This window comes from Pseudomonas sp. NBRC 111140 (assembly GCF_001320885.1).
Classification (GTDB): domain Bacteria; phylum Pseudomonadota; class Gammaproteobacteria; order Pseudomonadales; family Pseudomonadaceae; genus Aquipseudomonas; species Aquipseudomonas putida_P.
Map to the genome: position 1 here is coordinate 1 of NZ_BCBQ01000023.1, position 56,710 is coordinate 56,710.

Here is a 56,710-nt window from a genome sequence, read left to right on the forward strand (position 1 = left end):
AGGCATTTCACTCCCCTTCCTCCCAAAAACAGTCAATAATTCTCCCAGCCACGTGGGCAGGATCGCCCGTTTTCGTGTCCAAACGAATAACAACTGCATCCAAGGAACCGGACCTATGCTGCGCCGCCGCATGCTCATCATGTTGGCCGTGGTTCTGCTGATCGTGCTGGCCCTGGGGGGCTACAAAGCCTTTTCGATCTACCAGCAGATCCAGATGTTCACTGCCCCCAAGCCGCCCATCACCGTAGCGGCCGCTGTGGCCGAACAGCGCCAGTGGCAAGAGCGCCTGCCCGCCGTCGGCAGCCTCAAGGCCCTGCAAGGCGTTGACCTGAGCCTGGAGGTGGAAGGCATCGTCAAAGCCTTGCATTTCGACTCGGGCCAGCAGGTCAAGGCCGGGCAACTGTTGCTGCAACTCAATGACGACCAGGAAACCGCCCTGCTCGGCACCGCCCAGGCCGACCTGGGCCTGGCCAAGGTCGATTTCGGCCGTGGTAGCCAGCTGGTCGGCGACGCGGCCATCTCCCGTGGCGAGTTCGATCGCCTTACCTCCCAATACCGGCGTAACCAGGCGGTGGTCGAGCAGCTCAAGGCGCAGAAGATCAAGAAAAGCATCAACGCCCCGTTCAGCGGCACCATCGGCATCCGCCAGGTGGACATCGGCCAATACCTGGCCGCCGGCACAGTGATCGCCACCCTGCAGGACACCTCCAGCCTGTACGTCGACTTCAACGTGCCGGAACAGGCCCTGCCACGCCTGAGCCTGGGCCAGCAGGTGCTGGTGCAAGTGGCCGCTTACCCAGGCCAGACTTTCCCCGCCAGCCTGAGCGCCATCAACCCCAAGGTCGAGGAAGCCACGCGCAACCTGCTGGTACGCGCCACCATGGCCAACCCCGACGGCAAACTGCTGCCGGGCATGTTCGCCAGCCTGTTGATCCTGCTGCCCAACCCACAGCCGCAAGTGGTGGTGCCGGAAAGCGCCATTACCTACACCCTGTATGGCAACTCGGTGTATGTCGCCTCGCCGAAAAAAGACAAGGACGGCAAGCCGGAAAACGACGACAAAGGCCAACCCCAACGGGTGGCCGAACAGCGCACCGTTCAGACCGGCGAGCGCCGAGACGGCGTGGTGGTGGTAAGCAAAGGCCTGCAGGCAGGGGAGCAAGTGGTCACTGCCGGGCAGCTGAAACTCACCCCCGGTGCTGCGATACGCATCGGCCAGGATAACGCTCTAAAGCCCGCACCGGGCACAGCGGCCAAGGACTGACAGGAGGCTGGCATGGCGTTCACCGACCCGTTCATCCGCCGCCCGGTGCTGGCCAGTGTGGTCAGCCTGCTGATCCTGCTGCTGGGCTTCCAGGCCTGGAACAAGCTGCAGATCCGCCAGTACCCGCAGATGGAAAACGCCCTGATCACGGTAACTACCGCCTACCCTGGGGCCAACGCCGAAACCATCCAGGGCTACATCACCCAGCCGCTGCAACAAAGCCTGGCCAGCGCCGAAGGCATCGACTACATGACCTCGGTGAGCCGGCAGAACTTCTCGATCATTTCCATCTACGCGCGGATCGGCGCCGACAGCGACCGGCTGTTCACCGAGTTGCTGGCCAAGGCCAACGAAGTGCGCAACAAGCTGCCCCAGGACTCCGAAGACCCGGTACTGAGCAAGGAAGCCGCCGATGCCTCGGCGCTGATGTACGTCAGCTTCTACAGCAAGGAAATGAGCAACCCGCAGATCACCGACTACCTGTCGCGGGTGATCCAACCCAAGCTGGCCACTTTGCCGGGCATGGCCGAGGCGGAAATCCTCGGCAACCAGGTGTTCGCCATGCGGCTGTGGCTGGACCCGGTCAAACTGGCCGGTTTCGGCCTGTCGGCCACCGACGTGACCAACGCCGTACGCCGCTACAACTTCCTCTCCGCCGCCGGCGAGGTAAAGGGCGAATACGTGGTCACCAGTATCAACGCCAGTACCGAGTTGAAGTCGGCCGAGGCGTTCGCCGCCCTGCCGGTCAAGACCAGCGGTGACAGCCGCGTGCTGTTGGGCGATGTGGCGCGGGTCGAAATGGGCGCGGAAAACTACGACACGGTCAGCTCGTTCGATGGCACCCCGTCGGTGTACATCGGCATCAAGGCCACCCCCGCCGCCAACCCGCTGGAGGTGATCAAGGAAGTGCGGCGCATCATGCCCGAACTGCAAAGCCAGCTGCCCTCGGCCCTGAAAGTGTCGATCGCCTACGACGCCACACTGTTCATCCAGGCCTCCATCGACGAAGTGATCAAGACCCTCGGCGAAGCGGTGCTGATCGTCATCGTGGTGGTGTTCCTGTTCCTCGGTGCCCTGCGTTCGGTACTGATCCCGGTGGTGACCATACCGTTGTCGATGATCGGCGTGCTGTTCTTCATGCAGATGATGGGCTATTCGCTCAACCTGCTGACCCTGCTGGCGATGGTCCTGGCCATCGGTCTGGTGGTGGACGATGCCATTGTCGTGGTGGAAAACATCCACCGGCACATGGAGGAAGGGAAGTCACCGTTCGACGCAGCCCTGGAAGGTGCCCGCGAGATCGCCATGCCCGTGGTGTCGATGACCATCACCTTGGCCGCCGTATACGCACCGATCGGCTTCCTCACCGGGCTCACAGGGGCCCTGTTCAAGGAGTTCGCCCTGACCCTGGCTGGGGCGGTGATCATTTCCGGTATCGTTGCCCTCACCCTGTCACCGATGATGTGCGCCCTGCTGCTGCGCCAGGAGCAGAACCCCAGCGGCCTGGCCCACCGCCTCGACCAACTGTTCGAACGCCTGAAGGTGCGCTACCAGAAGCTGCTGCACGCCACCCTCGACAGCCGGCCGGTAGTGCTGGTGTTTGCCGTGATCATCCTGTGCCTGATCCCGGTGCTGCTCAAGTTCACCCAGAACGAACTGGCGCCCAACGAGGACCAGGGGGTGATCTTCATGATGAGCAGCTCGCCGCAACCGGCCAACCTCGATTACCTCAACGCCTACACCGACCAGTTCACGCCGCTGTTCAAGGCTTTCCCCGAATACTACTCATCGTTCCAGATCAACGGTTTCAACGGCGTGCAGACCGGCATTGGTGGCTTTTTGCTCAAGCCCTGGAACGAGCGCGAGCGCACGCAGATGGAGTTGCTGCCGCTGGTGCAGGCCAAACTCGAAGAAATCGGCGGCCTGCAGATCTTCGGCTTCAACCTGCCGTCGTTGCCGGGCACTGGCGAGGGCCTGCCGTTCCAGTTCGTGATCAATACCGCTGGCGACTACCCAGCACTGCTGGAAGTGGCCCAGCGCATCAAGGCGCGCGCGCAGGAATCGGGCAAGTTCGCCTTCCTCGACGTCGACCTAGCCTTCGACAAGCCCGAGGTGGTGGTGGATATCGACCGGGCCAAGGCAGCGCAGATGGGGGTGTCGATGGACACCCTCGGCGGCACCCTTGCGACCTTGCTGGGCGAAGCGGAAATCAACCGCTTCACGCTTGAGGGCCGCAGCTACAAGGTGATCGCCCAGGTAGAACGGCCGTACCGCGACAACCCGGGCTGGCTGAACAACTACTACGTGAAGAACGACCAGAACCAATTGCTGCCGCTGTCGACCCTGATCACCCTCACCGACCGCGCCCGCCCACGCCAGCTCAATCAGTTCCAGCAACTGAACTCGGCCATCATCCAGGGCGTGCCCATGGTCAGCCTGGGCGAAGCGCTGAAGACCGTGCAGGACATCGCCCGCGAAGAGGCACCGGAAGGCTTCGCCTTCGACTATGCCGGCGTGGCCCGCCAGTATGTTCAGGAAGGCAGCGCGCTGTGGGTTACCTTTGGCCTGGCACTGGCGATCATCTTCCTGGTGCTGGCGGCGCAGTTCGAAAGCTTCCGCGACCCGTTGGTGATTCTGGTAACCGTGCCCTTGTCGATCTGTGGCGCGCTGTTGCCGCTGTTCCTGGGCATATCGAGCATGAACATCTACACCCAGGTCGGCCTGGTGACCTTGATCGGCCTGATCAGCAAGCACGGCATTCTCATTGTCGAGTTCGCCAATCAGTTGCGTGAGGAGCGCGGTTTGAGCGTGCGCGAGGCCATCGAGGAAGCGGCGGCGATTCGCCTGCGGCCGGTGCTGATGACCACAGCGGCGATGGTGTTCGGCATGGTGCCGCTGATTCTCGCGACCGGGGCGGGGGCGGTCAGCCGTTTTGACATCGGGACGGTGATTGCCACCGGGATGTCGATTGGCACGCTGTTTACCCTGTTCGTGCTGCCTTGCATCTACACCCTGCTGGCGCACAAGACCAAAGCCCAGGAACCTGCCATCGCCTGATCCGGCCTCTTCGCGGGCTCGCTCGCGAGGAGGCCGAAAGGCCAGATACAAAATCCCCAATAGAAAAGCGTTGCTCCGCAACACAATCTCAAAATCACCGCTCCCAATCTCTCACATTATCCAGACTCGAGCCTGATGTTGTTGCTTGTCGGTGGAAAAGCAGAGCAATTTCTGCATCTAATTCGCATGGTAAAAGTCAGAGTAGAGATGCTATGGCACCCGCACTCTAGACGTCTTGCAGAGAAATAAAACCGCCCTTGAAAATGGCCCTGGTAAAAATTCCTACAACTTTATCAGAAATTTCACCACCCCCTTTGACTTGTACCTCTTGAACTTACCGCTACTATCAAGAACGTCGCAATGACGCGACACCAAAATGGAGAAAACAATATGAAAACCATTAAAATGGAATACACCAAACTGGCGAACATGGCGCACCTTGTCAAAAAAACCAAATAAACCTTAATCCATAAACACTGAAGAGCAGTGCCGGCCTGCCCTTCAGTTAAAGGAGTGACCATGATAAGTAAAAATTGCTTCTTTATCGTCATGAATAACTCCCTGATTTGTTGGGATTTCAAAAATCACAAACAGTACGAGTTATCAAGAGCCCATGCAGACCGGTTAATCCATCTCATTTACGAGAAAAACCACAAAGACTTAAATGATAACCTAACCGACGACCTGAAACGCTGCAGAGTTTTCATGGACGATGCTGACGACCATGCTGACTGGGGCTGGGATGTACTCTCAAGAATATTCCATTACGGCACTAAAGACATCCCTATAGAAAAACTTCCTTCAAGCGAGGAGGAGTGGGCACTGCAGTACCTTGAACACTGCAACTCCGTACGAAACAAGCCTATACACCCTAACAATAAACGCATCAGCGAAATCGGCATTTCACTGCCCACACCGAGAAGTACCTTTGCAGTTGACAAGACATTCAAAAACCGAGCAACCGTTAGAGATTTTCAGCGAATATCGATCTCCCTAGTTGATCTTGCCGAAATTTTGCACCATACCCTAGGCTTTATTGAAAACAGATCCGTTAATAACGTCGAAGGAGAAGAAGAAGGAAATGAATATTCAAGACGCCGGGCCACCCCCTCAGTAGGCGGGCTAAACGCTACAGAAGGCTATGTATATGTAAATAACGTAGATAGCCTAGAAGCGGGGATTTATTACTACGATCCACGGCGACATCAACTGCACTGGCGAAGCGCGCTGCCTTGTGCTCTAGGTGACTTATTATCAGGCCAGCACTTCGCCAATGACATACCCGCTGGATTATTCTTGAGTTCCAGATTCGACAAACTGTGGTGGAAATACGAGCACTCCCGCGCTTATAGAATGGCTTTGATAGAGGTTGGGCATGCTGCACAGACATTCCAACTTGCAGCAACCGATCGCGGAATGAGCACCTGGCTCACTGGCGCATTGAATGAAACGGACATCGAACCCCTACTCATGTTTGAAAACCCAAGTGAACAAGTCCTTTTTTTCGTTGCATGTGGCTATGGCAACGGGAATGCGACACCCAGTTGCTTAAGGGCTCTGATGTCGTAAGACGCTGGCGCGGGATACAGACATGAAAAAAACCACCAACCGTAGCTGTACAGTATTCAAAAGCTGGCACACCACGAGCGCTGTACGCTCGCGCCCTTATGCCTATCATTTTTCTGTAGAAGATTTTACGCAGTCCGAACCCGACCTTTGGTTTCCTAGCGCCCTGAGCCCAGCGCTGGCCCATGACTTGACAACGCTGCTTTCGAAAAAAGATAAACTAATACTACACGCTTACCACCTCGTCCATTTCATGGACTATACAACGCAGCTTGAGATGTGTCACATCAATAAGGCTGTTCAAAGCATAGTTACTGGTAAATTAAAAGAATATTTCGATGAAACAATTTATCTAAACGCTTTAAAACTTTATGCTGACGAGGCCTATCACGCGCTCTTCTCCAGAGAAATTGCAGATCAGGTGGCAAACCACTTTTGCCTAGAGCGAATAAATTCTGCGCGCCTCAAGCGACTTGATCAAGTATTAAAAAATAGCCCTCCAGCGCTCAGCAGCATTACCCGATTCTGCATCGCCTTCGTTTCTGAAACACTGATAACTTACGAACTATACAGCTTGACTCGTGCCTCTCTCGTCGCCCCTGTAGCGCATATGCTGATAGACCACCTTCATGATGAAGGGCGTCATGCCATTTTCTTCTCAGACTGTTTTGCACGACTCTGGCAGCAGTTATGTATCCCACAGAGGGATTACTTGGTAGCAACTCTACTGAAAACGCTCAAAGCTTTCTGCCAACCCGACGAGAATTTTTTAGGATCGATTTTCAAAAAGCATCCATCCTTCGGAAAAGTGATTATTGACAACATAAATGAAAACTGGACGATCCGGATGCCTATTACATCCAAAATGACGCTTCGAGCAATAATGCGTACCGACTTATTGAAGGAGGAACGCTATGCATTACAGTTCAGGTCCGCTGGACTGATAGCATGAGCCAGACCAAAACTTCAACACACACCATTCTTCGCCCAATTCTTTTGATTCTTTTATGCCTTCTAGGTGTTTTTCCTCTGGATGTCATCCTTCCTTCGTTCCCTGCACTTGCAGAAGCCTTTCGAGTAGAGGCTACGCAAATCGCCTACTCCGTTAGTTTCTTCGCGTTTGGCGTTGCAGTGGCGCAATTGGTGATTGGCCCCCTGTCAGATCGAGTCGGACGCAAACGGTTGTTGCTTGGTGGCTTAGGGGTTTCCATTGCCGGGGCTGTTGGCTGCCTACTTTCAAGTAACTATGAAATTTTTATGGCTTTTCGGTTGTTACAAGCCGTCGGCTGTGGAAGCTTGGTTCTGGGTCAAGCTCTCGTGCAAGACCTATATACTGGCAAGCAGCGTAACACCATGCGCATCTTGTTGACGAGTGCTAGTGGTTTGTTCATATCAATCTCACCCGTCGCGGGTGCGGCTCTTCAACAGCTACTCGGCTGGGCAGGTAGTTTTACGGTATTTATTGCAATAGCCAGCATTGTCATCTTACTTGCATGGAAACTACTTCAAGAAACACCTGGTTTACGCCAGAATAACTCAGGCATTCAAAGCTATGTCCCCATGTTGCGTGACACCTTATATGTTGCCTATTCCCTACAGGCGACTTTAGCGTTCGCCTGCCATTTTGCCTTCATCGTTGTTGCACCCTTGGTGCTCATGGAACAACTGGGCCTCACGCCGTATCAGTTCTCCGTTGTATTCATCGCCTACGGGCTGGCATATGTCGTCGGTGGTGCAGTCGCGACATTCTTGAACAATCGCATCACCGCGCAGGCTCAAATTCTCACGGGATTCCTGCTTATAGCTACCGCAGGGGCCACTCTGCTGATCTGGCAGTGGGCAGCAGGCCTAACGGTAATAGGCCTCATGTTACCGATGATCTTATGTACGGCAGGCACAACGATGGTACGACCCGTCACGACTACGCAGGCCTTGGCACGTTATCCGCAGCAGGCAGGGGCAGCAGCGTCGCTCAACACTACTTTGCTATTTGCTGGAGGTGGATTCGCTGGCACTTTAGTTGCTTCAGCCGAACATCTGCTTCCAATGAGCTTAGGCATTCTATTCTTGAGCAGTGCCATTAGCGGTTTCTTGCTGCTTGCTTGCCTCAGGGGCAACAGCTTTCAGCACTGCTGACACCTGCCGGAAAGGCACATACAAAAATGCCAGAGGCCCCGCAATCGCGGGGCCTCTGGCATTTCTAGCTAACGCAGGGTTCAACCAAATGGCCGCAACCCCTGACGCAGGCCGAACAGGAACAGCAACAGGTCCTGATCTGGCGCGACCTGTGCCTGTTGCTGCGGTTTCGCTTCCCGCGGCAATGCGCACTGGTCGGCCATCTCGGCCTTGCTGAACACGTTCGGCCTCGGCTCTTCCCAGGCTGCCACCGCCACGGTGGTCACCGCCAGGCCAGCTACCAGGAACAAAGCTCGAGCTATTTCTAGTTTCATTACTCTAACCCTTTGACAGCGCTGCCAAACGCCATCTTGTAAAAGTAGAGCAGCGTCTGCCATTCCGCGTCATTGATCGACGAATGGCGGCGCAGCTGGCGCAGGTCGTTACCTGCTGCACGCTGGCAGCTGATGCGCCGTCGGCACTTTTCCAGGTCCAACAGCGCCACCTCGACGCGGGCCTGCTCACCCTCGCCAATTACCTTGATGAACACGTGCTTGCCATACAGGCAGCCGTGCTGCCAGTGCCCCAGGTGCATGCGTGCCAGGTTGTCCGCCAGGTCCTTGAGCATGCGCTCATGCACCACCTGCGGGTACCGCTCGCGGGCACCTTCGGCATGCCAGGTGTCGAGCTCGACAAAGCCGTCCAGCGCTTCACTGACCAGCAGCGCACGCCACTGGTGGTCGGCATCGCGCTCGGCGCCACAGAAGACAATGCGCGGTACACGCACGCCCAGTTGCTCGAAACTGTTCAACGCATCGAGTTCACGCAATACCGTAGGCCGGCCGAAAGGGTGCAGCAGGCTGCGGTAGATATGCCCGACCTGGCGTTTGGCATACAGCAGCTTGCCATTGGCATCGTTGAGGCGTTGCACGCCACTCTCACCGCCGCGCCGCTGGTTAGGCTCCTCGACCCACTCGCCTTGCTGGCGCCAATAAAAATCGAAGCGCGACTCCCCTCTCTGGGCTACAGCCATCAAACACTACCCCTTACGCAATACGTAGACCCGCCACATGGCATAGAACGGCAGGAAGTCGAGGCGTTCCTGGATTCTGAAGCCGGCGGCCGTGAATTCTTCTTCGACCGTTTCGGCCGGTAACACGAAACGGTTCTGGTAATTGTCCTGTTCGGCCTTGGCGCTGCGGCGCTGCTCGAGTTTTTTCCGGCGCCAGGCCTTGAAGTTGCCATCCACCCACAGGGACAGGATCACACTATCACGGCTAACCCGCTGAAATTCCGAAAGTATGGTCTTTCTGTGCGCCGATTCGCCAATGTGGTGGAACAGACGCATACAAAAAATGCTGTCCACCGAGTTGTCCGGCAGGTCGATAGCAAATGCCGAAGTCTGCAAAGGCCGTACCCGTGCCACCACCTCTGGCGGTTGCGCCGCACAGGCCGTCTCGATCATCGCCTCGGAGTTGTCGGCCCCGATGATCACCCGGTTGGGCTTTTCAGCCAGCAGTGGCCAGAAGCGGCCGGCACCGCACGGCAGGTCCAGTATCAGGCCAGGCTCGCCAGCCAATGCCAGGGCGCGACGCGCCAGCTGCTCATCTCGCTTGTGGGAAAGGCGTCGCGCCAGGCCGTCCTGGTGCTTGAGAAAGTACTCACGCGCATGGTCTTTGTCGTACTTCTCGGAAAATTCAAGCTTGATGGGGCTACGCATTGGGTATCTCCTGACTCCATTGCGAGCACATTAGGTAGGCAAGCGTTGGAATCAGGTCATGCCAATGTGAAAAAAACGTTGAGCCCCATTTGACCTGTTACAACAGATTACTCAGCCAAGGCATCCGGGTCGCCTTGGCCGGCTGTGTTGCTCAGGTCTACCCGAAAGCGGCAACCATGCGGCAAAGTGGATGTCAGGGTGACATGCCAGCCCTGGTCGTCACAAATTCGCTGCACCAACGACAGGCCCAGGCCCAGGCCCTCGCCACGCCGTTCATCACCACGCACGAACGGTTTGAACATGGCCTCGCGCTGCTCTTCAGGAATACCCACGCCGCTGTCCTCTACACTGAAGCCGTTGGCTTCCAGGCTCAGGCGTATGTAGCCGCCATCGGTGTAGTGCGCCGCATTACGCAGCAGGTTGCCCATCACCGACTGCAGGAAGGTGGCGTTGTACAGCACCGGGCTGGCGCTGACACGGCCATCGAAGTACAGGGTGAGGCCCTTCTGTTCGATGGTGTCGCGCCATACGCCGATCAGCTCATCGGCCACTTCGCGCAGGGTCGCCTGCGATGCCACCGCACCCTCGTCGCGCTGCGCCCGGGCCAGCATAAGGAAAGTCTTGACCAATTCGCGCATTTCCTCGGTGGCCCGCGCCACACGTTCCACCTGGCTGCGCGCGCGAGCATCGAGGTTAGGGTTTTCCATCAGCAACTCGCAGGAGGTCGCCAGCACCATCAACGGTGTGCGCAGCTCGTGGCTGACGTCACTGGTGAACAGCCGTTCGCGGGTCAACGCGTCGCGCAGGCGGCCCAGGGTGTCATCGAACGCGACTGCCAGCTGGCCCACTTCGTCCGCCGCGTAATCCGGTGCCAGTGGCGGGGCCAGGCCCAGCAACTGGTCGCGGTGACGCACCTGGCGCGCCAGACGGATGACCGGTGCCATTACCCGACGTGCCACCAGCCAGCCGAGGATCACGGCCAGCACCAGGCTGAGCACGAAGCCCACCACCACCACCGCGAACAGCACACGCTCGCGCTCTTCGAAATCGCTCTGATCCTGCAGCAGTACATAGCGGCGGCCATCGACGATCTCGACCATGGCGTGATACGACAGTTGGTCGCGGAACACCTCGTGGAAGCCGCGATCGAGGTGGCGCAAGTCCTTGGGCAGCTCGAAATCGTCGCGCCCGCCGCTGAAGTAGAACAGCTGGTCGGGACGCGGCCGGTGGCTCCAGTCACTGACGCTGTCCATACGCAACAGGCGCTGCAGGTCACCGCCCAGTACCGAGGAAATCAGCCGCTCTTCAACCAGGTGCACGGTGGCGACGATGCCAAAGGCGAAGGCCCCGGCCACCAGCGCACTCATCAAGGCAAAAGCAATGATGATGCGCTGGGCAAGGCTTTGCTTAAACTCCATCGCGGCCCTCGGCGAGGCGATAGCCGACGCCATGGACGGTATGCAACAACGGTTTTTCAAACGGTTTGTCGATCACCTGGCGCAGCTGGTGCACATGGCTGCGCAGGCTGTCGCTGTCGGGGCAGTCGTCGCCCCACAGGGCTTCTTCCAGTACCTCGCGGCGCAGGACGTGCGGGCTTTTTTGCATCAGCACCGCCAGCAGCTTGAGGCCGACCGGGTTGAGCTTGAGCAGGCGGCCCTGGCGGGTAACTTCGAGGGTGTCGAGGTCGTAGCTGAGGTCCGCCACCTGCAGGGTACGGCGCCCGCCGCCCTGGGCACGACGCAGCACCGCTTCGATGCGCGCCGCCAACTCCGACAGGGCAAACGGCTTGAGCAGGTAGTCATCGGCACCGGAGCGGAAGCCTTGCAAGCGGTCGTCGAGCTGGTCACGGGCGGTGAGCATGATCACCGGCGTGTCGCGGCGGGCATCTTCGCGCAGGCGCTTGCACAAGGTGTAGCCATCGATACCGGGCAGCATGATGTCGAGCACGATCAAATCGTAGTGTTCGGTGGCGGCCAGGTGCAGGCCGGACAGGCCATCCTGGGCACAGTCGACGGTGTAACCCTTCATGCCCAGGTAATCGGCCAGGTTGGCCAGGATATCGCGGTTGTCTTCAACCAAAAGAATGCGCATCGGTTTCTCCTGTGCGGCGCTTCTCGCTGTGGTGCGCGGCAGGCGCAGCTTAAGGCCTATGCCTGCACGGTGCCAGCCCCTGGGAAAATTCACCGCACTTGACGGTTTTTTCACTGATCCTTCACGGACACAGGATAGCGGCCAGCCGACAATGCCCGATCTTTTTCACGCCCTGGAGCCGTCATGCAGCAACGCACCCGCCCTCGCCCGATCAACTACTGGCTGTACCTGGGGATACCCCTGGTGACCGCGCTGGCCTTGATTTTGCTGGAGCTGACTTCGGTCGACATGGATGTGGCCAACCTGTTCTTCGATCCCGTTGCCGGGCAGTTCATTGGCCGCCACAGCTACCTTCTGGAAAACATCCTGCATGACCGGGTCAAGCAAGTGGTGATTTTGCTGGGGGTGCTATCGCTGTTCACCTTTGCTGCGAGCTTTTTCTGGAAGCGCTTGTTCGGCTGGCGCCGCGAATTGGGCTGCCTGGTGCTGGCACTGGGCTTGTCCACGGCGTTTGTCACACCGCTGAAGAAGGTCACCCAGGTGCAGTGCCCGTGGAGCCTCACACAGTTTGGCGGCACGGAAACCTACAGCAAGCTGCTGGAGCCACGGCCGGCTACCGACAAAGCCGGGCTGTGCTGGCCGGGTGGGCATGCAGCCACCGGGTTCTGCCTGTTCGGCCTGTTCTTCATGTTGCGTGATCGCAAGCCGCGTCTGGCACAGGTGGCGTTCGTGGTGGCCTTGATAGCAGGGTCGGTGCTGTCGGTGGGCAGAATGATGCAAGGGGCGCACTTCTTGTCGCACAACGTGTGGACGGCAGTGTTCTGCTGGTTGATAGGGTTGGGGTCTTATTACCTTGTGCTGTATCGGCGTGGGGTGGCTGAGGAGCCTGTCGTCGAGCGTAGCGTCGCCTGAAAGAGGAGCATGTCTTGAGTTTGATGCGGTGCGTAAAACGAGCGCCGCCCGCGCGGCGCTCGATCTCGCAGGCGCCACATAACCCACACCAAGCAAAAAGCCCCGGTTCTCACGAACCGGGGCTTTTTGCTTGGTGCAGGGGGTAAGGCTGGCTTACATCATGCCGCCCATGCCACCCATGCCGCCCATGTCTGGCATGCCGCCGCCAGCTGGGGCTTCGCTCGGAGCGTCAGCAATCATGGCTTCGGTGGTGATCATCAGACCGCCAATCGAAGCAGCAGCTTGCAGGGCCGAACGGGTGACCTTGGCTGGGTCCAGGATACCCATCTCGATCATGTCGCCGTATTCACCGGTAGCAGCGTTGTAACCGAAGTTACCCGAACCTTGCTTGACCTTGTCAGCGACAACGCTTGGCTCGTCGCCGGCGTTGGCAGTGATCTGGCGCAGCGGGGCTTCAACAGCACGGCGCAGCAGGGCGATACCGACGTTCTGGTCTTCGTTTTCGCCTTTCAGGTCAACGATCGCGGCCAGGGCACGAACCAGGGCAACACCACCGCCAGGCACCACGCCTTCTTCAACGGCTGCACGGGTAGCGTGCAGGGCGTCTTCAACGCGGGCTTTCTTCTCTTTCATTTCAACTTCGGTGCCGGCACCGACCTTGATCACGGCAACACCGCCAGCCAGCTTGGCCAGACGCTCTTGCAGCTTCTCACGGTCGTAGTCCGAAGAAGTTTCTTCGATCTGGGCGCGGATCTGCTTGACGCGTGCTTCGATCTCGGTATCGGCGCCAGCGCCGTCGATGATGGTGGTGTTTTCCTTGGACAGGATGACGCGCTTGGCGTTACCCAGGTGCTCCAGGGTAGCGGTTTCCAGGGACAGACCGATTTCTTCGGAGATGACCTGGCCGCCAGTCAGGACGGCGATGTCCTGCAGCATGGCCTTGCGGCGGTCGCCGAAACCTGGCGCCTTGACCGCTGCAACCTTGACGATGCCGCGCATGTTGTTGACTACCAGGGTAGCCAGCGCTTCGCCTTCGACGTCTTCGGCAACGATCAGCAGTGGGCGGCCGGCCTTGGCAACGGCTTCCAGAACTGGCAGCAGCTCACGGATGTTGGAGATTTTCTTGTCGACCAGCAGCAGCAGCGGGCCTTCCAGCTCGGCAACCATGGTGTCTGGCTTGTTGACGAAGTATGGCGACAGGTAGCCACGGTCGAACTGCATGCCTTCTACGACGGACAGTTCGTTTTCCAGGCCCGAGCCTTCTTCAACGGTGATCACGCCTTCTTTACCGACTTTTTCCATGGCTTCGGCAATGATGTTGCCGATGGAGTCGTCAGAGTTGGCGGAGATGGTGCCTACCTGGGCGATGGCCTTGGAGTCGGCGCATGGCTTGGACAGGTTCTTCAGCTCGGCAACGACTGCAGCGGTAGCCTTGTCGATACCGCGCTTGAGGTCCATCGGGTTCATGCCGGCAGCGACGGCTTTCAGGCCTTCGTTGACGATGGCCTGAGCCAGAACGGTAGCGGTGGTGGTGCCGTCACCGGCAGCGTCGTTGGCCTTGGAAGCCACTTCCTTGACCAGCTGGGCGCCCATGTTTTCGAACGCGTCTTTCAGCTCGATTTCTTTGGCGACGGAAACGCCGTCCTTGGTGATGGTTGGCGCGCCGAAGCTCTTGGCCAGTACCACGTTACGGCCTTTCGGGCCCAGGGTCGCTTTTACCGCGTCAGCCAGAACGTTGACACCAACCAGCATTTTCTTACGAGCGGAATCGCCGAATTTTACGTCTTTAGCAGCCATGATCGTTTAATCCTTGGAATTCTTTGGAGTAACGGGAAGTCGGGGAAATCAGCCTTCGATGACGGCGAGGATTTCGTTCTCGGCCATGACCAACAGGTCTTCGCCATCGACTTTCACGGTGTTGCTGCCCGAGTAAGGGCCGAAAACCACTTTGTCACCCACTTTCACGGCCAGCGCGCGAACTTCGCCGTTTTCCAGGATGCGACCGGTGCCGACGGCAACAACTTCGCCGCGGTTTGGTTTTTCAGCGGCCGAACCCGGCAGGACGATACCGCCAGCGGTTTTCGATTCTTCTTCGCTGCGACGGATAACGACGCGGTCATGCAGAGGACGAAGCTTCATTGTCGATCTCTCCCAAATTGTGGTTTTCATCGGCCGGTATCGACACCGGCGGGTTGATGCTGTCCGGCGTTGCCGGGAGGTGGCCCGCAATGGGCGAACCACCTGTGTAATGTCTGGCGTTGCCGCCAGAAACCTTGCGGTGACCACATACATGAGGCCGCCATAATCAATTACAAGGCTTGAGATACAAAATTTTTCGTCAGACCAAAAAAACCGGGGCCGCTTGCGCGGCCCCGGGCGTTTTACTTGTCGCGGCGCTCGTACTCGCCTTCGATCACGTTCGGGCGATGGCCACCCTCTCGTGGCTGCGCCTGGAACGGGTCATCCTGGAACGCACGCTGACGCATGGCCTGGGCCTCGGCACGCTCACGCATCTTGCGCGCCGCCAGGCGGCGGGTGAACGGCAGCAGGCACAGCACGCCCAGCACATCGCTGATGAAGCCCGGCAGCAGCAGCAGGCCACCACCCACGGCCAGCATCATGCCCTGGAACATGTCCTCGGCGGGCAATTCGCCACGTTGCAGGCTTTCACGGGCGCGCAGTGCGGTGGCCAGGCCGGCCACCCGCATCACCAGCACACCCAGGGCGGAGCCGGCGATGATCAGCAGCAACGCCGGGAAGAAACCGATTGCCGCGCTGACCTTCACGAAGACGAACAGCTCCAGCACAGGAAAAATCAGAAACAGCAGTAGAAAAGCACGCATCAAGGGTTCCTCGACGGAAGATAACCTTCCAATAAGACCTCACATGGATGCCTGCGCTCCAGATTTCAACCCTCGACTTGCGCCTGAACCGGCCACTGGTCGGCGCGCGCCAGTAAAACCAAGGCTTCGCGGACTTGTGTCGGCGTGTTGCAAGTATTCGGGAATGGCAGCCAATACACGGCCTGACCGATGCGCAGGTGCATGCCTTCGCTGTCTACGCCAACCATCTGCGCCGGCGCATGCTGCGGCAGGTCGGTCAGTTCGACGTAATGGGCGATGGCGTTGGCATGATCGCTGTTCATGTGCTCGACCATGCTTGCCTCGGCCTTGCCGGCGAACGGATTGCCCAGGGTTACCTGGTCAAGCCAGTGGATGGCGCCGAAGCCGCCGATGTAGCGGTGGCGCACTGGCTGCAACACCCAGAAATCGAAGTCGTGGGCCTTGTGGTAGTTGGCCGCTTCCGGGAAATAGCGGTAGTAGCGCTCGGCAGCCGCCTCGATAGCGGCTTCGTCGACCAGCTTGTGTGCCTCGGCCATCACGGTCAGGCGCCCCACGGCCTGCACATCCTCCGCCTCGCGCTCACCCACCAGCAGCGAGCATTTCGGGTCTTTCTGCAGGTTGTGGGTGTGCTGGGCAATGCGGCTGATGAGGATCAGCGGGTTGCCCTGGGCGTCCAGGCAGTACGGCACGACGGAACCGAAGGGGTAGCCGGGCATCGACTTGGAATGAGTCGAGAGCACGCCACGGTATTCCTTGAGCAGCAGTTCCCGGGCGGGGCGGATGGCGTTGGTACTCACTTGAGGGCGGCTCCTGGCGGACTGGATGGAGGACAAGATAAGCATTATCAGGTCCAGTGCCAATGGGGTCCTTCCGACCGCCTGCAGGCCGTACACCATCCCCTGTAGGAGCGGCCCTGTGTCGCGATGGGCCGCAAAGCGGCCCCAAAAAATTACCAGGTAACGCCGAAGCCCGCGGTATAGCGCGTCTTGTCCAGGTCACTCTCACGCGTGCCGGTGATGATGTCCTTCTCCGCCTTGAGGTTCAGCGAGGCCCACTCGGTGACCTTGTAGCGCAGGCCAATCTCGGCATCCAGCGAGTAGTCGGCCACGCCACCCAACGGTTTGGCGAACTCGCCGTTGGTGAACAATTGCACGTTCTTGCCGATCAGGTAGCGGGTGTAGTCCCACTTCACCGCCGCGGAATAGAAGTTGTCCTTGGAGCCGTCCTGGTACTCGAAGTCGGTGCGGTTGATCAGCGAGCCCAGCGAGAACGCGCCCAGTTCGTCATCCCAGAACTGGTAACCCGGGCCGGTGCCGACGGTACGCTGACGGGCCAGGTCTTCGATACGGTCGCGCTTGTATTCCGCACGCCCCTGCCAGAACCACTTCTCGGTCATGAAGCGGTCCAGGGCGTACTCGGCGCTCCAGTTGTCGGTGGTGGTGACGTCGTCCTTGGTCTCGCGGTTGTATTCGCCTTCGGCATTGTGCCGCCAGCGGCCATGGCGGGCGGTGGTCTTGAAGCCTACGTCGTAATCGTCGGTGTCGTTCTCGGCGCGCTTGTAGTCCAGCGCTACGTCGACGTTGCCTTTCCATACGAAGTCCTCGACCAGGGGCTTGGGCTTCATGATCTGCTCGATGCTGGCCAGTTCCACCGTTTTCGGCGCCTCGCCATTGGCCAGAGTCACCTTGCCTGGCTCGGCGGCCTTCAGCGACTTGGCCTTCTCACCGCTGTAGGCGTCCTGCTTGACCAGCATCTCCTGGTCGCTTTCCAGGGTTTGGACTTCTTTCCAGTCCAGGGCGATCGAGCCGCCATAGGGGGTTTCCAGCAGCAGCTTGCCGCCGTCGAAAACTTTGATCTTGCCACTGAGCCGGTCACCGTTTTTCATCCACACGGTGTCGGCGAACACCGGGGAGGCGCACAAGGAGGCAGCTAGCAGGCACAACAACGATCTAGTATTCATAAGCGGACTACGGGTTCGATTCGACGAAAAAAGCCGGGCATTATCCAGATACCGCCGGCCAGAGCAAGGACAGACCGAGCACATGCCGTTGAGTTCAACTCTCATTTGCCGGACCACCGGTCCGGTTTCATCTACAGCCCAAGGGGGGCGTGATGTCTGATGGATATGCGCACGCGCTTGATTCCGCCGAGGGCCGACGAACGGCGCTATATTCAGTACTTGGGCAGGTGCCGGCCGGCAAAGTGGTGAGCTATGGCCAACTGGCCGAACTGGCGGGGCTTGGCCGAGCAGCGCGCTGGGTCGGGCGTACCCTTGGGCAGTTGCCCGAGGACACACGCCTGCCCTGGCACCGGGTGCTCGGTGCAGGGGGCCGGTTGAGCCTGGCACTGGGCACCCCATCGGGGGATGAACAACGGGCGCGACTACGCGCGGAAGGTGTGAATGTAACCAACAATCGTGTGGATATGACGCGCCATGGCTGGCGCCCAATGGAGCACAGCGGTTAGAGTGCGCGCTTTGTTTTCGCAAACTTGAGGCAGATGTTGGCCCATGCCCCGTAAAACCTGGCGCGCTGCGCTTGCTGCCTATGCCAGCCCGTCAACCTTGGTACTTTTGCTACTCGGTTTCGCCGCCGGCCTGCCCTACATGCTGGTGTTCTCGACCCTGTCGGTGTGGTTGCGCGAAGCCGGCGTGGCCCGTGAAACCATTGGTTATGCCAGCCTGATCGGCCTGGCCTACGCCTTCAAGTGGGTGTGGTCGCCGCTGCTCGACCAATGGCGCCTGCCGCTGCTCGGTGGCCTGGGTCGCCGCCGCTCGTGGCTGCTGTTATCGCAGGCGCTGGTGGTGATCGGCTTGGTCGGCATGAGCCTGTGCGACCCGCAACAACATCTGTCATGGCTGATTGCCATGGCCGTGCTGGTGGCCTTTGCCTCGGCGACCCAGGACATCGCTGTGGACGCCTACCGCTTGGAGATCGCTGACGACCAGCGTCAGGCTGCGCTCGCTGCCAGCTACATGGCCGGGTACCGGGTAGCTGCCCTGCTGGCCACGGCCGGCGCGCTGTTCTTTGCCGAATGGTTCGGCTCCACCGGTTTCAGCTATCTGCACAAGGCATGGGCCGGCACCTACGTGATGTTCGGGGTCATGATGCTGCCCGCCCTGTTCACCACCCTGGTCATGCGCGAACCGCCAGTGCCCATGCGCACTCAGCTGTCGGCAGCACGCTATGGGCTGGTGCACCAGATGGCCTCGGTGTTCGTGTTGATCATCCTCCTGGTGTCGGTACCGGCCAGCTTCACCCAGATGTTCAACACCGGCTGGTCCAGCGTGATTTCCGGTGACGCCACGCCGCTCGATCTGTTACTGGAAGACCGCGCTTTCCTGCGCCTGATCCTTTACGTGCTGCTGACCTGGGCGTGCCTGTCGAGCCTCGGCCGTCGCGGCCTGGCCCCAGTGCTGACCCCGGTCAACGACTTCATCGCCCGCTACCGCTGGCAAGCCCTGCTGCTGCTTGGCCTGATTGCCACCTATCGCATGTCGGACACGGTGATGGGCGTAATGGCCAACGTGTTCTACATCGACATGGGCTTCACCAAGGACCAGATCGCCAGCGTCAGCAAGATCTTCGGCCTGATCATGACCCTGGTCGGCGCCGGGGTCGGCGGCCTGTTGATCGTGCGCTTCGGGATCATGCCGATCCTGTTCATCGGCGGCGTAGCCTCGGCCGGCACCAACATCCTGTTCCTGATGCTGGCAGACATGGGCCCGAACCTGGAAATGCTGGTGGTGACCATCTCGCTGGACAACTTCAGCTCTGGCATGGCCACTTCGGCCTTTGTCGCCTACCTGTCGAGCCTGACCAACCTCAAGTTCTCGGCGACCCAATATGCGCTGCTCAGCTCGATCATGCTGCTGTTGCCACGCCTGATCGGCGGCTATTCGGGGGTGATGGTGGAGAAGTTCGGTTACCACGACTTCTTCCTGATTACTGCCTTGCTGGGCGTGCCTACATTGATTCTGATCGCCCTGCAGTGGCGCCAGGAGGCTGGGCGAGGCACCCCGGTGGCAGAGGAAAACTCGGCGGCCGAGCGGCCCTGATAGATCGATGGCCCCTGTACTGGCCTATTCGCGGGTGAACTCGCGCAGGCCAGTACAGGCAATGAAGTTACTGAGCTACAGCCCCTTCCCCAGGGCGCCCGCCTACGACAAACCACAACGGCCACAACGCCAACGCCCCCGCCACACCCGCCGCCAAGGCAAAGTGCAGCAAGCTGGCACCGGCGCCAATCATCGCCAGCAACGCCCCGCCCAGCCCCAACAAGGCAATGGTGATCATCCCCAGCATGGCCGAAACCAGGCCCTTGCTTTGCTCGCTGGAGAACAACGTCATGCGGTACAGCACCGCGTTGGCCACGCCCAACCCCAGTGCGTACAGCGACATGCCCGCCACCACACTGGTCACGCTCGGCCAGTACCAGGTCACCAGCACCATCAGGCTCAGGCCGGCCAGGTACGGCCAAAGCGCGCCACGCACCAAAGCCGGCAACGGGTAGCGGTCGGCGATACGGTTGATGATCAGGTTGCCGAGAATCAGCCCGCCAAATACCGGCAACTGCCACAACGCGTATTCCAGGGTGCTTAAACCCTCATCGTGAATCAGCAGCACCGGCGACAGGCCGATCCAGCCAATCAGTGGCAAGCCGACCAGCCCAAGGGCAGCGCTGCCGGCAACGAAGCGACGGTTGGCCAGCAACTGGCCGTAACCCGCCAGCAGTGGCAGCAGGTGGATTGGTGTGAATGCCAGGCGCGAGCCATCTCGGCGTTCCACACCCAGGGTTTCCGGCATCAGGCGATACAGCAGCAGCCAGACCAACACCGCGCCAATGGCGAACGCCACGAACAGCCAGCGCCAGTCCAGCCACTGCAGCAACAAGGTGCCCACCAGCGGCCCGAGCAGCGGCGACAGCAGGGCAATGTTGGCCAGCAAGGCCATCATGCGCACGGCATCAGCCTCGCTGAAGGCCTCGTTCAGCGCCGGGTAGCTGACCGTGACCACAAAGCCCAGGCCTATGCCCTGCAACAGGCGCAGCAGGTTGAACAGGCCAATATCATGGACCCAGAAGGTGGCCAGGCAGGACAAACCGAAGAACGCGCAACCGACCAGCAGCAACGGGCGCCGGCCATATCGGTCGGCCAGCGGGCCGATCAGCCATTGCAGTACCACGCCCCCCAGCAGGTACAGGTTGAGAGCATGGGGAATGTATTCGGGGCTGGCGTTCAGGTCGCCGACCACCACCGGCATGGCCGGCATGACCGCGTCGCTGGCCAGGTAGGTCAGCAGCTCGAACAGAGCCAGGGTCAGGCCGAACAGCAAGGCACGCAAGGGGGTGATGTACAGCAGTGGTTTCATGATGGCGTATCGGGTGTGACAGGAAGGGTCAGGCTATATGCCAGAAATGGGGTGATATTGCTGTGAACAAGTGTAAAAAAAGGGCCGCATTGCGGCCCCGGTCTCATGCGTAATTACTGCGCTGCAGTCTCCTGCACCACACGAATCACCCGCTGCGGGAACGGAATGTCGATCCCTTCGGCCTTTAACCGGTCACGCGCATGCTCGTTGAGCATGAACATCACGTCCCAGTAATCGGACGTCTTGGTCCACAACCGCAGCGACACGGTAATTGAGCTGTCGCCCAACGTCGCCACTACCGCCTGCGGTGCAGGGTCAGGCAGCACACGCGGGTCCTCTGCCAGCGCCAGCAGCACATTGCGAGCCTTCTGCAGGTCGGCCTCGTAGTCCACACCTACATCGAACACCACCTTGCGCGTCGGCTGGCGGTTGGTGTTGGTGATGATGCCGTTGGACAGGCTACCGTTGGGCATGATGACGGTCTTGTTGTCACCGGTGCGCAGCACGGTGTGGAAGATCTGGATGCTGTCGACGGTGCCGGAAACACCCTGCGCCTCAATCCAATCACCGATACGGAACGGGCGGAACATCAAAATCAACACACCGCCGGCGAAGTTCGCCAGGCTACCTTGCAAGGCCAAGCCGATGGCCAGGCCTGCGGCACCGATGGCGGCAACGAACGAGGTGGTCTCGATGCCGATCATCGAGGCCACGCTGACCATCAGCAGCACCTTCAGCACGATGTTCGCCAGGGTACTGATAAAACCCTGCAGCGCCAGGTCGGCGTTGCGCAGGCCAACCAGCTTGCCGAGGCGGGCGCTGACCTTGTTGATGATCCACCAGCCGACCGCGAGGGTGAGCAGTGCCAGCAGCACACGGCTGCCGTATTCCATGATCAAAGGGATCCAGGTTTGCGATTGGCGGACCAGCTGATCGACTTCAGCGTTCAAATCCATACTCATCTCCTGATGCCGAGCGGCAAGTACACGGTAAAACAGGCCGCGCGTGTTTACGCAGCCCCGGCCCCCATGGACATCATTACGCCATCGGGGTTCCGGGCGGCGCCTGCATCAGTCGCGGAAGTTGTTGAACTGCAGCGGCATGTCAAATTCCTTGGTGCGCAGCAGGGCAATGGCTTCCTGCAGGTCGTCGCGCTTCTTGCCGGTTACGCGCACCTGCTCGCCCTGGATGGCGGCCTGTACTTTCAGCTTGCCATCCTTGATGGTGGCAACGATCTTTTTCGCCAGGTCCTTGTCGATGCCCTCGCGGAACTTGGCTTCCTGTTTCTTTTCCTTGCCGGAAGGGTACGGGTCCTTGGTTTCCAGGCATTTCACGTCGATCTTGCGTTTGACCAGTGCCAAGCGCAGGATTTCCAGCATCGCTTCGAGCTGGAACTCTTCCTCGGCGGTAAGCATCACGGTCTGATCTTTGTCCTTGAACTCGAAGGAGCCCTTGCCCTTCAGGTCGTAACGGCGATCAAGCTCCTTGATGGCGTTATCAACGGCGTTCTGCACTTCGTGCTTGTCCAGTTCCGATACCACGTCGAACGAAGGCATGGTTGTTCTCCCAAAATAAAAGCGCGCTCAGGCTGAAGATGGAGCGCGCTGGGTTTGACGGTTAAAATGCGGGCTCATTATAACGGGTTGCGAAACGCATATGAGCAGCACCTGGCATATTCTCGGCGCCGGCAGCCTGGGCAGCCTGTGGGCCTGCCGCCTGGCACGCGCGGGCAAGGCAGTGCGCCTGATCCTGCGCGACGGGCAACGGCTGCAGGCTTATCAGCAGGCCGGCGGCCTGACCCTGGTCGAACAGGAGCAACCCCAGCACTACGCCATCCCTGCCGAAACCGCGCAGGCGCAAGGCCCGATCCACCGCCTGCTGGTAGCCTGCAAGGCCTATGATGCGGCGCTGGCGATCGCCGGTGTAGCACCGCGGCTTGCCGAGGGCGCCGAGGTACTGCTGTTGCAAAATGGCCTTGGCAGCCAGGATGAGGTCGCCGACCTGGTGCCACGCGCGCGCTGCATCTTCGTCTCCAGCACCGAGGGGGCCTTTCGCGAAGGGGACTGGCAGGTGCGTTTTGCCGGCCATGGCTTCAACTGGCTGGGCGACCCACGCAACCCCACGATCCCTGCCTGGTTCGATGACCTGCACGAAGCAGGCATTCCCGCTGAGTGGACGGTGGACATTCTCACCCGCTTGTGGCGCAAGCTGGCGCTCAATTGCGCCATCAACCCGCTGACTGTGCTGCACGACTGCCAGAACGGCGGGCTGCTGGGGCACTTGGCTGAAGTGCAGGCTCTGTGCGTCGAGCTGGCCCAGTTGCTACGCCGCTGTGGTCAGCCGAAAGCAGCCGATGAGCTGGACGAAGAAGTGCAGCGGGTTATCCTCGCCACCGCAGCCAACTACTCTTCGATGTACCAGGACGTGCGCGCGGGCCGGCGCACCGAGCTGCACTACCTGCTCGGCCATGCCTGCCGGGCCGCAGGCCGGCATGGCCTGCAGCTGCCGCAGCTGGAACACCTGCTGCAGCGCCTGGTCGAAAACCTGCGCACGCGTGGCTTGCCCTGCGACTGACGCGGCCCTCCAACCGGATACGGACATTGCCTAGCCCATGACCTTGCGCCAACGCCTGGAAAACCTGCCGGTCGGGCAGAAGCTGCTGGCGGCCCTGCTGGTATTGCTGGTAACCATCCTGCTGGTGGCCAACCTTACCTTCATCAGCGCCGCCTACTGGATCACCCAGGAAAGCATGGCACCGCAGGCTCTGCAGACCATAGGCCGGCTGGTAGCCAACCCGCAGCTTGCGGCCCGCGCCGGCGATACCCCCGACACCGCCAGCGCCCTGCTCAAGGAGCTGGACAGCTACACACCGCTGCGCGCTGCCGCTGTCTACGGGGGTGATGGTCGCCTGCTTGCACAACTGCAGCATGGCGAGCCGCTGGCCCTGCCCAAGCGTTTTCGCAACATCGACGGCTGGCGCCTGATGGAATTTCGAAGCACTCAGCTGATCCGCATTCCGCGCGATGCCAACCCACCGGCGCACCTGCTGCTGGTGGCCAGCAGCGAACTGCCCACGGCCTTCTACACCGGCACCCTCAGCGCCAGCCTGGGCATTCTGGTGTTCAGTATCCTGCTGTGGATCGTCATCGCCCGGCAGATCAAACGCCTGATCACCCAGCCGATCAACCAGCTGGAAGAACTCAGCCGCCAGGTCACCCGCGAAGAGAGCTACGCCTTGCGCGCCCGGCGCGGCAACGACGATGAAATCGGCAGCCTGGCCGAGGCTTTCAATACCATGCTGTCGCGCATCGAGGCCCGCGAGCATCAGCTCAAGCGCGCCCGCGACGAATTCCAGGATGCCTACGACCAGGCTCAGGGCCTGGCCGAGGAGACCCGCCACACCAACCGCAAGCTGGAACTGGAAGTGCAGGTGCGCAGCAAGATCGAGAAAAAGCTCACCGGCTTCCAGAACTACCTCAATAGCATCATCGACTCGATGCCCTCGGCACTGATCGCCCTCGACGAACAGCTTTACGTGACCCAGTGGAACCACGAAGCCACGGTGCTTTCCGGCACGCCGCTGGACGAAGCACTGAACCAGCCAGTGTTCATTGCCTTTGAACCGCTCAAGCCGTTCCTGCCACAGCTGAAGGAAACCGTGGAAAAACACCGGGTGGCGAAGATCGAGCGGGTTACCTGGCCCAAAGACGACGACCTGCGCCATTACGCCCTGACCTTCTACCCGCTGACCGGCGGCGGCGGGCGCGGTGTGGTCATCCGTATCGACGACATCACCCAGCGCCTGTCACTGGAAGAAATGATGGTGCAATCGGAGAAAATGCTTTCGGTCGGTGGCCTGGCTGCCGGCATGGCCCACGAAATCAACAACCCGCTGGGCGCCATCCTGCACAACGTGCAAAACATACGCCGACGCCTGTCGACCGACCTGCCGCGCAACCAGGAACAGGCCCAAGAGCTGGGCATCGACCTGGCCACGGTCAACCGCTACCTGGACAGCCGCGAGGTGCCGCAACTGCTCGACGGCATCGCGCAAGCCGGCGCCCGGGCGGCGAAAATCGTAACCCACATGCTCAGCTTCAGCCGACGCAGCAACCGCCAGCTGGTGCCGTGCGAGCTGCCGGCACTGATCGACCAGGCACTGGAAATTGCTGGCAATGACTTCGACCTGGCCATCGGTTTCGACTTCAAGGGCCAGGCAATCGTGCGCCAGTTCGACCCCAACCTGGGGCCAGTACCCTGCACGGCCAACGAGCTGGAACAAGTGCTGCTCAACTTGCTGAAGAACGCCGCCCAGGCCATCCACCAGCGCCCGCAGCCGAGTGAGCCCGGGCGCATCACCCTGCGTACCCGGCTGAACCCGCCATGGGCGGAGATCCAGGTCGAGGACAACGGCGTCGGCATGCCCGAGGCGGTGCGCAAGCGCACCTTCGAGCCGTTCTTCACCACCAAGGAAATCGGCCAGGGCACCGGGCTTGGCCTGTCGGTCTCGTACTTCATCATCACCAATAACCATAAGGGGCAGATGGAAGTGCAGTCCACGCCCGGCCAGGGCACTTGCTTTACCCTGCGCTTGCCCCTCGGCCAGCCGGCGACGCCGGCCAACACGGAGAAGTGACATGGGCTACCGCCTGTCGAAGATCTACACTCGCACCGGCGACAAGGGCGAAACCGGCCTGGGCGACGGACGCCGGGTACCCAAGGACCACCCGCGGATCGAGGCAATTGGCGAGGTGGACAGCCTGAACAGCCAGTTGGGCCTGCTGCTGGCGGGGCTGGACGAGCAAGGGCTGGACGAGCTGAGTGCTGTGCTGGTGCCATGTCAGCACCGCTTGTTCGACCTGGGTGGTGAGCTGGCGATGCCCAGTTACCAGGCGTTGACCCTGGCAGAGGTGGAGCGCCTGGAGGCGGCCATCGATGTGTGGAACGAAGAGCTGGGGCCGTTGAAGAACTTCATCTTGCCCAGTGGTTCGGCGCTGGTGGCACAAGCCCATGTGTGCCGCAGCCTGGCGCGCAGTGCAGAGCGGCGGTGTCAGCAGTTGAATGCCATAGAGCCGCTGCAAGGCGTTGGGTTGGCGTACATCAATCGGCTTTCCGATCTGCTGTTCGTGGCAGCGCGGATCATTGGCAGACGCCAGGGCGTGGCTGAGGTGTTGTGGCAGCCTGCTGAGAAACCGAAAGGCTGAAATTTACGCGATTCCCTGTGGGAGCGGATTTACCCGCGAAGCATCCAACGCGGTGTATGGCACCGGCTGCGCCGGTGTTCGCGGCGGTTCGACGCCTCGATGAACCCGCTCCCACTGGGGCCCAATTGACTCAGATTTCAGGCCAGAACGCGCGGATCCCTGCCACACCCTGTGCCCCGGCATTCCAGGCCTGCTCGCGCTCGCCCGGCCCTACCCCGCCCAACAGGTAAACCGGCTTGCTGAACCCGGCAATCAATCGCTGCGCCTCATCCCACCCCAGCGGCACCGCCTCTGGGTGAGTCTGGGTCGCCTGCACCGGCGACAAGGTGACAAAGTCCACGCCCATCTGCTCAGCCAGCGCCAGTTCCTCGACGCTGTGGCAGGACGCCGCCAGCCAGCGCTCCTTGGGGAACGGCCTGCCTTTGGCGGCGTACTTGCGCAACTGCGCAGCCGTCAGGTGCCAACCCGCCGACGGGAAATCGCCCAGCCATTCCAGCGGCCCCTTGAGCATCAACTGAGCCTTGCCTGCGCACAGCCCGACGGCATCCACCGCTACATCGCGGTACTTGGGGTCGTACATGTCCGGCGCCCGCAACTGAATCAAGCGCGTACCGTTGGCCACCGCCCTCTGGATGCCTTTGAGCATCTGCGGCACTTCCAGGCCATCCGGGGTAATCAGGTACTGGTCCGGCAGGCGTGCGGCTGCAACGATCGGCTTGTTGGCCTCAGGGAATTCGTACTGCGGCAAATCGCGCGGCGCAACCCATTCCAGCGGCTGCCCTTCCGCGCCATGAGGTTCGCCCGTGAACGCTTCGACCTCGCGCACGTCCAGCAGCACCTGTTTGTCCGGGTAGTCATGGCTGACCTTGATCAGCGCACGCGAGCGGGTCACCTCGATGCCCAGCTCCTCGCGCAGCTCACGGGCCAATGCCGCTTCCACGCCTTCCCCCTCCTCCACTTTGCCGCCGGGAAACTCCCACAGGCCGCCCTGGTGCTGGGTATCGGCCCTGCGTGCAATCAGAATGCGGCCGTCAGTACCACGAATGACCGCAGCTACAACATGTATCCGTTTCACCCTTCACGCTCCGCCAGGCCGGCCTGCTGCCATGCCTGGAAGGCTGGCCACTGATAAATGGTTTCGATGTAGGCTGCCGCCTCTGCCGGCACCTCTACGCGGTAGGTGCGCAGGCGCACGGCCACCGGGGCGAAGAAGGCGTCGGCCAGGCTCGGCTTGCCGAACAGGAACGGGCCGCTGTCCTTGGCCACCACGCGGCATTCGGACCACAGCGCGACGATGCGATCGATGTCGACCTGCACCTCAAGCGGTATATCGTCCAGGGCCTGGTCACGCGACAGGTCGAACGGCATGGCGCTGCGCAAGGCGAAGAAACCGCTGTGCATCTGTGCGCAAGCCGAACGGGCCTGGGCACGGGCGGCTACGTCGGCAGGCCACAGTTGGGCTTCGGGGTGCTGTTCGTTGAGGTATTCGGCAATGGCCAGGGAATCGGCGATCACACCCTGCTCACTCTTGAGCAGCGGCACCTTGCCGGTGGAGGAAAAAGCGAGGATGCGCTGACGGGTATCAGGCTGGTTGAGCTTGATCAGGGTTTCTTCGTAGGGCACGCCAGCCAGCTCGAGGGCCAGGGCGCCACGCAGCGACCAGGAGGAATACAGCTTGTCGCCGATGATCAGGTGATAGCTCATGGTTCGGCTCCATTGGTTTGGATGTCTTGGGGCTGCTTTGCAGCCCAATCGCGACACAAGGCCGCTCTCACAGGACCTTGTGGGAGCGGCCTTGTGTCGCGATTGGGCCGCAACGCGGCCCCATTTTCGATCAGGTACGGTACTCGGCGTTGATCTTCACGTACTCGTGGGACAGGTCGGTCGTCCAGATGGTTTCGCTGCACTGGCCACGGCCCAGCTCGATACGGATGGTGATCTCCTCCTGGGCCATCACTGCCGAACCCTGCGCTTCGGTGTAGCTTGGGCTGCGGCCGCCTTTGCTGGCGATGCACACACTGTCCAGGTACACGTCGATCAAGCTCACGTCCAGCTCCGGTACGCCGGCACGGCCAACGGCGGCAAGGATACGGCCCCAGTTCGGGTCGGAGGCGAACAGCGCAGTCTTGATCAGCGGCGAATGGGCCACGGCGTAGCCGACGTCCAGGCACTCCTGGTGGTTGCCACCACCGTTGACTTGCACGGTCACGAACTTGGTGGCGCCTTCGCCGTCACGGACAATGGCCTGGGCCACTTCCATGCACACTTCGAACACCGCTTTTTTCAGCGCTTCGAACAGCGCGCCGCTGGCTTCGGTCACTTCCGGCAGGTTGGCCTTGCCGGTGGCGATCAGCATGCAGCAGTCGTTGGTCGAGGTGTCGCCATCGATAGTGATGCGGTTGAACGACTTGTTGGCGCCGTCCAGCATCAGGTCCTTGAGCACCGCAGGGGCAACCTTGGCGTCGGTGGCGATGTAGCCGAGCATGGTGGCCATGTTCGGGCGGATCATGCCTGCACCCTTGCTGATGCCAGTCACGGTAACGGTCACGCCTTCGTGCTGGAACTGGCGGCTGGCGCCCTTGGGCAGGGTGTCGGTGGTCATGATGCCGGTGGCGGCTTCAGCCCAGTGGTTTTCCGACAGGTTGTCGAGGGCGGCCTGCAGTGCTCCCTCGATCTTCTCGACCGGCAGTGGTTCGCCGATCACGCCGGTGGAAAACGGCAATACCGATTCAGCTGGCACACCCGCCAGCTCGGCCAGCTTGGCGCAGGTACGTTCGGCTGCGGCCAGGCCTGGCGCGCCGGTACCGGCATTGGCGTTACCGGTGTTGGTCAGCAGGTAGCGCACGGTGCCCTGAACGCGCTGCTTGGACAGGATCACCGGCGCCGCGCAGAAGGCGTTGAGGGTGAACACGCCAGCCACGCTGGAGCCTTCGGCACAGCGCATGACCACCACATCCTTGCGCCCTGGGCGCTTGATGCCGGCAGAAGCGATGCCGAGTTCAAAACCCGGAACCGGGTGCAGGGTGGGCAAAGGACCAAGACCAACAGCCATTAGAGCGCTCCTAGAAAAACGGTGAAATGATGATGGAAGAACGGGGCCGCTTCGCGCCCCATTCGCGGCACAAGGCCGCTCCCACAAGGGCATCGCAGCCTAGAATGCGGCGCGGTCCTTGTGGGAGCGGCCTTGTGCCGCGAATGGGCCGCACGGCGGCCCCGGATTTGTCACGTTACTGCGAGTGGATCAGATCACTCGATCTGCCCGTGGCAATGCTTGAACTTCTTGCCCGAACCACACCAGCACGGTTCGTTGCGGCCCAACTTCTGGTCGTTACGTACTGGCGCCGCGGCTACCGCCACTTCGGCACCCTCCTCGCTCAGTTGCTCGCTTTCCAGGCCCGGTGCGGCGGCGTGCTGGAACTGCATGCGGCTGGCCAGTTCTTCGGCCTCGCGACGCAGGCGGGCTTCTTCTTCGATAGGGTCTTCGCGGCGAACCTGTACGTGCGACAGCACGCGGATGGTGTCGCGCTTGATCGACTCCAGCAGCTCCTGGAACAGGCTGAACGACTCGCGCTTGTACTCCTGCTTCGGGTTCTTCTGCGCATAGCCGCGCAGGTGAATACCGTGACGCAGGTGGTCCATGGTCGACAGGTGGTCTTTCCACAGGTCGTCCAGCACGCGCAGCAGGATCTGTTTCTCGAAGGTACGCAGGGCTTCGATACCGGCCTGGTCTTCCTTCTCGGTGTAGGCGGTAGTGATTTCGTTAAGCAGCTTCTCGCGCAGGGTCTCTTCGTAGAGGTGATCATCCTCGTCGAGCCACTGCTGAATCGGCAGCTTCATGGCGAAATCGCTGGCCAGCGAAGCTTCCAGGCCGGCCACGTCCCACTGCTCGGGCAGCGACTGCGGCGGAATGTGCTGGCTGATGGTAGCGTCCAGAACTTCCTGGCGGAATTCGACGATGGTGTCGCCGATGTTCTCGGCGGCCAACAGGCTGTTGCGCATGTGGTAGATCACCTTGCGCTGCTCGTTGGCCACGTCGTCGTATTCGAGCAGTTGCTTACGGATGTCGAAGTTGCGGCCCTCGACCTTGCGCTGGGCCTTCTCGATGGCGTTGGTGACCATGCGGTGCTCGATGGCCTCGCCCGACTGCATGCCCAGTGCCTTCATGAAGTTCTTCACCCGGTCAGAGGCGAAGATGCGCATCAGGCTGTCTTCCAGCGACAGGTAGAAGCGGCTGGAGCCTGGGTCGCCCTGACGGCCGGAACGGCCACGCAGCTGGTTGTCGATACGACGCGATTCGTGACGTTCGGAGGCGATTACGTGCAGGCCACCGGCCTCGATCACCTGCTGGTGACGCTTCTGCCAGTCGGCCTTGATCTGGGCGATCTGTTCGGCGCTCGGGTTTTCCAGGGCGGCCACTTCGGCTTCCCAGTTACCGCCCAACAGGATGTCGGTACCACGGCCAGCCATGTTGGTGGCGATGGTCAGGGCACCCGGAGCACCCGCTTGCGCGATGATCTCGGCTTCCTTTTCGTGGTACTTGGCGTTCAGTACCTTGTGGTCGATGCCTTCCTTCTTGAGCAGGTTCGACATGTGCTCGGAAGTTTCGATGGTCGCGGTACCCACCAGGATCGGCCGCCCCTTGGTCATGCTTTCCTTGATGTCGGCAATGATCGCGGCGTATTTCTCGTCGGCGGTCAGGTACACCAGGTCGTTGAAGTCCTTGCGCGCCAGCGGCTTGTTCGGCGGAATGACCATCACGTTGAGGGCGTAGATCGACTGGAACTCGAACGCTTCGGTGTCGGCGGTACCGGTCATGCCGGACAGCTTGGTGTACAGGCGGAAGTAGTTCTGGAAGGTGGTCGAAGCCAGGGTCTGGCTCTCGGCCTGGATGTTCAGGTTTTCTTTCGCCTCGATGGCCTGGTGCAGGCCCTCGGACAGACGGCGGCCCGGCATGGTACGGCCGGTGTGCTCGTCGATCAGCAGGACTTGGCCGTCCTGGACGATGTACTCGACGTTGCGGTGGAACAGTTTGTGCGCGCGCAGGCCAGCGTAAACGTGGGTCAGCAGGCCCAAGTTATGGGCGGAGTACAGGCTCTCGCCTTCGGCCAGCAGGCCCGCTTGGGTCAGCATCTCTTCGATGAACTGGTGACCGGCCTCGTTCAGCTCGACCTGGCGGCTCTTCTCGTCGATGGTGAAGTGGCCTTCCTGGGTGACCTGGCCTTCGACCTCTTCGATGTGCTGGGTCAGGCGCGGGATCAGGCGGTTGATTTCGATGTACAGCTTGGAGCTGTCTTCAGCCTGACCGGAAATGATCAGCGGGGTACGCGCTTCGTCGATGAGGATCGAGTCGACTTCGTCGATCACGGCGAAGTTCAGTTCACGCTGGAACTTCTCCTCCTGGCTGAACGCCATGTTGTCGCGCAGGTAGTCGAAACCGAATTCGTTGTTGGTGCCGTAGGTGATGTCGGACGCATAAGCGGCGCGCTTTTCTTCCGGCGGCTGGAAGGCCGAGACGATACCGACCGACAGGCCGAGGAACTCGTACAGCGGGCGCATCCAGTTGGCGTCACGGCGGGCCAGGTAGTCGTTGACGGTGACCACGTGCACGCCCTTGCCGGACAATGCGTTGAGGTACACGGCCAGGGTACCGACCAAGGTCTTGCCTTCACCGGTGCGCATTTCTGCGATCATACCCTCGTGCAGGGTCATACCACCGATCAGCTGCACGTCGAAGTGGCGCATGCCCATTACGCGCTTGCCGGCCTCACGGGCCACGGCGAAGGCTTCGGGCAGCAATTGGTCCAGTGTCTCGCCTTTGGCCAGGCGCTCCTTGAACTCTGCGGTCTTGCCCCGCAGCTGCTCGTCGGAGAGGGCCACCATCTTCTCTTCGAAGGCATTGACGATACTCACCGTCTTGAGCATGCGTTTGACTTCACGCTCGTTCTTGCTTCCAAAAAGTTTTTTTAACAAAGGCGCAAACATATCGGCAGGATCTTCCACACGTAGGGATGGAGGGCGGCCCCATGAGTCGCCCGTGCAGCCCTAAGGCCGCATGCGAACGAGCATTCTACCCGGAAACGATGGTGAGGAAAGTGGTGGATTTCCACGATGCTATTACAGCGTTTTGGCGGGGGCTTGTTTTAGATAGGGGCATTTTCCCTGAGTTCAAGGCCCGTGTTCATGAAACGTATCGAGAATGACTCGTATCTTGCATTGCCCGCGAACGGCCGCCACAGGCTATAGAGGTGTTAAACTGCCGCTCTTGCCATCTCATGCGTACCCCATGGCCTACAAACCCTCCCCCGCCCAGCCGCCCTCCGCCCTGCTGCGCCAGGTGCGCCCGCTGCGCCTGCTGCTGAACCAGGCCGAGCGCCTGGAGCACCTGCAGCGCCTGCTGGAAAGCCAACTGCAACCGGCGGCCCGCGAGCACTGTCACGTGGCGTCGTGGCGTGATGGCACCTTGTTGCTGGTGGTGACCGACGGCCATTGGGCAACCCGCCTGCGCTACCAGCAGAAGCGTTTGCTGGCGGCATTGCAGGCCATGGAAGCCTTCGGCAACCTCAGGCGCATCCTGTTCAAGGTGCAGCCGCCGCTGGTGCCGGCCAAGCGTGGTGGGCACGCCGCAGAGCTGTCGAACAGCGCGGCCGAGAGCCTGCGCGATACCGCCGAGGGCATCACCGACCCCAAGCTGCGCGCAGCGCTGGAACGGCTGGCAGCCCACGCTCAGCACAAGCCATAAAAAAGGCCACCCGAAGGTGGCCTTGATTACAACACTAGAGAGAGTGTTCGAACTTACACGGCCGCAACAGGGCGCATGTACGAGATCGGTGCCGTACTGGCATCTTCGAAAGTGACCACTTCCCAGGCATCGGTTTCAGCAATCAGCTTGCGCAGCAACTGGTTGTTCAGCGCGTGGCCGGACTTGTAGCCCTTGAACTCGCCAATCAAGCTGTTGCCCAGCAGGTACAGGTCGCCGATGGCGTCGAGGATCTTGTGCTTGACGAATTCGTCTTCGTAACGAAGGCCGTCTTCGTTGAGCACGCCGTCCTCATCGACCACGATGGCGTTCTCGACACTGCCACCCAACGCAAGGTTGTGCTTGCGCAGGTACTCGATATCACGCATGAAGCCGAAGGTACGCGCGCGGCTGACTTCCTTCACGAACGAGGTGCTGGAAAAGTCGACGCTGGCGCTTTGGGTCCGGTTGCGAAGCACCGGGTGATCGAAGTCGATCTCGAAGCTCACCTTGAACCCTTCGAAAGGCAGGAATGTGGCGCGCTTGTCGCCCTCTTCCACAGTTACCTCACGCAGGATGCGGATGAACTTCTTGGCTGCGTCCTGTTCTTCCAGGCCGGCAGACTGAATCAGAAATACAAAGGGTCCGGCGCTGCCATCCATGATCGGCACTTCCGAGGCGGAGAGCTCGACGTAGGCGTTATCGATGCCCAGGCCCGCCATGGCGGAGAGCAGGTGCTCGACCGTATCGACCTTGACGTCACCGTTGACCAGCGTCGTCGACATGGTTGTCTCGCCGACGTTGGCCGCACGCGCAGGGATCTCGACCACAGGGTCGAGGTCGGCGCGGCGGAAGACGATGCCGGTGTCAACAGGTGCAGGCTTGAGGGTCAGGTAAACCTTCTCCCCGGAGTGCAGACCGACACCTGTGGCACGGATGGTATTCTTCAGGGTGCGTTGTTTAATCATGGCATTGGCCGCTTCAGCGCAAATTGCGAACAGGTATCAACAAAGGCTGGGGATGATAACAGACCCAACCTTTGATGAATACCAATCACCTTTATACCCCTGATAAATTCCATTAATCAGCCTGACGACGCAGGAAAGCCGGGATATCGAGGTAGTCCAGGTCATCCTGAGGGTTCAGTTTAGCGGCTGCGGCAGCACCTGCATGGGCCTGGTTGCGCATTACGGTCGGGCGCTCCAGGTCACGGTAGTTGACCGCTGGCTGCTCCTGGCGGGCCGGCGCAGGGTTGGACGCTTCGTACGCCTGCTGGGCGGTCTGCAGGGTGTTGTCGACTACCTTCACAGGCTTCTCGATGCGCGCGCCCAGGCCAGTGGCCACGACCGTCACGTGCAGTTCGTCGCGCATGTCCGGGTCGATCACGGTGCCGACCTTGACCATCGCGTGGTCAGAGGCGAAGGCTTCGATGATGCTACCCACGTCGGAGTACTCACCCAGCGACAGGTCCGGGCCTGCGGTGATGTTCACCAGGATGCCGCGCGCGCCCTGCAGGTTGACGTCTTCCAGCAGCGGGTTGCGGATCGCGGCTTCGGTGGCTTCACGCGCACGGTTCGGGCCGCTGGCGCAGCCAGTACCCATCATGGCCATGCCCATCTCACCCATTACGGTACGCACGTCGGCAAAGTCGACGTTGATCATGCCAGGGCGCTTGATGATGTCGGAAATACCGCGCACGGCACCGGCCAGTACATCGTCAGCCTTGGCGAAGGCGGACAGCAGGCTGGCATCCTTGCCCAGGATGGTCAGCAGCTTCTCGTTGGGGATGGTGATCAACGAGTCGACGCTTTCAGCCAGCATGCGGATGCCTTCATCGGCGATCTGCATACGTTTGCGACCCTCGAACGGGAACGGACGGGTCACCACGGCTACGGTGAGAATGCCCATTTCCTTGGCCACTTCGGCAATGATCGGCGCTGCACCGGTACCGGTACCGCCGCCCATGCCAGTGGTGATGAACACCATGTTGGTGCCTTGCAGCACTTCAGCGATGCGCTCACGGTCTTCCAGCGCGGCCTGACGGCCGACTTCCGGATTGGCACCAGCACCCAGGCCCTTGGTCACGCCAGTGCCCAATTGCAGAATGGTGCGCGCACCAATGTTTTTCAGCGCCTGGGCATCGGTGTTGGCGCAGATGAATTCCACGCCTTCGATGCTGCTCTTGACCATGTGATTGACGGCGTTGCCGCCACCACCACCAACGCCGATCACCTTGATGACCGGGCTTTGCGGGACGTTGTCTACGAGCTCGAACATTTTCCCTCTCCTTACAGTTCTCTAGTTGTTGCGCCTACCACTACTGCTTTGAAACTTAGAAGTTGCCCTGGACCCATTTCTTGAAGCGCTCAAGCACTGGGGCCTTCGGTTCATCGCCATAGCTGTTGTTGCTGCTGTTGCTGTTACCGGTCAGGACCAGGTCCTCGGACTGCTTCAGCAGGCCATAGGTGAGCAAGCCCACGCCGGTGGAATAGATCGGGTTGCGCACCACGTCGCTCAGCCCCCGAACGCTGTGCGGTACGCCCAGGCGTACCGGCATATGGAAGATTTCCTCGGCCAGTTCCACGGCGCCTTCCATCTTCGCGGTGCCGCCGGTGAGCACGATGCCGGCCGGCACCAGGTCCTCGTAGCCGCTGCGGCGCAGTTCGGCCTGGATCAGGGTGAAGAGCTCGTCGTAACGTGGCTCCACCACCTCGGCCAGGGCCTGGCGCGACAGCTCACGCGGTGGGCGGTCGCCCACACTCGGCACCTTGATGGTCTCGCCGGCGCCGGCCAGTTTGGCCAGGGCGCAGGCGTAGCGGATCTTGATTTCTTCGGCGTACTGGGTAGGGGTACGCAGGGCCATGGCGATGTCGTTGGTCACCTGGTCGCCGGCAATCGGGATGACTGCGGTGTGGCGGATGGCACCCTCGGTGAAGATGGCGATGTCGGTGGTGCCGCCACCGATGTCCACCAGGCACACGCCCAGCTCTTTTTCATCATCGGTCAGTACCGAATAGGCCGAAGCCAGCTGCTCGAGGATGATGTCGTCGATTTCCAGACCACAGCGGCGTACGCACTTCTCGATGTTCTGCGCCGCGTTGACCGCGCAGGTGACCACGTGAACCTTGGCTTCCAGGCGTACGCCCGACATGCCCAGCGGCTCGCGCACGCCTTCCTGGTTGTCGATCACGTAATCCTGCGGCAGGGTGTGCAGCACGCGCTGGTCGGCCGGAATCGCCACGGCCTGAGCGGCGTCGAGTACGCGCTCCAGGTCGGCCACGCTGACCTCGCGGTCGCGGATGGCGACGATACCGTGGGAGTTCAGGCTGCGGATGTGATTGCCAGCCACGCCGACGAACGCCGAGTGAATGCGGCAGCCGGCCATCAGCTGTGCCTCTTCCACGGCGCGCTGGATCGACTGCACGGTGGACTCGATGTTCACCACCACGCCCTTCTTCAGGCCACGGGACGGATGAGTGCCGATCCCGACGATTTCCAGGGTGCCGTCTTCGCCCACTTCGCCCACCAGCGCCACCACCTTGGAGGTGCCAATGTCCAGCCCGACGATCATTTTGCCGCTATGCGCGTTTGCCATGGTCCTGCCTCTCTCTAATTCTTCGCAACGGCGGGTTGGGCCGTCGTCGGTGCAATCGGTTCCCGCCAACCAACGGCAAGTCCGTTGGAATAACGCAGATCAATGCGGGCGATAGTGGTGATCTGGTCTTTGAGTGTCTTGTCGTAAATGGCAATGAAACGGCGCATCTTCTCCACCAGATGGTCTCGCCCCAGCAGCAGCTCGATGCCCGGCCCGGCACTGCTCGCACCGGTGGTCAGGAACCAGCTGCCTCGCTCGCGCAGCTCCAGGCGAGCGATGGAAAAGCCCAGGGGGCGCAGCATCTGGCTCAATACCTGATACTGCTGCATGACTTGTTGCTGCGCACGCTGCGGCCCGGCCAACTGCGGCAGGTGTTCGTAGTTGGCCAGCTCGCGCGGGGTAAAGGCCTGGCCCTGGTTGTTGAGCAAAGCTTCATCACCCCAGCGGGCTACCGGCAGTTGCTCTTCCAGGCGGATCACCACCTCGTCGGGCCACACCCGGCGCACTTCGGCATGGGCGATCCAGGGCATCTGCTCAAGCTCGGCACGCATCGCCGGCAGGTCGACACTGAAGAAGCTTGCCGCCACGTAGGGCGCGATACGCTGCTGCACCGACTGCTGGCTGATGTAGCTGAGGTCACCCTGCACGTCGATCTTGGTGATGGGCCGGTCGGCGTACGGCATCAGCCGAATGGCGCCCTCGTAGGCACCAAAACCGGCCGCCACCAGCAGCACCGGCCACAGCAGGCGCTTGAGGCCGCCCAGGCTTGGCCGTGGCAGGCGCGCCGATACGGGCTCGTCGGCCACCAGCCGGCTGGCACCACGCGGCACCGGCTTGCTACGGCCGGTAACGGGTTGCTGCTGACGTATCATCGCGCCTTGCATGGTTGTTAACCTCGCGTCGCCACGCTTTCGGCCAGGATTGCCAGCACCAGTTGCTGGAAGTCCAGGCCGGCCGCGCGGGCCGCCATGGGCACCAGGCTATGATCTGTCATGCCTGGTGCGGTGTTGACTTCGAGCAGCCAGAACCGGCCCTGCTCGTCCTGCATCACGTCCAGCCGCCCCCAGCCTTCGATGCCGATGGCATCGCAGGCACGTGCGGTCAGGTCGATCAGTTCCTGTTCCTTGGCGCTATCCAGGCCGCACGGGATGCGGTACTGGGTATCGTTGGCGATGTACTTGGCGTCGTAGTCGTAGAACACGTGCGGCGTACCCAGGGCGATCGGCGGCAGCACCTGGCCGCGCAGTACCGCGATGGTGAACTCCGGGCCGTGGATCCACTGTTCCACCAGTACCTGGGAATCGTATTTGGCGGCGTCCTGCCAGGCGGCGACCAGTTCCTGGGCGCTGTTCACCTTGGCCATGCCGATGCTAGAGCCTTCATGGGCGGGTTTGACGATAAGCGGGAAGCCCAGTTCCGTACTGGCCTGCAAACAATCGCTTTCGCTCGCCAATACCGCGTGACGCGGGGTCGGAATGCCCAGGCTCTGCCACACCTGCTTGGTGCGCAGCTTGTCCATGGCCAGCGCCGAAGCAAGGATGCCGCTGCCGGTGTAGGGGATGCCAAGGCACTCCAGCAGGCCTTGCATGCTGCCGTCTTCACCGCCACGGCCGTGGAGGATGATGAAGGCGCGGTCGATTTTCTCGCTTTGCAGGCGCGCGAGCAGGTCGTCACCGACGTCGATGGCAACCACGTCGACACCGGCAGTTGTCAGCGCATCGATCACCGCAGCGCCAGACTTCAACGACACCTCACGCTCGGCGCTCTTGCCACCGTACAGCACGGCAACGCGGCCGAATGCCTTGACGTCCAAGGTGGAGTGCAGCTTGTCGTAGGCGCTGGTCATTTCGACTTCTCCTGCTTGGCGCCTGCGAACAGCGGGCTTTTCATCAACTGCGGGGCCAGGCCGCCAACATCACCGGCACCCTGGCAGATCAGGATGTCACCAGCGCGCAGCAGTGGCTTGACCAGCGGCGCCAGCTCGGCGCCACGCTCGATATAGATCGGGTCCAGCTTGCCGCGCTGACGGATGCTGTGGCACAGCTGACGGCTGTCGGCACCGGGGATCGGCTCTTCGCCGGCCGGGTACACTTCCATCAGCAGCAGCACGTTGGCATCGCCCAGTACCTGGACGAAATCGTCATACAGGTCGCGGGTGCGGCTGTAGCGGTGCGGCTGGTAAACGATCACCAGGCGACGGCTTGGCCAGCCACCGCGCACGGCCTTGATCACCGCGGCCACTTCGGTCGGGTGATGACCATAGTCGTCGACCAGCATCACGCTGCCGCCTTCGACCGGCAGCTCGCCGTACACCTGGAAGCGACGGCCGACACCCTGGAAGCCAGAAAGGCCTTGGATGATGGCTTCGTCAGTGATGCCTTCGTCAGTGGCAATGGCGATGGTGGCCAAGGCGTTGAGCACGTTGTGGTTGCCGGGCATGTTCACCGACACCTCCAATGGCTCGCAGTCGCGGCGCAGCACGGTGAAGTGGGTCTGCATGCCCTGCTGGCGCACGTTGATGGCGCGGATGTCGGCCTCTTCGCTGAAGCCGTAGGTCACGGTCGGACGCTTCACCTGCGGCAGGATTTCGCGCACCACCGGGTCGTCCAGGCACATCACGGCCAGGCCGTAGAACGGCAGGTTGTGCAGAAACTCGACGAAGGTTTTCTTCAGCTTGTTGAAGTCACCTTCGTAGGTCGCCATGTGGTCGGCGTCGATGTTGGTGACCACGGCCACCATCGGCTGCAGGTGCAGGAAGCTGGCATCGCTTTCGTCTGCTTCGGCGATCAGGTAGCGGCTGGTGCCCAGCTGGGCATTGGTACCGGCAGCGGTCAGGCGGCCACCGATGACGAAGGTCGGGTCCAGGCCACCGGCGGCAAACACCGACGCCAGCAGGCTGGTGGTGGTGGTCTTGCCATGGGTACCGGCAACTGCAACGCCGTGGCGATAGCGCATCAGCTCAGCCAGCATCTCGGCACGCGGTACCACTGGGATGCGCCGTTCGAGGGCGGTGGCCACTTCCGGGTTGGCCGGGTTGATCGCGCTGGACACCACCAGCACGTCGGCGGTGGCGGCGTTCTCGGCACGGTGGCCAACGAAAATCTCGGCGCCGAACGATTCCAGGCGCTCGGTGACCGGCGAAGCTTTAAGGTCGGAACCGGACACTTCATAGCCCAGGTTCAGCAGCACTTCGGCAATACCGCACATGCCCACGCCGCCGATACCGACGAAGTGAATACGGCGAATACGGCCCATCTTCGGCTGGGGCATGGCTTTCTGGCTCTCAACCATGGGCCACCTCCAGGCAGATATCGACCACGGTGCTGGTTGCGGCAGGTTTGGCCAGGCGCCGTGCGGTGCCTGCCATGACGTTGAGTTTCTCGGGTTGCATCAGCACCTCGTTCAGGCGTTCAGCGAGCTGCGCTGCGCCAGTTGTCGCTTGTGGCATCAGGAAGGCAGCGCCTTCGCGGGCCAGATATTGGGCGTTGTGGGTCTGGTGGTCGTCGATTGCGTGGGGCAAAGGCACCAGCATCGAAGGCAGGCCTGCTGCCGCCAGCTCGCTGACGGTCAGGGCACCGGCCCGGCACACCACCATGTCGGCCCAGCCATAGGCTTGGGCCATGTCTTTGATGAAGGGCTCTACCTGAGCTGCGACGCCCGCCTCGTGATAACGCTCGGCAGTGATCGGCGCGTGTTGCTTGCCGGCCTGGTGGAACACCTCTGGCCGCAGCCCAGCGGGCACCTCGGACAGGGCCTTAGGCAACAATTTGTTCAATGGTTCCGCACCCAGGCTGCCACCGAGCACCAACAGGCGTGCACGGCGCTCGGCCAGGGGCGCGCGTTGCGCGTCCATGAACAGCTCCGGGCGCACCGGGTTGCCGGTGGTGCGACGTTTGTCGCTAGCCTCGAAGGTGTTCGGGAAAGCTTCGCAGACCCGCGCCGAAAGTGGCACCAGCAGGCGATTGGCGGTACCGGCCCGGGCATTCTGCTCGTGAATCACCAGCGGCACGCCGCACAGCCGCGCAGCAACGCCACCAGGGCCGGTCACGTAACCGCCAAAGCCCAGTACGCATACCGGCTTGAGCTGACGAATGATCCGCCGCGCCTGCAGCACGGCCTTGATCAGGGTGAACGGCGCCTTGAGCAACGACAGCTTGCCCTTGCCGCGCAAGCCGCTGACCTGGATCAGGTGCAATGGCAAGCCTGCCTGCGGCACCAGCTCGTTCTCGATGCCGCGCGGGGTGCCCAGCCAGTGCACGCTGTAACCGCGTGCCTGGAACTCTCGGGCGCAGGCCAGGGCCGGGAACACATGGCCCCCGGTGCCGCCTGCCATGATCAATACATTCTTGCCGTCAGCGGCCATGACTGGTCTCCTCGGCAAAATCGCTTTCACTGAATTCGTGTTCCTCGCTGCCCAGGTGCGTGCGGCTTTCCCACTCGATGCGCAGCAACAGGCCCACGCAGGCACAGCAGATCACCAGCGAGCTGCCCCCGTAACTGAGGAATGGCAAGGTCAGGCCCTTGGTCGGCAGCAGGCCGACGTTCACGCCAATGTTGATCAGGAACTGGCCGATCCACAGGAAGGCCAGGCCGAACGCCATATAGGCGGCAAAGAACTGCTTAGCCTTCTCGGCCCACAGGCCGATGTACAGGGCACGCACGGTGACGAACACGAACAAGGCGATGGTCACCAGCGAGCCGACCACGCCCAACTCTTCGGCCAATACCGAGAACACGAAGTCGGTGTGCGCTTCAGGCAGGTAGAACTGCTTCTGCACACTGTTGCCCAGGCCAACACCCAGCCACTCGCCACGGCCGAAGGCAATCAGCGCCTGGGTCAGCTGGTAACCCGAGCCGAACTGGTCGGACCACGGGTCGGTGAACGTGATAAGGCGCGCCATCCGGTACGGCTGCGCCTGTACCAGCACGAACACCGCCAGCACCGCCAGCACCACCATCAGGCTGAAGCGGAACAGCCCCACCCCGCCAAGGAACAGCATCGCCGCCGCCGCGCCCATCATCACCACGGTGGCACCGAAGTCCGGCTCCATCAGCAGCAGTGCAGCCATGGGCAGCAGCACGATGAACGGTTTGAAGAAGCCCATCCAGGTTTCGCGCACCTCGGTCTGACGGCGCACCAGGTAGCCGGCCAGGTAGATGACCACGAACACCTTGGCAATTTCCGAAGGCTGCACGTTGAAGAAGCTGAAACCGATCCAGCGCATGGAGCCGTTCACTTCACGACCGATGCCTGGCACCAGCACCAGCACCAGCAGGCCGAAGGCGCCCAGCAGCATCATGAAGCCCATGCGCTGCCAGGTGGCGATCGGCACCAGCATGGTCGCACCACAGGCAACCAGGCCAAGGGATACGTAAACCAGGTGGCGGAACATGTGGTAAAGCGGGTTGCCCGACTGCACCGCAGCCACTTCCGAGGACGCCGAGGTGATCATCACCAGGCCAAGGCCCAGCAAGGCCAGGCAACCGGCAAGCATCGGGAAGTCCAGGTCGATGCCACGGCCGCTGATCAGCGGCGACGGGTAAGGCTTGAGGATGCCGAAGATCATGCAAGGCCTCCCGCTGCCTGGGCGAACAGGCGCCCGCGTTCTTCGAAGTTCTTGAACATGTCGAGGCTGGCGCACGCCGGCGACAGCAGCACGGCATCACCGGCCTGGGCCAGCTGGGCACACTGCTGCACGGCGTCGTCGAGGCTCTTGACCCGTACCAGCGGCACGTCATCGCCCAAGGCGTCGGCCAGACGCTCGGCATCACGCCCCAGCAACACCACGGCGCGGCAGAAACGCTTGACCGGCTCGCGCAGTGCGGTGAATTCAGCGCCCTTGCCATCGCCACCGGCAATCAGCACCAGCTTGCCTTCGATATCGGCCCCCAGGCCTTCGATGGCGGCCAGGGCAGCACCCACGTTGGTGGCCTTGGAATCGTCGTACCAGTTCACCCCGTTACGCTCGCGTACCCACTGGCAACGGTGGGCCAGGCCACCGAACTCACGCAGGGCTTCGAGCATGGGCTCGAACGGCAGGCCGGCGGCATGCCCCAAGGCCAGGGCCGCCAGGGCGTTGCTCTGGTTGTGAGCGCCGCGAACCTTCAGCTCGCGCGCCGGCATCAGCGCCTGGAACTCGAACGCCAGGTATTTTTCGCCATCCACTTCACGCAGGCCAAAGGCCTTGAAGTCCGGCTGGTTGAGGCCGAAGGTCCAGCATGGGCGGCCTTCCACCGGCAGCGGCCGGCTCAGGGCGTCCTGACGGTTGACCACCACCTGCTTGGCGCCCCGGAAGATCCGGTGCTTGGCCAAGTGGTAGGCAGGCAGGCCGCTGTAACGATCCATGTGGTCTTCGCTGATGTTCAGCACCGTAGCCACTTCAGCGTTGAGCTGGTCAGTGGTTTCCAGCTGGAAGCTGGACAGCTCCAGCACGTACAGCTCGACATCATCGGCCAGCAGGTCCAGCGCCGGGGTACCGAGGTTGCCGCCCACGGCCACGCGCTTGCCGGCCTTGGCGGCCATTTCGCCGACCAGGGTAGTGACGGTGCTCTTGGCGTTGGAACCGCTGATGGCAATGATCGGCGCGGTGGCATGGCGGGCGAACAACTCGATATCGCCGGACAGCTTCACGCCGCGCGCGGCCGCCTGCTGCAGGGCCGGCGTGTCCAAGGCCAGGCCAGGGCTCACGTACAGCTCGTTGGCGCGGCACAGGAAGTCCACGTCCAGCTCACCACAGCGCACTTCCACCTGCGGGTAATCACGGCGCAGGGTGTCCAGTTCCGGCGGTTGCTCGCGGGTGTCGGCGACCGCAAAGGCAATGCCCCGGTTCGCCAGGAAGCGAACCAGGGACATGCCGCTCTTGCCGAGGCCGACAACGATGCGGAATTGGTCGGAAGCGATCAAAGACACGCTCATCTACCTCAGTTTCAGGGTTGCAAGGCCGATCAGCACCAGGATCACGGTGATGATCCAGAAGCGGACGATCACCCGTGGCTCTGGCCAGCCCTTGAGTTCAAAGTGGTGGTGGATCGGCGCCATGCGGAACACGCGCTTGCCGGTCAGCTTGAAGGAGGCGACCTGGATCACCACCGACAGGGTTTCGACAACGAAGATGCCCCCCATGATGAACAGCACGATTTCCTGGCGCACGATCACGGCGATGGTGCCCAGCGCAGCGCCCAGCGCAAGCGCGCCGACGTCGCCCATGAACACTTGTGCCGGGTAGGTGTTGAACCACAGGAAGCCCAGGCCGGCACCGATCAGCGCGCCGCAAAACACAATCAGCTCGCCCGAGCCCGGCACATAGGGGATCAGCAGGTATTCGGCGAACTTCACGTTACCTGACAGGTAGCAGAAGATGCCCAGCGCACCGCCGACCATCACTGTCGGCATGATTGCCAGGCCGTCAAGGCCATCGGTGAGGTTGACCGCGTTGCTCGAGCCGACGATGACGAAGTAAGTCAGCACCACGAAGCCGACGCCCAGCGGAATGGTGACATCCTTGATGAACGGCAGGATCAGGGTGGTCTCCACGCTGGTTGGCGCGGTCTTGTACAGGAACACTGCCGCCGCCAGGCCGAACACCGACTGCCAGAAATACTTCCAGCGGCTCGGCAGGCCACGCGAGTTCTTTTCGATCACCTTGCGGTAGTCATCGACCCAGCCGATGGCACCGAACGCCAGGGTGACGATCAGCACAACCCAGACATAACGGTTGCTCAGATCCGCCCACAGCAGGGTGCTGACGGCGATGGCCGACAGGATCAGCGCGCCACCCATGGTCGGGGTGCCGGACTTGGACAGGTGCGATTGCGGGCCGTCGTTACGCACGGCCTGGCCGATCTGGCGAATTTGCAGGGTACGGATCATCCACGGCCCCAGCCACAGCGCCAGGGACAACGCGGTCAGTACACCAAGAATCCCGCGCAGGGACAGGTACTGGAAGACCGCGAAGCCTTTGTGGAACTGTTGCAGATACTCGGCCAACAGCAGCAGCATTAATGTTTCTCCCCGCTGGCACCGCACAATGCCGCCACGACGTTTTCCATCGCAGCGCTGCGCGAGCCCTTGATCAAAATAGTGGTGTCGCTGGCGTGTTCGGCGCTAACTGCGTCGATCAGCTCAGCTTGAGTAGCGAAATGGCGGCCATTGGCGCCGAACGCCTTGACCGCGTGTGTCATGTTGGAACCCACTGCGTACAGGGCATCGACCTTGCCACGCGCGTAGTCACCCACCTGACGATGGCCTTCTTCCGCCCATTGCCCCAATTCGCCGATATCCCCAAGCACCAGGACGGTGCGTCCGGAAAAGCCGGCGAGTATATCAATGGCCGCGCACATGGAGGAGGGATTTGCGTTGTAACTGTCGTCGATCACCCGTACCCCGTTCGGCGCGATCTGTGCCACGGTACGGCCCTTGACCGGCTGCACTGCAGCCAGGCCGGCAGCAATACCGTTCAGGCTCAGACCAACGGCATGCGCAGCGGCGGCAGCGGCCAAGGCATTGCTGACGTTGTGCTCGCCCAGCACATTGAGTTGCACGTCTACCGTTTCACCCGCGCCATGCAGCTTGAACGACGGGCAGCCACGTGCATCGCGACCGATGTCCGTGGCGTGGAAATCGGCTTTCGGGTTGCTGCGCGCGAAACTGACGACTTTGTGCGAGCCGGCACGCGCACTCCAGATGGCGAAGGCCTTGTCGTCCAGGTTGAGGATGGCAATGCCGCCCTCGCCCAGGCCTTCGAGAATCTCGCCCTTGGCTTCGACAATCTTCTCCGGGCCGCCGAACTCGCCAACGTGGGCGGTACCGGCGTTGTTGATGATGACCACCTGCGGCTGGGTCAGGCCCACGGTGTAGCGGATCTCACCAATGCGCGAGGCGCCCAGCTCGATCACTGCGGCGCTGTGCTCCGGGGCGATCTCCAGCAGTGTCAGCGGCGCACCGAGGTCGTTGTTCAAGTTGCCACGGGTAGCGTGCACCAGGCCACGGGTACGCAGGATGCTGGCGAGCATTTCCTTGACCGTGGTCTTGCCGCTGGAGCCGGTAATGGCCACCACCGGCTTGTCGAATGCGGCGCGGTTCAATGCACCGAGTTGGCCAAGGGCCAGGCGGCAATCGGCCACCAACAGCTGTGGCAGGTCTACATCGGCGACTTCACGCTCTACCAAGGCTGCGACCGCGCCTTTGGCTTTTACATCGGCCAGGTAGTCGTGACCATCGAAACGCGGACCGGCCAGGGCGACGAACAGTTGCCCGGCGCCGACACTGCGGCTGTCGATGCTGACACCGGTAAACGTGGCATCGGCACCGATTTGTCGACCACTCAGTGCTGTGGTCAGCTGGCTGAGTGATAGTGGCTTAAGCATGTGGCGCCTCCCAGGCTGCAAGTGCCTTTTCGGCTTCGGTCAAATCGGAGAAGTCATGGCGCTCGCCATTGATCTCCTGGTAATCCTCGTGCCCCTTGCCAGCCAGCACGATCACGTCGTTGGCAGCAGCGGAGGCAATCAACTGCGCGATGGCCTCGCCACGACCGGCAACGAACTCGACCGAGACAGACCGGGCGAAACCGGGACGGATGTCGTCGAAGATGCGCTGTGGGTCTTCGGTACGTGGGTTGTCATCGGTGACCAGTACGCGATCGGCCAGGCGCTCGGCCACTTCGGCCATCAGCGGGCGCTTGCCGCGATCACGGTCGCCGCCGCAGCCGAACAGGCACAGCAGCTTACCGTGGGCGTGTGGACGCAGGGCTTCGAGCACTTTTTCAAGGGCGTCCGGGGTGTGGGCGTAATCGACCACCACCAGCGGTTTGTCGCCGCCACCCAGGCGCTGCATACGGCCTACCGGACCGTGCAGTTGCGGGGTGACCTTGAGGATTTCGTCCAGTGCATAATCCAGTGCCAGCAGTGTCGCGACAGCGGCGAGCATGTTGCTCAGGTTGAAGCGCCCCAGCAGCTGACTGCGCAGGATACGCTCACCTTGTGCGGTAACGATCGTCGCGCGCACGCCATCGTCACTGAACGCGGCCTCGCGACAGAACAGCGAGGCATCTGGGTTTTCCAGGCTGTAGCTCAGCAGCCGGGTGTCGATATGGTCGACGCTCGGACGGCGGGCAAAGTCAGCGGCCAGGCGACGGCCAAAGGCGTCATCCAGGTTGACCACCTGGCAACGCAGGCTGGGCCAGGCGAACAGCTTGGCCTTGGCGGCCTCATAGGCCTCCATGCTGCCGTGGTAGTCGAGGTGGTCGCGGGACAGGTTGGTCATCACCGCGATGTCGAACTCCAATGCGGCGACTCGGCCTTGCTCCAGGGCATGAGAGGAAACCTCCATGGCCACAGCCTTGGCGCCCTGCTTTTTCAAATCGTAAAGGGTCGACTGCACGGCAATCGGGTCGGGCGTGGTCAGACGGCCGCTCTGCAGCTCGCCGTAGAAGCCGGTACCCAGGGTGCCGATCAGGCCGCAGCGCTGGCCGAGCAGGTCGAGCGCCTGGGCCACCAATTGGGTAACGCTGGTCTTGCCGTTGGTCCCGGTCACACCGACCAGGTTCAGCTGGCGGCTGGGTTCGCCATAAAAACGCCCGGCGACATCCGACAACTGTGCGATCAGGCCCTTGACTGGAATCAATGGCACTTCGGTCAGCGGCAGCACGGTGGCGCCCTGCTCTTCATAGGCCACGGCGGCGGCACCACGGGTCAAGGCATCGGCGATATGCTCGCGGCCATCGACCTTGGCACCCGGCACGGCCAGGAACAGGTCACCCGGGCGCACGTTGCGGCTGTCCAGGGTCAGTTCACGAATCAGCGGGTCACGGCTGGCGTGGGCGAAAAGTTTGCTTAATGGCATTGTCATCATCCACGCCCTCCCTTGGCGGCTGTTGCATTGACTTGCGATTGCACGGCAGGTGCCGCGGGTGCTGGTGGCGGCAGGTTGTCTGGCGGCACGTTCATCAGGCGCAGGGTGCCGGACATGACCTTGCTGAACACCGGCGCCGAGACCAGACCACCGAAGTAACCACCCTTGCCCGGCTCGTCGATGACCACGACGATGGCGTAGCGCGGGTCGCTCATCGGTCCGAAGCCGGCGAACAGCGAGCGGTAGGCGTTTTCGGTGTAACCCTTGGAGCCCACGGTGGCTTTACGCGCGGTGCCGGACTTGCCGGCCACGTGATAGAACGGCACCTGGGCACGGAACACACCACGCGGCGCTTCAATCACCTGCTGCAGCATGCCTTGAACGGTTTCGGCGGTTTCCTTCGGAATGGCCTGCACCGCTTCCGGGGCCTTGTCGACCTTGATGATCGACAGCGGCACCATCTTGCCGTCGTTTGCCAGCGCTGCGTAGGCATGCACCAGTTGCAAGGCAGTCACCGACAAGCCATAGCCATAGGACAGCGTCGCGGTCTCGGCCTTGCGCCACTCGCGGTGGTTGGGCAGGTTACCGACACGCTCGCCCGGGAAGCCAAGGCCGGTGTACTGACCCAGACCGACCTGGGACATGACCCGGTAGATGGCCTCGCCCCCGATGTCGAAGGCGATCTTGCTCATGCCGACGTTACTGGAGTTGATCAGGATGCCGGTCAGGTCGAGGATCGGGCCCTCGCTGCGCGACACGTCCTTGATGGTGTAGCGGCCGATCTGCAGGCTACCCGGGTACACCTCGACCTTGTCGGTCGGCTTCCAGCGGCCGCTCTGCAGCGCCGCGCTCATGGAAATCGGCTTGACCGTGGAACCCGGCTCGAACACATCGATGATCGCCCGGTTACGCATGGCCGCCGGGAACATGCTGCGGCGGTTGTTGGGGTTGTAGGTCGGCTGGTTGACCATGGCCAGGACCTCACCGGTCTTCACGTCCATGATCACCAGGCTGCCGGCCTTGGCGTCCTGCTCGGCAATGGCATTGCGCAGCTCGCGGGTAGCCAGGTACTGCAGGCGCAGGTCTATCGACAACGCCAAGGTCTTCCCGGCCTTGGCGTTCTTGGTTACCTGGATGTCCTTGATCAGCCTGCCGCGCCGGTCCTTGATCACCTGGCGCTTGCCTGGGACACCGGCCAGCCACTCGTCATAGGCCAGCTCCACCCCTTCACGACCGTGGTCGTCGAGGTCGGTAAAGCCGACCATGTGCGCGGTGACATCACCGGCCGGGTAGAAGCGGCGGAATTCTTCCAGGCCGTACACACCGGGCACTTTCAAGTCGAGCACGTGCTGGCCCTGCTCCGGGGTCAGGCCACGCACCAGGTAGATGAACTCTTTGTTGGCCTGCTGAGTCAGGCGTTCGATCAGCTGTTGCGGGTTTTGCCCCAGCGCGGCAGCCAGTTGCGGCCAGCGCTCCTTGGAGGCCTGCATTTCCTTGGGGTTGGCCCACAGGGTGGTAACCGGGGTACTCACGGCCAATGGCTCACCGTTGCGGTCGGTAATCAACCCACGGTGCGCCGGGATGGGAATGTGACGCAGGCTGCGCGCATCGCCCTGGCCCTTGAGGAAGTCACGGTCAACTACCTGCAGGTCGATGATGCGCCAGCAGATCGCACCGACCATGATTGCCAGCAAGCCGATCACCACGCGGAAGCGCCACGGGTAGAGTGCGCCTTCGAGCTTCATCATGGCGCCACCATCCGTACTTCGTCAGCCGACGGCACGCGCATTTTCAGCTGTTCGGAAGCCAGGTTCTCGATACGGCTGGCGGCGGTCCAGGTGCTCTGCTCCAGAATCAGCCGACCCCATTCGGCCTGAGCCTTGTCGCGCTCGCTCAATTCACCGTACAGGGTATTGAGCAGTTGGCGGTTCCAGTGCGCGCTGTAGGACACGGCAATGGCCGAAACCAGCACGCCAACGAACAGCAGAAGCATCAGGAAGCTTCCGCCTGGCAAAGGCTTGGCGAACAGCCTGCTCACCGCAGTTTCTCCGCCACACGCATCACGGCGCTACGCGACCGCGGGTTGGCATTGAGCTCGGCTTCGGAGGCGAACTGGGCCTTGCCGATAAGTTTGATTTTTGGCTCAAAGACCTTGTGCTGCACCGGCAGGTTGCGCGGCAGGTTGTCGGCCTCGCCTTTCACCAGCTTGCGCATGAACAGCTTGACGATACGGTCTTCCAACGAGTGGAAACTGATGACCGCCAGACGGCCCCCGACTTCGAGCGCATCGAGTGCGGCTTCAAGGCCAGCCTCAAGGTCGCCCAGCTCGTTGTTGACGTGAATGCGAAGCCCCTGGAAGGCACGGGTAGCCGGGTTTTTACCTTTTTCCCAAGCCGGGTTGGCCACCTTGAGCACTTCTGCCAGGTCGGCGGTACGGGTGAACGGCTGCTTTTCGCGGCGTTCGACCACGGCCCGCGCCATACGCCCAGCGAAACGCTCCTCGCCGTACTCCTTGAAGACGCGGGCGATTTCTTCTACTGGCGCAGTGGCGATGAATTCCGCGGCACTGATGCCCTGGCCCGGGTTCATACGCATGTCCAGCGGGCCATCATTGAGGAAGCTGAAGCCACGCTCGGGGTCATCCAACTGCGGCGAAGACACGCCCAGGTCCAGCAGCACACCACTGACCTTCCCGTGCAGGCCGCGCTCGGCCACCTCAGCGCCCAGCTCGGCAAAGCTGCGCTGCACAATGACAAAGCGGCCGTCTTCGGCCGCCAGCGCTTGCCCCGTGGCAATCGCCTGTGGATCTTTGTCGAAGCCCAGCAGCCGCCCTTGCGGCCCGAGCTTGCTGAGTATCAGCCGGCTGTGTCCGCCACGGCCAAAGGTGCCGTCCAGATAGCAACCGTCGGCGCGCAAGGCCAATGCCTCGACAGCTTCGTCGAGCAGGACGGTAATGTGGTTGAAGCCGCTATCTATGGTCACAGGATCAGGTCACGCAATTCGTCGGGCATGGCGCCCGGTTGTTGAATAGCTGCAAGGTCGGCTGCCGAAACCGCGTTCCAGGCATCTTCATCCCACAGCTGGAATTTGTTCAGTTGCCCCACCAGCATCGCCTTCTTGTCGAGCTTGGCGTACTCACGCAGGCGGGGCGGCACCAGGAAACGACCACTGCCATCGAGCTCCAGGTCAACCGCATTACCAATCAGCAAGCGCTGCAGGCGGCGGTTTTCCTCACGCAACGATGGCAAGGCACGCAACTTGGCTTCTATCTGTTCCCACTCATCGAGGGGATAAACACACAAGCAGGGGTCTACGGCGTCGATGGTCACGATCAGCTGACCATTGCAACGCGAATCGAGCTCGTCACGGTACCGGCTCGGCATGGCGAGACGGCCCTTGGCATCGAGGCTGACGGCGTTGGCTCCGCGGAACACGGCTGCGATTCCCCACAATGTTAGCTTTTTTGTGCCAGAAAACCCACTTCATCCCACTTTCTGCCACTTGCGCACACTATAGGAATCCGTCCGCAGCACCGTCAAGGCGCGTTCATAAGGAAAAGCCTTACAGGACCGAGATTTAGCGCGATAAGGGAATGTGGAAGGACTGCCGAAGAGAAAAAAACACGTGAAAAATCAAACCCACTCAAGCGAATGGAGTTCAAAGTTAAAGTGATTTATCAAGAGTAAGATTTTTTCGGTATTACCAGAGAGGATCTGCTACCGAATCACGCAGGGAAGGAAAGGTGGAGAGTCGATCTGTAAGCCGGGTTTTGTCGAGGACAGTCATTCCTCTACGACGGCCATCACTGGACGCCTCTAGCAACCTACCCGGTTCCGACGCGGGCCACGCCTGATGGAACCCTATTTGGTCTTGCTCCGAGTGGGGTTTACCTAGCCACGCACTGTTGCCAGACGTGCGGTGCGCTCTTACCGCACCTTTTCACCCTTACCGGCACCGAAGTGCTTAGGCGGTTATTTTCTGTGGCACTTTCCGTAGGCTCGCGCCTCCCAGGCGTTACCTGGCACTCTGCCCTATGGAGCCCGGACTTTCCTCCCCCTGCTGTCCACACAACAAAGTTGCGGAACAAAAACAGGCAGCGACTGTCCGATCGACTCTCCGCCGCCAAGGTTACCGGCACGCGCGCGCAAGAACAAGCAATACCGGTATTTATATCAAAGTGCCACTATTCGGCTTTCTGCTTTTCAAGGGCAAGTTGATACAACAGGTTCTTGCGCACACCGGTAATTTCCGCGGCAAGTGCCGCCGCCCGCTTCAGCGGCAACTCGGCCAACAGCAGGTCGAGCACACGCTGCGCCTCGGCGCTGATGGCCTGCTCGCCCTCCGGCGCACTCCAGCCGCCGACCAGCACCACGCATTCACCGCGCTGCTGGTTGCTATCACCAGCAACGAATGCACGTAGCTCCGCCAGCGGCAAACCCTTCAGGGTCTCGAAGGTTTTAGTCAATTCGCGCGCCAGCAACGCCGGGCGGTCGCCACCAAATACCGCTTCCATGTCCTCAAGGCACTCCAGGATCCGGTGCGGGGCCTCATAGAAAATCAGCGTACGCGGCTCTTCCTTTACTTGCTCCAGGCGTGCCCGACGCCCGGCCTGCTTGGCCGGCAGGAAGCCTTCGAAGATGAAGCGGTCCGACGGCAAGCCGGCTGCCGACAGCGCGGCGATCAAAGCACAGGCGCCCGGCACCGGCACCACGTTCACGCCCGCGGCCCGCGCCTGGCGCACCAGGTAGTAACCCGGATCGGAAATCAGCGGCGTGCCGGCATCGGAAACCAGCGCCACATGCTCACCCGCGAGCAGCTTGGTGAGAAAGCGCCCGCCCTCGTCGCGCTCGTTGTGCTCATGGCAGGCCGCCAACGGCGTATCGATGCCAAAGTGTTGCAGCAGGCGGATCGAATGACGGGTGTCTTCGGCGGCGATCAGGGCCACATCCGCCAGCACCTTCAGCGCCCGGGCGCTCATGTCGTCGAGATTGCCGATGGGGGTTGCCACCACATACAGCGTCCCCACCGTGGATTTCGAAGCCCCTGCCACATCAGTCACTGCGTACACCTGTCATTTGGATCAAAGGCGCCATTGTAGCCCGAGCACCTGCAACAGGGCGCAAAGATCTTCGCCGGCGATCAGCAACAAGCCGCCTATAGTGAAGGATCGACACAGCAACATCGCGCCCCGGCCAGTGCTTGGGTACAATTGCCGGCCAACTTGATCGAGTAACAGGACCTTTACATGATCGCTTGCCTGCGGCTGCTCACAGCCCTCTGCCTCGCCGCCCTGCTGGCAGCCTGCGCCAGCTCGCCCTCATCCAGCCTGGGCGAACTGCCACGCACCCCGGACGCCAGCATCGAGCAACTGCTCGAAAAAGCCGCTTCCAGCAAGTCTGCTGAAGACGCGGCCCTGCTGCGCCTGAGCGCGGCCGACCTGGCCTACAAGCAGAAGGATTTCCCACGCGCCGCACGCATTCTCGAGCAGGTTCCGCTGGACACGCTCAAGCCGGCCCAGCAAGTGTTCGCCAGCACCCTCGCCGCCGAGCTGGCCATGAGCCGCAACCAGCCCAAAGCGGCCCTGGCTGCCCTGGCCCACCCCAGCCTGCAGCGCGTAGCTGAGCTGCCAAAGGAACAGCAAGCGCGCACCTACAACGTGCATGCCGCCGCCCTCGAAGCCGACGGCCAGGCCTTGGCTGCCGCACAACAGCGCGTGCTGCTGGCCCCGCTGCTCAGCGGCCAGGCCGCCAGCGCCAACAATGACGCCATCTGGGCCCTGGTTGCCTCACTGCCGGCAGAGCAACTGCAACAGCCAGCCAACGATCAGACCCTGGCCGGCTGGACCAGCCTGGCCTTCGCCGTGAAAAGTGCAGGCACCCTGGAACAGCAACAAGCGGCCATCGAGACCTGGGTCAAACAACACCCGGACCACCCTGCCGCCCAGCAACTGCCGCTGGCGCTGACCAAGCTCAAGGAACTGGCCAGCCAACCGCTGACCAAGGTCGCCCTGCTGCTGCCTCAGGAGGGCCCGCTGGCCGGTGTTGCCCGCGCCCTGCGTGACGGCTTCATGGCCGCTCACTTCCAGGCCCAGCAAGCCGGCCAACCGGCACCTGCCGTGCAGGTGTTCGACAGCTCGCGCATCGGCTCGCTCGATGACTTCTATCGCCAGGCCCAGGCCGCCGGCGTGCAACTGGTCATCGGCCCGCTGGAAAAGCCGCTGGTGAAGCAACTGGCCGCCAAACCGCAATTGCCGATCACTACCCTGGCCCTGAACTACGCCGACGCCGGCCAGAAAGCCCCGCCGCAACTGTTCCAGTTCGGCTTGGCTGCCGAAGACGAAGCCCGCGAAGTAGCCCGCCGCGCCCGCGCCGATGGCATGGTCCGCGCCGTGGCCCTGGTGCCGAGCGGTGAATGGGGCGACCGCGTACTGGCCGCCTTCCGTCAGGACTGGGAAGGCAATGGTGGCACCCTGCTCGCCGCCGAGCGCATCGCCCAGCCGGTCGCCCTGGCCCAGCAGATTGCCGACCTGTTCCAACTGCGCCAGAGCGAAGGCCGCGCCAAGAGCCTGCAAAGCACGGTAGGCGGCAGCATTGCCGCACAACCGTCGCGCCGCCAGGACATCGACTTCATTTTCCTCGCCTCGACCCCACAGCAGGCCCAGCAGATCAAGCCGACCCTGAACTTCCAGTACGCCGGTGACGTACCGGTCTACGCCACCTCGAACCTGTACAGCGCCAGCGGTGACGTCAACCAGTACAACGACATGAACGGCATCCGCTTCTGCGAAACGCCGTGGCTGCTCGACACCAGCAACAGCCTGCGCCAACAGGTCGTACAGCAGTGGCCACAGGCCGCTGGCAGCCTGGGCCGTCTGTATGCCATGGGCGTCGATGCCTACAGCCTGGCGCCACGCCTGGGCCAGCTGAAAGCACTGCCGGACAACCGCGTCCTGGGCCTTTCGGGCAGCCTGAGCATCAACGCCAACCAACGCGTCGAGCGCCAGCTGCCATGGGCCGAGTTTGCCGGCGGCCAGGTCAAGCGCCTGCCTGACACCCCGCGCTGATGCCTGCAGCATCGCCTACCCGTGCCGGGCAAGCAGCAGAGACCCAAGCCCTTGAGTACCTTCAGGGGCAAGGCCTGCAACTGCTGGCACGCAACTGGCGATGCAAAGGCGGTGAGCTTGATCTGGTCATGCTCGACGCCGATACAGTAGTATTCGTCGAAGTCCGCTACCGGTTGCACGCGGGCTTCGGAGGCGCCCTCGACAGTATCGATGGGCGCAAGCAGAAACGGCTGGTGCTTGCCGCCAGCCTGTTCCTGCAGAAGGAGCCCCACTGGGGCAACCACCCCTGCCGCTTCGACGTAGTCGCCCTGCAGGGCAGCCACCATGCAGGCAGACCGCTTCAATGGCTGAAAAACGCCTTCGAATGCTGAACCCACTTCGTTTTTTTTGCTCTATGTTTCGCGGGCTGGTCGTTGTTGCGCGTAGCAAAGGCCACCGCCCCACTTAAGGTCACCAGATGGACATGCAATCCCGAATTCGCCGGCTGTTTCAGGCCAGCATCGATACCAAGCAACAGGCAATGGACATCCTGGCACCGCACATCGAGCAGGCTAGCCTGGTCATGGTCAATGCGCTGCTCAACGAGGGCAAGATGCTCGCCTGTGGCAACGGCGGCTCGGCCGGCGATGCCCAGCACTTTTCTTCAGAGCTGCTCAACCGCTTCGAGCGCGAGCGCCCGAGCCTGCCGGCCATCGCGCTGACCACCGACAGCTCGACCCTGACCTCTATCGCCAACGACTACAGCTACAACGAAGTCTTTTCCAAGCAGATCCGCGCCCTGGGCCAGCCCGGCGACGTTCTGCTGGCGATCTCCACCAGCGGCAACTCGGCCAACGTCATTCAAGCGATCCAGGCCGCACATGACCGCGAAATGATTGTCGTAGCATTGACTGGTCGCGACGGCGGCGGCATGGCTTCGCTGCTGCTGCCCGAGGACGTGGAAATCCGCGTTCCTTCGACGGTTACCGCGCGCATCCAGGAAGTCCACCTGCTGGCGATCCACTGCCTGTGCGATCTGATCGACAGCCAACTGTTCGGGAGTGAAGAATGACCCCTATGCGCCTCGGCCTGATGGCCCTGACCCTGTGCCTGAGCGTCACCGGTTGCAGCTCGGTACTCACCTCTACCCGCAATTCGCCGATCGAGGACGATCGCGGTACGCGCACCATTGGCAGCAAGATCGACGACTCGCTGATCGAGACCAAGGCCGCCGTGAACATCTCCAAGGCCAACCCAGACCTGGACAAGGGCTCGCACATCGTTGTCAGCAGCTACAACGGCATTGTCCTGCTGGCCGGCCAGACCCCACGCGCCGACCTCAAGAGCCTGGCCGAGCAAACCGCCAGCCAGGTACAACGGGTCAAGAAAGTGCACAACGAGCTGCAGGTGATGCAGCCCTCCTCCATCCTGGCGCGCAACAACGACGCCTGGCTGACCACCAAGATCAAGACCCAGATGCTGACCGACAATGCGGTGCCAAGCTCGCGCATCAAGGTGATCACCGAAAACGGCATCGTCTACCTGCTTGGCCTGGTCACCCAGCAAGAGGCCAACTCGGCCACTGCCGTGGTGCAAGGCGTGTCGGGCGTGCAAAAGATCGTCAAGCTGTTCGAGTACATCGACTGACTCTCCGGCCTCTTCGCGGCTAAAGCCGCTCCTACAGGGGTACGCTACACCCTGTAGGAGCGGCTTTAGCCGCGAAGAGGCCGGCGCAGACAACACCCTCAAGAAACCCAGGAAACACCGCATGAAAAAGCTTCTGCTGCCCGCCCTGCTGATCGGCACCTTCGCCACCCTGGCCGGCTGCTCCACCCCAAGCCTGATCACCCTCAACGATGGCCGTGAAATTCAGGCTGTCGATGCACCAAAGTTCGACCGCGACGCCGGCTTCTACGAGTTCCAACAGCTCGACGGCAAGCGCACCCGCATCAACAAGGACCAGGTACGCACCATCAGCGACCTGTAACCCAGATTGGCGGTAAAGAAAAAGGCGATCCGGTTGGATCGCCTTTTTTGTTACTTGACCACTTTCAGGCTTGGCCGACCAGTCGGACGCGGCGGCTGGCCACCGCCCTCTGGCGGGCCATCGTCATCCGGCTGTACATCATCGTCTTCAAGGTCGTCGCCATCCATCAACGGGGACTCCAGCTCGAAGACCATACCCTGGCCATTTTCGCGAGCATAAATGCCCAGGATGGCGCCAACCGGCACGTACAACGAATGAGGCACGCCACCGAAGCGGCCATCGAAACTGACCGCTTCGTTGTCCATGTTCAGGCTGCGCACGGCACTTGGCGAGATATTCAAGACGATCTGGCCATCACTG

The 56,710-nt window shown here is 61.6% G+C and carries 52 protein-coding genes and 1 other RNA gene (1 of these 53 cut by a window edge); 17 read left to right on the top strand and 36 right to left on the bottom strand.

All coding sequences use genetic code 11. The features are described from left to right. The first annotated feature begins 115 nt into the window (after window positions 1–115). The 5 genes from APH42_RS09915 (at window position 116) to APH42_RS09935 (ending at window position 8,023) form a co-directional block, all read left to right on the top strand. Window positions 116–1,264: an efflux RND transporter periplasmic adaptor subunit gene (locus APH42_RS09915; protein WP_060493222.1), complete on the top strand. Its 1,149-nt coding sequence runs from the start codon at window positions 116–118 to the stop codon at window positions 1,262–1,264. A gap of 12 nt (window positions 1,265–1,276) precedes the next feature. Next, window positions 1,277–4,321: a multidrug efflux RND transporter permease subunit gene (locus tag APH42_RS09920; RefSeq protein ID WP_060493223.1), complete on the top strand. Its 3,045-nt coding sequence runs from the start codon at window positions 1,277–1,279 to the stop codon at window positions 4,319–4,321. Window positions 4,322–4,840: 519 nt separating this feature from the next. Beyond that, complete coding sequence (locus tag APH42_RS09925) at window positions 4,841–5,890, top strand: SagB family peptide dehydrogenase (RefSeq protein ID WP_060493224.1); 1,050 nt, start codon at window positions 4,841–4,843, stop codon at window positions 5,888–5,890. Window positions 5,891–5,912: 22 nt separating this feature from the next. After that, entirely contained in the window at window positions 5,913–6,839 is a 927-nt protein-coding gene (locus APH42_RS09930) for a diiron oxygenase (RefSeq protein WP_060493225.1), read from the top strand. Then, window positions 6,836–8,023 carry a Bcr/CflA family efflux MFS transporter gene (locus APH42_RS09935; RefSeq protein WP_060493226.1) on the top strand — a complete coding sequence of 396 codons (1,188 nt, stop codon included), beginning with the start codon at window positions 6,836–6,838 and terminating at the stop codon, window positions 8,021–8,023. The genes APH42_RS09930 and APH42_RS09935 overlap by 4 nt, the downstream gene beginning before the upstream one ends. 80 nt (window positions 8,024–8,103) lie before the next feature. Here the strand turns inward: APH42_RS09935 and APH42_RS09940 are convergent, their stop codons facing one another. From APH42_RS09940 to colR, 5 genes are all read right to left on the bottom strand, one after another. Continuing rightward, on the bottom strand, window positions 8,104–8,337 hold the full coding sequence (locus APH42_RS09940; protein WP_012274030.1) for a hypothetical protein: 234 nt from the start codon (window positions 8,335–8,337) through the stop codon (window positions 8,104–8,106). Then, window positions 8,337–9,035 (bottom strand): lipopolysaccharide kinase InaA family protein, encoded by a 699-nt coding sequence (locus APH42_RS09945; RefSeq protein WP_012274031.1) that lies wholly within the window; start codon window positions 9,033–9,035, stop codon window positions 8,337–8,339. Before APH42_RS09945 ends, APH42_RS09940 begins: the two co-directional genes overlap by 1 nt. Window positions 9,036–9,041: 6 nt before the next feature. Next, window positions 9,042–9,722: a class I SAM-dependent methyltransferase gene (locus tag APH42_RS09950; RefSeq protein WP_060493227.1), complete on the bottom strand. Its 681-nt coding sequence runs from the start codon at window positions 9,720–9,722 to the stop codon at window positions 9,042–9,044. A 107-nt stretch (window positions 9,723–9,829) separates the two neighbouring features. Beyond that, on the bottom strand, window positions 9,830–11,140 hold the full coding sequence (locus tag APH42_RS09955; protein ID WP_012274033.1) for a HAMP domain-containing sensor histidine kinase: 1,311 nt from the start codon (window positions 11,138–11,140) through the stop codon (window positions 9,830–9,832). After that, a complete protein-coding gene (gene colR / locus APH42_RS09960) occupies window positions 11,130–11,813 on the bottom strand; it encodes a two-component system response regulator ColR (RefSeq protein ID WP_003255215.1) in 684 nt (227 codons plus the stop codon). The genes APH42_RS09955 and colR overlap by 11 nt, the downstream gene beginning before the upstream one ends. Before the next feature lie 183 nt (window positions 11,814–11,996). Here colR and APH42_RS09965 point away from each other — a divergent pair, with 183 nt between their 5' ends. Continuing rightward, window positions 11,997–12,725: a phosphatase PAP2 family protein gene (locus APH42_RS09965; RefSeq protein ID WP_060493228.1), complete on the top strand. Its 729-nt coding sequence runs from the start codon at window positions 11,997–11,999 to the stop codon at window positions 12,723–12,725. A gap of 153 nt (window positions 12,726–12,878) precedes the next feature. Here the strand turns inward: APH42_RS09965 and groL are convergent, their stop codons facing one another. From groL to APH42_RS09990, 5 genes are all read right to left on the bottom strand, one after another. Then, entirely contained in the window at window positions 12,879–14,522 is a 1,644-nt protein-coding gene (gene groL / locus APH42_RS09970) for a chaperonin GroEL (RefSeq protein ID WP_012274035.1), read from the bottom strand. A gap of 48 nt (window positions 14,523–14,570) precedes the next feature. After that, window positions 14,571–14,864 (bottom strand): co-chaperone GroES, encoded by a 294-nt coding sequence (locus tag APH42_RS09975; protein WP_012274036.1) that lies wholly within the window; start codon window positions 14,862–14,864, stop codon window positions 14,571–14,573. 242 nt (window positions 14,865–15,106) lie between these two features. Next, the gene (locus APH42_RS09980) at window positions 15,107–15,568 is read right to left on the bottom strand and encodes an FxsA family protein (RefSeq protein WP_012274037.1); all 462 of its coding nucleotides are present in this window, start codon (window positions 15,566–15,568) and stop codon (window positions 15,107–15,109) included. A 65-nt stretch (window positions 15,569–15,633) separates the two neighbouring features. After that, window positions 15,634–16,365: a HugZ family protein gene (locus APH42_RS09985; protein ID WP_060493229.1), complete on the bottom strand. Its 732-nt coding sequence runs from the start codon at window positions 16,363–16,365 to the stop codon at window positions 15,634–15,636. A gap of 152 nt (window positions 16,366–16,517) precedes the next feature. Beyond that, the gene (locus APH42_RS09990) at window positions 16,518–17,528 is read right to left on the bottom strand and encodes a DUF481 domain-containing protein (protein ID WP_012274039.1); all 1,011 of its coding nucleotides are present in this window, start codon (window positions 17,526–17,528) and stop codon (window positions 16,518–16,520) included. Between the two features lie 152 nt (window positions 17,529–17,680). On the opposite strand from APH42_RS09990, the gene APH42_RS09995 reads away from it, so the two are divergent. Further along, window positions 17,681–18,034, top strand: a complete 354-nt coding sequence (locus tag APH42_RS09995) for an MGMT family protein (protein ID WP_012274040.1) — start codon at window positions 17,681–17,683, stop codon at window positions 18,032–18,034. Between the two features lie 43 nt (window positions 18,035–18,077). Then, on the top strand, window positions 18,078–19,625 hold the full coding sequence (locus tag APH42_RS10000; protein ID WP_012274041.1) for an AmpG family muropeptide MFS transporter: 1,548 nt from the start codon (window positions 18,078–18,080) through the stop codon (window positions 19,623–19,625). A gap of 67 nt (window positions 19,626–19,692) precedes the next feature. Here APH42_RS10000 and APH42_RS10005 read toward each other — a convergent pair whose 3' ends face one another. The 3 genes from APH42_RS10005 to APH42_RS10015 form a co-directional block, all read right to left on the bottom strand. Then, the gene (locus APH42_RS10005) at window positions 19,693–20,937 is read right to left on the bottom strand and encodes an MFS transporter (RefSeq protein WP_060493230.1); all 1,245 of its coding nucleotides are present in this window, start codon (window positions 20,935–20,937) and stop codon (window positions 19,693–19,695) included. A gap of 113 nt (window positions 20,938–21,050) precedes the next feature. Then, window positions 21,051–21,893 (bottom strand): mechanosensitive ion channel family protein, encoded by an 843-nt coding sequence (locus tag APH42_RS10010; RefSeq protein WP_012274043.1) that lies wholly within the window; start codon window positions 21,891–21,893, stop codon window positions 21,051–21,053. Window positions 21,894–22,007: 114 nt separating this feature from the next. Further along, window positions 22,008–22,493: a YajQ family cyclic di-GMP-binding protein gene (locus APH42_RS10015; RefSeq protein WP_012274044.1), complete on the bottom strand. Its 486-nt coding sequence runs from the start codon at window positions 22,491–22,493 to the stop codon at window positions 22,008–22,010. Between the two features lie 100 nt (window positions 22,494–22,593). On the opposite strand from APH42_RS10015, the gene APH42_RS10020 reads away from it, so the two are divergent. The 3 genes from APH42_RS10020 to APH42_RS10030 are packed head-to-tail and all read left to right on the top strand — an operon-like array spanning window position 22,594 to window position 26,141. Continuing rightward, window positions 22,594–23,511, top strand: coding sequence for a putative 2-dehydropantoate 2-reductase (locus APH42_RS10020; protein ID WP_012274045.1), 918 nt, complete (start codon window positions 22,594–22,596; stop codon window positions 23,509–23,511). Window positions 23,512–23,548: 37 nt separating this feature from the next. After that, entirely contained in the window at window positions 23,549–25,573 is a 2,025-nt protein-coding gene (locus tag APH42_RS10025) for an ATP-binding protein (RefSeq protein ID WP_012274046.1), read from the top strand. 1 nt (window position 25,574) lies between these two features. Next, window positions 25,575–26,141, top strand: coding sequence for a cob(I)yrinic acid a,c-diamide adenosyltransferase (locus tag APH42_RS10030; protein WP_012274047.1), 567 nt, complete (start codon window positions 25,575–25,577; stop codon window positions 26,139–26,141). A gap of 130 nt (window positions 26,142–26,271) precedes the next feature. Here the strand turns inward: APH42_RS10030 and APH42_RS10035 are convergent, their stop codons facing one another. The 4 genes from APH42_RS10035 to secA all read right to left on the bottom strand — a co-directional run bounded on the left by APH42_RS10035 (window position 26,272) and on the right by secA (window position 32,123). Next, window positions 26,272–27,216 (bottom strand): Nudix family hydrolase, encoded by a 945-nt coding sequence (locus APH42_RS10035; protein ID WP_012274048.1) that lies wholly within the window; start codon window positions 27,214–27,216, stop codon window positions 26,272–26,274. Further along, window positions 27,213–27,845 (bottom strand): glutathione S-transferase family protein, encoded by a 633-nt coding sequence (locus tag APH42_RS10040; RefSeq protein ID WP_012274049.1) that lies wholly within the window; start codon window positions 27,843–27,845, stop codon window positions 27,213–27,215. Before APH42_RS10040 ends, APH42_RS10035 begins: the two co-directional genes overlap by 4 nt. Before the next feature lie 130 nt (window positions 27,846–27,975). Continuing rightward, window positions 27,976–29,193, bottom strand: a complete 1,218-nt coding sequence (argJ, locus tag APH42_RS10045) for a bifunctional glutamate N-acetyltransferase/amino-acid acetyltransferase ArgJ (RefSeq protein ID WP_012274050.1) — start codon at window positions 29,191–29,193, stop codon at window positions 27,976–27,978. Window positions 29,194–29,387: 194 nt separating this feature from the next. Next, window positions 29,388–32,123: a preprotein translocase subunit SecA gene (secA, locus tag APH42_RS10050; protein ID WP_012274051.1), complete on the bottom strand. Its 2,736-nt coding sequence runs from the start codon at window positions 32,121–32,123 to the stop codon at window positions 29,388–29,390. A gap of 301 nt (window positions 32,124–32,424) precedes the next feature. On the opposite strand from secA, the gene APH42_RS10055 reads away from it, so the two are divergent. After that, window positions 32,425–32,880: a DUF721 domain-containing protein gene (locus APH42_RS10055; protein ID WP_060493231.1), complete on the top strand. Its 456-nt coding sequence runs from the start codon at window positions 32,425–32,427 to the stop codon at window positions 32,878–32,880. A 53-nt stretch (window positions 32,881–32,933) separates the two neighbouring features. On the opposite strand, the gene lpxC is transcribed toward APH42_RS10055, so the two are convergent. From lpxC to rsmI, 18 genes are all read right to left on the bottom strand, one after another. Continuing rightward, window positions 32,934–33,845, bottom strand: a complete 912-nt coding sequence (lpxC, locus tag APH42_RS10060; protein ID WP_012274053.1) for a UDP-3-O-acyl-N-acetylglucosamine deacetylase — start codon at window positions 33,843–33,845, stop codon at window positions 32,934–32,936. 112 nt (window positions 33,846–33,957) lie between these two features. Beyond that, a complete protein-coding gene (gene ftsZ / locus APH42_RS10065; RefSeq protein WP_012274054.1) occupies window positions 33,958–35,154 on the bottom strand; it encodes a cell division protein FtsZ in 1,197 nt (398 codons plus the stop codon). Window positions 35,155–35,209: 55 nt separating this feature from the next. Continuing rightward, on the bottom strand, window positions 35,210–36,472 hold the full coding sequence (ftsA, locus tag APH42_RS10070; protein WP_012274055.1) for a cell division protein FtsA: 1,263 nt from the start codon (window positions 36,470–36,472) through the stop codon (window positions 35,210–35,212). 14 nt (window positions 36,473–36,486) lie between these two features. Continuing rightward, window positions 36,487–37,356: a cell division protein FtsQ/DivIB gene (locus APH42_RS10075; RefSeq protein WP_012274056.1), complete on the bottom strand. Its 870-nt coding sequence runs from the start codon at window positions 37,354–37,356 to the stop codon at window positions 36,487–36,489. 5 nt (window positions 37,357–37,361) lie between these two features. Further along, a complete protein-coding gene (locus APH42_RS10080) occupies window positions 37,362–38,318 on the bottom strand; it encodes a D-alanine--D-alanine ligase (protein ID WP_060493232.1) in 957 nt (318 codons plus the stop codon). After that, window positions 38,315–39,763, bottom strand: a complete 1,449-nt coding sequence (gene murC / locus APH42_RS10085) for a UDP-N-acetylmuramate--L-alanine ligase (RefSeq protein ID WP_012274058.1) — start codon at window positions 39,761–39,763, stop codon at window positions 38,315–38,317. Before murC ends, APH42_RS10080 begins: the two co-directional genes overlap by 4 nt. Beyond that, entirely contained in the window at window positions 39,756–40,835 is a 1,080-nt protein-coding gene (gene murG, locus APH42_RS10090; RefSeq protein ID WP_012274059.1) for an undecaprenyldiphospho-muramoylpentapeptide beta-N-acetylglucosaminyltransferase, read from the bottom strand. Before murG ends, murC begins: the two co-directional genes overlap by 8 nt. Continuing rightward, window positions 40,825–42,039 carry a putative lipid II flippase FtsW gene (ftsW, locus tag APH42_RS10095; protein WP_012274060.1) on the bottom strand — a complete coding sequence of 405 codons (1,215 nt, stop codon included), beginning with the start codon at window positions 42,037–42,039 and terminating at the stop codon, window positions 40,825–40,827. Before ftsW ends, murG begins: the two co-directional genes overlap by 11 nt. Then, a complete protein-coding gene (murD, locus tag APH42_RS10100; RefSeq protein ID WP_060493239.1) occupies window positions 42,036–43,382 on the bottom strand; it encodes a UDP-N-acetylmuramoyl-L-alanine--D-glutamate ligase in 1,347 nt (448 codons plus the stop codon). Before murD ends, ftsW begins: the two co-directional genes overlap by 4 nt. A 6-nt stretch (window positions 43,383–43,388) precedes the next feature. Next, entirely contained in the window at window positions 43,389–44,471 is a 1,083-nt protein-coding gene (gene mraY / locus APH42_RS10105; RefSeq protein ID WP_003251852.1) for a phospho-N-acetylmuramoyl-pentapeptide-transferase, read from the bottom strand. Further along, window positions 44,471–45,838 carry a UDP-N-acetylmuramoyl-tripeptide--D-alanyl-D-alanine ligase gene (murF, locus tag APH42_RS10110; RefSeq protein ID WP_012274062.1) on the bottom strand — a complete coding sequence of 456 codons (1,368 nt, stop codon included), beginning with the start codon at window positions 45,836–45,838 and terminating at the stop codon, window positions 44,471–44,473. Before murF ends, mraY begins: the two co-directional genes overlap by 1 nt. Next, window positions 45,831–47,321 carry a UDP-N-acetylmuramoyl-L-alanyl-D-glutamate--2,6-diaminopimelate ligase gene (locus APH42_RS10115; protein ID WP_374701052.1) on the bottom strand — a complete coding sequence of 497 codons (1,491 nt, stop codon included), beginning with the start codon at window positions 47,319–47,321 and terminating at the stop codon, window positions 45,831–45,833. The genes murF and APH42_RS10115 overlap by 8 nt, the downstream gene beginning before the upstream one ends. Beyond that, window positions 47,318–49,066, bottom strand: a complete 1,749-nt coding sequence (locus tag APH42_RS10120) for a penicillin-binding protein 2 (protein ID WP_171577224.1) — start codon at window positions 49,064–49,066, stop codon at window positions 47,318–47,320. Before APH42_RS10120 ends, APH42_RS10115 begins: the two co-directional genes overlap by 4 nt. Next, window positions 49,066–49,359 (bottom strand): cell division protein FtsL, encoded by a 294-nt coding sequence (ftsL, locus tag APH42_RS10125; protein ID WP_012274065.1) that lies wholly within the window; start codon window positions 49,357–49,359, stop codon window positions 49,066–49,068. The genes APH42_RS10120 and ftsL overlap by 1 nt, the downstream gene beginning before the upstream one ends. Further along, window positions 49,356–50,303, bottom strand: coding sequence for a 16S rRNA (cytosine(1402)-N(4))-methyltransferase RsmH (gene rsmH / locus APH42_RS10130; protein ID WP_060493233.1), 948 nt, complete (start codon window positions 50,301–50,303; stop codon window positions 49,356–49,358). The genes ftsL and rsmH overlap by 4 nt, the downstream gene beginning before the upstream one ends. Further along, the gene (mraZ, locus tag APH42_RS10135) at window positions 50,300–50,755 is read right to left on the bottom strand and encodes a division/cell wall cluster transcriptional repressor MraZ (RefSeq protein WP_004575120.1); all 456 of its coding nucleotides are present in this window, start codon (window positions 50,753–50,755) and stop codon (window positions 50,300–50,302) included. Before mraZ ends, rsmH begins: the two co-directional genes overlap by 4 nt. 308 nt (window positions 50,756–51,063) lie before the next feature. Then, an RNA gene (rnpB, locus tag APH42_RS10140) (RNase P RNA component class A) lies at window positions 51,064–51,437 on the bottom strand. Between the two features lie 67 nt (window positions 51,438–51,504). Next, on the bottom strand, window positions 51,505–52,380 hold the full coding sequence (gene rsmI, locus APH42_RS10145; RefSeq protein ID WP_060493234.1) for a 16S rRNA (cytidine(1402)-2'-O)-methyltransferase: 876 nt from the start codon (window positions 52,378–52,380) through the stop codon (window positions 51,505–51,507). A 186-nt stretch (window positions 52,381–52,566) separates the two neighbouring features. Here rsmI and APH42_RS10150 point away from each other — a divergent pair, with 186 nt between their 5' ends. The 5 genes from APH42_RS10150 (at window position 52,567) to APH42_RS10170 (ending at window position 56,350) form a co-directional block, all read left to right on the top strand. After that, on the top strand, window positions 52,567–54,384 hold the full coding sequence (locus APH42_RS10150) for a penicillin-binding protein activator (protein WP_012274068.1): 1,818 nt from the start codon (window positions 52,567–52,569) through the stop codon (window positions 54,382–54,384). Further along, the gene (locus APH42_RS10155) at window positions 54,384–54,755 is read left to right on the top strand and encodes a YraN family protein (protein WP_012274069.1); all 372 of its coding nucleotides are present in this window, start codon (window positions 54,384–54,386) and stop codon (window positions 54,753–54,755) included. Before APH42_RS10150 ends, APH42_RS10155 begins: the two co-directional genes overlap by 1 nt. A gap of 86 nt (window positions 54,756–54,841) precedes the next feature. Then, window positions 54,842–55,435, top strand: a complete 594-nt coding sequence (locus tag APH42_RS10160) for a phosphoheptose isomerase (protein WP_012274070.1) — start codon at window positions 54,842–54,844, stop codon at window positions 55,433–55,435. Further along, complete coding sequence (locus APH42_RS10165) at window positions 55,432–56,010, top strand: BON domain-containing protein (RefSeq protein ID WP_012274071.1); 579 nt, start codon at window positions 55,432–55,434, stop codon at window positions 56,008–56,010. The genes APH42_RS10160 and APH42_RS10165 overlap by 4 nt, the downstream gene beginning before the upstream one ends. 121 nt (window positions 56,011–56,131) lie before the next feature. Continuing rightward, window positions 56,132–56,350, top strand: a complete 219-nt coding sequence (locus APH42_RS10170; protein WP_012274072.1) for a YgdI/YgdR family lipoprotein — start codon at window positions 56,132–56,134, stop codon at window positions 56,348–56,350. Window positions 56,351–56,400: 50 nt separating this feature from the next. On the opposite strand, the gene APH42_RS10175 is transcribed toward APH42_RS10170, so the two are convergent. Next, on the bottom strand, window positions 56,401–56,710 hold the 3' portion of the coding sequence (locus tag APH42_RS10175; protein ID WP_060493235.1) for a ClpXP protease specificity-enhancing factor. 122 nt of this gene lie beyond the right edge of the window; only the last 310 of its 432 coding nucleotides appear in the window; its start codon lies off the right edge, out of view; the stop codon is at window positions 56,401–56,403.

What these genes read in the sequence shown, in the direction of transcription:
- APH42_RS10015 (WP_012274044.1), bottom strand. Translation starts at nt 22,493, where the DNA reads ATGCCTTCGTTCGACGTGGTATCGGAACTGGACAAGCACGAAGTGCAG.
- APH42_RS09965 (WP_060493228.1), top strand. Translation starts at nt 11,997, where the DNA reads ATGCAGCAACGCACCCGCCCTCGCCCGATCAACTACTGGCTGTACCTG.
- APH42_RS09980 (WP_012274037.1), bottom strand. Translation starts at nt 15,568, where the DNA reads ATGCGTGCTTTTCTACTGCTGTTTCTGATTTTTCCTGTGCTGGAGCTG.
- APH42_RS10120 (WP_171577224.1), bottom strand. Translation starts at nt 49,066, where the DNA reads ATGAAGCTCGAAGGCGCACTCTACCCGTGGCGCTTCCGCGTGGTGATC.
- APH42_RS10025 (WP_012274046.1), top strand. Translation starts at nt 23,549, where the DNA reads ATGACCTTGCGCCAACGCCTGGAAAACCTGCCGGTCGGGCAGAAGCTG.
- mraY (WP_003251852.1), bottom strand. Translation starts at nt 44,471, where the DNA reads ATGCTGCTGCTGTTGGCCGAGTATCTGCAACAGTTCCACAAAGGCTTC.
- APH42_RS09950 (WP_060493227.1), bottom strand. Translation starts at nt 9,722, where the DNA reads ATGCGTAGCCCCATCAAGCTTGAATTTTCCGAGAAGTACGACAAAGAC.
- APH42_RS09940 (WP_012274030.1), bottom strand. Translation starts at nt 8,337, where the DNA reads ATGAAACTAGAAATAGCTCGAGCTTTGTTCCTGGTAGCTGGCCTGGCG.
- APH42_RS10040 (WP_012274049.1), bottom strand. Translation starts at nt 27,845, where the DNA reads ATGAGCTATCACCTGATCATCGGCGACAAGCTGTATTCCTCCTGGTCG.
- APH42_RS10115 (WP_374701052.1), bottom strand. Translation starts at nt 47,321, where the DNA reads ATGATGACAATGCCATTAAGCAAACTTTTCGCCCACGCCAGCCGTGAC.
- APH42_RS09915 (WP_060493222.1), top strand. Translation starts at nt 116, where the DNA reads ATGCTGCGCCGCCGCATGCTCATCATGTTGGCCGTGGTTCTGCTGATC.
- APH42_RS09990 (WP_012274039.1), bottom strand. Translation starts at nt 17,528, where the DNA reads ATGAATACTAGATCGTTGTTGTGCCTGCTAGCTGCCTCCTTGTGCGCC.
- APH42_RS10160 (WP_012274070.1), top strand. Translation starts at nt 54,842, where the DNA reads ATGGACATGCAATCCCGAATTCGCCGGCTGTTTCAGGCCAGCATCGAT.
- APH42_RS09995 (WP_012274040.1), top strand. Translation starts at nt 17,681, where the DNA reads ATGTCTGATGGATATGCGCACGCGCTTGATTCCGCCGAGGGCCGACGA.
- APH42_RS10020 (WP_012274045.1), top strand. Translation starts at nt 22,594, where the DNA reads ATGAGCAGCACCTGGCATATTCTCGGCGCCGGCAGCCTGGGCAGCCTG.
- APH42_RS09955 (WP_012274033.1), bottom strand. Translation starts at nt 11,140, where the DNA reads ATGGAGTTTAAGCAAAGCCTTGCCCAGCGCATCATCATTGCTTTTGCC.
- colR (WP_003255215.1), bottom strand. Translation starts at nt 11,813, where the DNA reads ATGCGCATTCTTTTGGTTGAAGACAACCGCGATATCCTGGCCAACCTG.
- ftsZ (WP_012274054.1), bottom strand. Translation starts at nt 35,154, where the DNA reads ATGTTCGAGCTCGTAGACAACGTCCCGCAAAGCCCGGTCATCAAGGTG.
- ftsA (WP_012274055.1), bottom strand. Translation starts at nt 36,472, where the DNA reads ATGGCAAACGCGCATAGCGGCAAAATGATCGTCGGGCTGGACATTGGC.
- argJ (WP_012274050.1), bottom strand. Translation starts at nt 29,193, where the DNA reads ATGGCTGTTGGTCTTGGTCCTTTGCCCACCCTGCACCCGGTTCCGGGT.
- APH42_RS10155 (WP_012274069.1), top strand. Translation starts at nt 54,384, where the DNA reads ATGCCTGCAGCATCGCCTACCCGTGCCGGGCAAGCAGCAGAGACCCAA.
- APH42_RS10150 (WP_012274068.1), top strand. Translation starts at nt 52,567, where the DNA reads ATGATCGCTTGCCTGCGGCTGCTCACAGCCCTCTGCCTCGCCGCCCTG.
- APH42_RS09935 (WP_060493226.1), top strand. Translation starts at nt 6,836, where the DNA reads ATGAGCCAGACCAAAACTTCAACACACACCATTCTTCGCCCAATTCTT.
- secA (WP_012274051.1), bottom strand. Translation starts at nt 32,123, where the DNA reads ATGTTTGCGCCTTTGTTAAAAAAACTTTTTGGAAGCAAGAACGAGCGT.
- groL (WP_012274035.1), bottom strand. Translation starts at nt 14,522, where the DNA reads ATGGCTGCTAAAGACGTAAAATTCGGCGATTCCGCTCGTAAGAAAATG.
- murF (WP_012274062.1), bottom strand. Translation starts at nt 45,838, where the DNA reads ATGCTTAAGCCACTATCACTCAGCCAGCTGACCACAGCACTGAGTGGT.
- APH42_RS09930 (WP_060493225.1), top strand. Translation starts at nt 5,913, where the DNA reads ATGAAAAAAACCACCAACCGTAGCTGTACAGTATTCAAAAGCTGGCAC.
- APH42_RS10170 (WP_012274072.1), top strand. Translation starts at nt 56,132, where the DNA reads ATGAAAAAGCTTCTGCTGCCCGCCCTGCTGATCGGCACCTTCGCCACC.
- APH42_RS10010 (WP_012274043.1), bottom strand. Translation starts at nt 21,893, where the DNA reads ATGGATTTGAACGCTGAAGTCGATCAGCTGGTCCGCCAATCGCAAACC.
- APH42_RS10000 (WP_012274041.1), top strand. Translation starts at nt 18,078, where the DNA reads ATGCCCCGTAAAACCTGGCGCGCTGCGCTTGCTGCCTATGCCAGCCCG.
- APH42_RS10075 (WP_012274056.1), bottom strand. Translation starts at nt 37,356, where the DNA reads ATGCAAGGCGCGATGATACGTCAGCAGCAACCCGTTACCGGCCGTAGC.
- APH42_RS09975 (WP_012274036.1), bottom strand. Translation starts at nt 14,864, where the DNA reads ATGAAGCTTCGTCCTCTGCATGACCGCGTCGTTATCCGTCGCAGCGAA.
- APH42_RS10165 (WP_012274071.1), top strand. Translation starts at nt 55,432, where the DNA reads ATGACCCCTATGCGCCTCGGCCTGATGGCCCTGACCCTGTGCCTGAGC.
- APH42_RS10030 (WP_012274047.1), top strand. Translation starts at nt 25,575, where the DNA reads ATGGGCTACCGCCTGTCGAAGATCTACACTCGCACCGGCGACAAGGGC.
- murC (WP_012274058.1), bottom strand. Translation starts at nt 39,763, where the DNA reads ATGGTTGAGAGCCAGAAAGCCATGCCCCAGCCGAAGATGGGCCGTATT.
- lpxC (WP_012274053.1), bottom strand. Translation starts at nt 33,845, where the DNA reads ATGATTAAACAACGCACCCTGAAGAATACCATCCGTGCCACAGGTGTC.
- murG (WP_012274059.1), bottom strand. Translation starts at nt 40,835, where the DNA reads ATGGCCGCTGACGGCAAGAATGTATTGATCATGGCAGGCGGCACCGGG.
- ftsW (WP_012274060.1), bottom strand. Translation starts at nt 42,039, where the DNA reads ATGATCTTCGGCATCCTCAAGCCTTACCCGTCGCCGCTGATCAGCGGC.
- APH42_RS09925 (WP_060493224.1), top strand. Translation starts at nt 4,841, where the DNA reads ATGATAAGTAAAAATTGCTTCTTTATCGTCATGAATAACTCCCTGATT.
- APH42_RS09920 (WP_060493223.1), top strand. Translation starts at nt 1,277, where the DNA reads ATGGCGTTCACCGACCCGTTCATCCGCCGCCCGGTGCTGGCCAGTGTG.
- APH42_RS09945 (WP_012274031.1), bottom strand. Translation starts at nt 9,035, where the DNA reads ATGGCTGTAGCCCAGAGAGGGGAGTCGCGCTTCGATTTTTATTGGCGC.
- APH42_RS10080 (WP_060493232.1), bottom strand. Translation starts at nt 38,318, where the DNA reads ATGACCAGCGCCTACGACAAGCTGCACTCCACCTTGGACGTCAAGGCA.
- APH42_RS10055 (WP_060493231.1), top strand. Translation starts at nt 32,425, where the DNA reads ATGGCCTACAAACCCTCCCCCGCCCAGCCGCCCTCCGCCCTGCTGCGC.
- APH42_RS10005 (WP_060493230.1), bottom strand. Translation starts at nt 20,937, where the DNA reads ATGAAACCACTGCTGTACATCACCCCCTTGCGTGCCTTGCTGTTCGGC.